The organism is Streptomyces sp. NPDC099050, from assembly GCF_044759865.1.
GTDB lineage: Bacteria > Actinomycetota > Actinomycetes > Streptomycetales > Streptomycetaceae > Streptomyces.
Genome location: NZ_JBIWAE010000004.1, coordinates 56,102 through 112,818, shown reverse-complemented (window position 1 = coordinate 112,818; position 56,717 = coordinate 56,102). Strand labels below are relative to the sequence as shown.

The window sequence follows — 56,717 nt, the reverse complement described above, 5'->3', positions numbered from 1 at the left end:
GGTTGAACAGGCGGGCGCCGGCGTCGAAGTTCGCCTCGTGGGCCAGGGCCAGCAGGCTGGCGCGGTGCTCCGGGGAGAGGGCGTGGTCGAAGCGGTTGGGGGAGGAGGTGAGCCGGTGGGACGAAGAGGTGCTCATGGCGGTTCTCCGTTCGGGTGCGCCTCCCACCCTCCGCCGGTGGCGGCGTGCCCGGAAAGGGCCGTTCGGTACCCTCCCCGGCCCGGACGGCCCACCCGTACCGTTCCGGGCGGGACGATCAGTAGGGCCAGGACCAGCCGGCTACCTCCGGCAGGTCGGTTCCGTGGGCGCGGATCCAGTCGTGGTGGCGGATCCGCTCGTCGCACATGTTCTGGCGCAGGGCGGCCGCGCGACCGGCGAGTCCGGGGCTCGGTGTCGGTCATGCCGTGCGGGTGTTCCTCGTGGGGCATCAGCCGGGCGATGTCGACGACGCTGACGACCCGGCCGGCCGGCGAGGGGAGGTGCTCGCGGAGCAGGGCCGAGACGGCCAGGGCCTCCATGGCGGGCACGTCGCCGGCGCAGGCGAGCACGGCGTCCGGCTCGCGGGAGCCGTGACCGGTCCCCGCCCACTCCCAGACTCCGGCGCCGCGCGCCACCGTGTCACGGGTGCCCGTCCCGATACGGGAGATCGAGCCAGTCTCCTTCACGCTCTGCCGCCGGGGGCACCGAGGTGTCCGAGTCCGACTGCTCCACGGCAGGTTCGGCATCACCGTGCCGGAATCCCGCCACGGTCCTCTGGCCCTGATGCCGCCCGGCGAACGGTGGCCCCCTCAGGCTGCGCGGAGTGTTTCGCGGTCACGGTCACCAGGTGATGGGTTGCGCTCCGCGCTCCGGCGGGATCAGACGGGAGTCGTCCGTGCGGGCGGTGAGCTCGTCCACCACGGCGACGACGCCGTCCAGTCGTGCGGTGAGCCGCAGAGCGAGGGGGATCTGGCTCTGCCGTTCCAGCCGGCCCGCGAGGGTCACGACACCGTCCAGGACGTGGATGTCCACCGCCCCGGTGGGCGCCCCGACGCTGTCGGACAGCACGTCGTCGCTCACCTGCCGCCGTATCTCGGCATCGGGGCGAAGGAAGACGCGCAGGAGGTCACGCCGGGTGACGATGCCGACGAGACGCTCTTGCGCGTCGGTGACCGGAAGACGCTGCAGGCCCAGGCGCGTCATGAGCTGCCCGGCCTCCGAGACGGTCTCCTGAGCATGGACCGTGACAGCGGGAGCCGACATGATGTCCGCGGCCGTCAGGGCCTTGCGGGCGAGCAGATCGCTCTCGGAGACGACGCCGACCACCCGGTCGTCCTCGTCCACGACGGGCAGTCCGGTGATGTCGTAGTCGGCGAGGAGCTTGGCGATCTCCCTGAACGTCGCCGAACGGTCCACCGAGACGACATCTGCCGTCATCACCTCACCGACCTGGGTGTGCTTCACGAGCGGACCTCCTGTACGTCGTCATGCAGGGGCGCAGAGGGCTGGTGTGCACCACCCCCGTACAGGGCCACCATCCGCCCCGCCGACGCCCGTATCGAGGGCCGAACGGTCCCGTACGAGGGCCGACCGGGTCCGTCCGCGGAGGCTCGTGCAGGTTCCCGGAGCCGGGGAGGGACCAGTCGGCCCTTGCCCTGGCCCCTATGGCCCTGGCCCCCATGGCCCTCGCCGACCACCGGCGCGCGATGCCGGCGTGAGAGGGCAGGCACCGCAGCGCACCCGTACCCAGCCTCCACCGGGCCGCCGGCGTCCACGACACGATCGTCGTCGGCAACCGCGGCCTCACGCTGGGCGGTGGCGTCCGGGCCGCGGCGAGAGGCCGGCGGGGCGGCTCATCGGGGAGGATGGGCCGTCCCCACCGGCTGTCAGGGGCCGTTCGGAGCAGGGGCGCTCACATGCGCAGCAGCCTCAAGGTGATCTCCCGGTACTGGCGCAGGGCGAGGCGCAGCTCTTCCGTGCCGGCTTCGGGGCCGAGGTCCCGGTGGGCGGAGTCGATGACGCGCCGGCGCTCCACGAGTGCGGCCGTCACGCGGCTGGTGGCGTCGGCGAAGGCGGTGTCGGCTTCGTCGACCGCTTCGCGCGGGCTCCGGACGAACGTGCCGAGGGCGTGCTGGAGGCGCAGGGTCAGCCGGTCCCGGTCGCTCTGCGCGAGCAGTGACACGTAGACCGGGATGTCCGCGCGGGTCTCGGACGGTCCCTCGGGAGGCAGGGGGCGGGAAGCCGGGCCCCCGCGGCGATCGTACCGCCCGGGGAGCGGGACGGGCGGCGGGAGTTGCCGTGCGCGTTCCTGGTCGTACATCATCGCGTGCCGCCTTCCCCGGCGTGGTGACGCTGCGGACGGTGTCGGCCCGAGTCGGCCGGATGCGGTGCGACCAGCGCGTCGAAGAGCTCTCCCGCCCCGGTCATGGCCCTGCGGTTCTCCTCCGTGCTGACACGGCCGTGGGCGGCTCCGTGCAGGCCGCGGTAGCCGTCGACGTGCTGCGCGTGGTGGACGGAGAGCGCGGCGAGCCGCTCTTCGAACGGGCCGTCGGCCGGGAAGCCCCGGTCCGAGGTCAGTCGGGCCAGCAGTGCGTCGGCCTCGGCGACCGACTCCTGTGGGGAGTCGACGAACCGCCTCTGGATCCCGGCCCATTGGGCCGCGTACTGCTCCCGGGAGGCCGGCGAGAGCGGCCGTTCCCTGACGGAGCCGTGCTGCTTCAGGCGTTTGCCGAGCTCTCGGTCCGCGGCCTTGGTGTCACCTTCGTGGCGGGTCACGAGGCGTTCGTACTCGGGGCCGAAGCGCCGTTTCAGACCGCGCCCGAAGCGGTGGTGGCCGAGCGCGGCCAGGAGGACGGCCGTCACGGCGACGAGGGCCGCGGCGACGAGGGCCGCGGCGACGAGGGCCGCGATGATGATCACGGACCTGGACATGGCGGCACCCAGCCGTTCCCGGTTCGTAAGTCGTTGTGCTGCATACTCGTCGACTCTCCTCACTCGATGGCGCGTTGGTGCCGGCGCAGGAGGAGAACGATCCGGAAGAGCTCGGCCGGGACCTGCACAGCGGACACAGGGGTGGTGCCTGCGTTCCGCGGGGTCCGGGCGAAGCGGAGGGTGGAAGGCCTGGCTCCGGAGCTGTCCGGGGCGCCACGGCCCAACGCCTTCCACGTCAGTCAACGCCGGACGGTGGCGGCTGTCAATGGGGCCCTACGACTGTCGCCGAGGCCACGGCGACCACCGAGGCTACGACGACTACCGGGACCAGCAGCGCCGCTGGGACCGCTGGGACCGCCGCTACGCCCGTCAGCACCGCGGCCGCCGGAGCCGTACCGGGGGTCGTGAGGAACCGTGCTGACGGTCAGGTGACCAGCCCGGCGAGGGGTTCGGTTCCGTCGACGAAGGCGCCGGCCAGGTCGGACAGCCGCCGGTTGTGCGCGCGGGCGTAGCCGCGCAGCGCGCTGAAGGCCTCCTCCATGCCGATGCCCTGGCGTTCGGCGAGCTTGCCCTTGGCCTGCTCGATCAGCACGCGACTGTTCAACGCCGTCTGCAACTGCTCGTTGAGCACCGTGCTCTCCTGGGAGGAGCGCTGCTGCAGGAGGCTGATGGTGGCGACGTCGGCCAGGGCCTGGGCGATGGGCGTGGCGGCCGGATCGAAGGGCCCGGGGAGGGCACGGAACAGGTTCAGCGCTCCGACCACATCGTCCCGCAGGCGCATCGGCAGGGCCTGGACCGCCGAGTACCCGCTGTGGCGGGCCTGCGCGGTGAAGCGCGGCCAGCGGGCGGATTCGGTGCTCAGGTCCGTGATGGTGACGGGTACGCCGGTGTGGAAGCACTCCAGGCACGGGCCTTCGTCGTTCTGGAGCTGGAACAGTTCGAGCGTGCGCACGCGCTCGTCGGAGGCGGCCATCACGCGGAGTTCACCGTTGCGGTCCGCGAGGAGTACGCCGGCCGCGTTCACATCGAGCATGCCGACGCATCTGTCGGTCAGCATGCGCAGGAAGTCGATCAGGTCGAAGTCCGCGACCAGGTTGTCCGCCAGTTCCACGAATGCCTTGGCAAGGAGCTGCTCATTCATCGTGTACACCTTCTGTTGTCAGGCATCGTCGGGGGCGCTCCGGTCCTGGTCCTCGTCCTTGGCCGCGTCCGCGTCCTCGTCCGGACCGAACCGGAGTCGGCGGGCCACCAGGTCGGCCGCCACCTCGGCGAGCCGCCGCTCGTGGGAGTAGGCGTAGGCGCGCAGGCGGACGAACGCTTCCTCGATGCGCACGCCGAGCATGCCGGTGGCCTGGTCGATCTCGGCCCGGTAGCCGCCGAGGTCCTCGAGCGATCCGTCGGCCCGGTCGATCCGGGCTCCGAGGAGCACGAGCGTGGCGGTGTCGGCGAACACCATGGCATCGGCCAGTTCCGCGGGGTCCAGCTCCACCGGCACGTCGGAGTACAGGTCCAGGACTCCGGGACTGATCGCACCGATCCGCAAGGGGAACGCGAACACCGCCACCGCACCGGCGGTGACGGCTTCCACGGCGAACACGGGCCATCGCAGCCGTTCCCCGGCGGCCCGCAGGTCGGGCGCCAGGACGGCCGACCCGAGGGCGAAGGCATCCACACAGGGGCCCTCGCCCAGCGTGATCTGGAGTTCCTCGACCCGCTCGCTCAACGGGCCGGTGGAGTACAGCGGATGGCCGGTCGCGGCCTTGGACATGGCCGATACTCCCGCCCCGTCTACCGGGAGCGCGGCCACCGCGGCGGTGCACACGTCCGCCACCGCGCTCCGTGCGCCGCGCCGGGCCGCCTGCTCGGCCACCAGTACCCGGATCCTGGCCGCCCGGCCACCCGTCACAACTCCGGCCGCCGGTTGCCGGCGGGGAGACCCGGGCCGGACGCGGCGGCCGGCGCCCTCCCGAGGGGCAGCACCAGCGCCCGGAGCAGCGCCGTGCCGGGCGGCCGGTGGACTTCGCCGACCTCCTGCCAGCCCCAGGACCGGAAGGCCGCCAGGGTCCTGACGTCCGACCGGGGCACCAGGGTGGCGCCGAGCGAGGCGCGATGGTCGTCCAGCAGCCGCTCCTGCAGCCGCCGGCCGAGCACGAGGCTCTGTTCGTGCGGGGCGACCACGACTTCGGTGATGGCGAAGACGTGCCCGGAGGCGGTGAGTTGTTCGATGTCACGGGGAAGGGGTCCGAGCAGCCCTCGCCACCAGGAGCCGTCGCGCCGCAGTGGGAAGCCGAAGACGCAGCCGAACAGGGTGGCCCGCTCCGCGACCAGCATGGCGAATCCGGGCCGCCGGACATCGCCCGTGAGGCGGTGCAGGAAGGCTTCCCGGCCGCTGTGGGCCGTACCCGCCGCCGGGTGGGAGGACTCCACGTACAGGTCCGCCACGTCTTCCTTCAGCCCCTCGGCCTGCCACCGGTTCAGCCGGCGCAGCCGGATCGCGGTCATGTCCTCCGGGCCGAACGACCCCCCGCGGCGGCCGCTCTGCGCGCGCCCCGGCGGCGAGGTGTCCGTCACAGCACACCGCCCAGGGCGGCGGGGAGGGTGGGAGCGGGACGGTCACCGAGCAGGAAACCGGAACGGGTGATGTCGATCATCCGGAGCAGTACGGGCGGCGGGTGGTGCAGGCGCAGGGTTCCTCCGGCCGCCGTGATGCGCCACCACGAGGCCAGGAGGACGCCCAGGCACCGGCCGTCGCAGAAGGTGACGGCGGACAGGTCGACGTCGATGGTGCGGACGCCGTCGTGCAGGCATTGCGCCAGGGCGGTGCGCAGCGAGTGGACGGTGGCCACGTCTATCTCTCCGGTCGGAGAGATCAGCACCCGGCCGCTCTCGTGGTGCGGGTGGGCCTTCGGATTGGGGACACGCATGATGGGGTGCCTCGGTTCGGACCAGCCGGGCAGACCCTTCGGCGCCGAATTCCCGGCCCCTCCGGGCACGTCCCGGTGCGGACGTACGCGCGGTGGGCGGGGCCGGTCCGGCAGCCTGCGTTCCAGGATGGGGGACGGGCCACGCCCTCGGACGCGCCGGGGCGGACGGACCGCGGTCCGTGCCGCGACGCGGAAATCTGTGGCAGGCAACGCGCCGTCGGGGTCTGGAACGGGGACGCTCTGTCCGCAGCATAGCCCGGCGCCCGCCTGGAACGCCTGTTCCGGCGTGGCCCGCGACGCCGCCTTCGCGCACTGCGAAGCCGAGGGCTACCGGAGCATGCTGGACGGCGCGGCCCGGGGCGAGACTCCCGAAGTGTGCCGGGCACTGGAGTTGCTGACCCTCCACCACGGCCTCGGCCTGCTGGCCCGGCACGGCGACTGGTACCTGGCCGAACAGCTCATCACCCCAGCCCAGTGGCGCCTCGTACACGCCGGGATCGAGGAGGCGGACCAGGAACTGGCCCGGTACGGAACCGCTCTCGTGGACGCGTTCGGTCTCGACGGCGACTTCCTGCAGGTGCCGATCGCCCATGACGGCGGCGAGGATCCGAGCCCGGAGCGGGACGCCCGGCCGGGCGCCGCGCAGGAGCGTGTGCCGTGCTGAAGCCCTACGTGTGGCCGATGCACATCGGCGGCGCCGACGCGGCCGGTGACCACTGGACGTACCCCGTGCACGCCGACCTGGCCATCGGAGATCCCCGTGCCGCCGGACAGGCCGCCGGCGAAGCCCGCGAGGGGAGGACCGGGGAAGGCGTCATCGCGCAGATCGCGTTGGCCGAACCCCGCCATCTCGCTGAGGCCTCCGCGGCCGCGGCCGCGGCCTTCCCGGCCTGGCGGGCCGTCCCGCTGCGCGACCGGCTGGCCATCGGCGCCGACATCCACCGGCGGATCGTGCGCCAACGCGACGAGCTCATCGCGATGATGATCGCCGACGGCTATCCCGACCGGGTGGCCCAGTGGTCCGCCGCCGGCATCGAACACATCCTCAGCCCCGCGTACCTGGCGCGCGGCGCCGCCGAACTGCACCGTCAGGAGACCGTCGGCGACCGCCAGGTGATCCTGCGCCGCCTCCCCGACGGTGTGGTCGCCTTCCACCCGCCCCGGAACGCGGCCGCCACCCTCTCCTGTCTCGCGATCCCCATGATGCTGGCCGGCAACACCCTCGTGATGCGAGCTCCCCACGCGGTTCCGAGTGGAGTGATGTACCTCTTCCGGGAGATCGTGCTGCCCGCCCTGGAGGACGGCGGAGCCCCACCCGGTGTCTGCAACCTGGTGTGCGGCGGCGCCCAACAGACCCTCCAGGCCTGGCTGGACGACCCGCTGATCGACGACATCGCCTTCGTCGGCTCCTCCGGCCTCGGCATCGAGATCGGCAACGAGTGCTTCCGGCGGGGCAAGAAGCCACTGCTGGAGCTGGCCGGCAACGACGGCTTCGTGGTCTGGGAGGACGCGGACCTCGACCAGGCCGCACACGCCGCCGCCGAGAGCTTCCTTGCCTCCACGCAGATCTGCATGGTCCCCAAGTACGTCATCGTCCACCCTGCCGTCGCGGACGGGTTCCTACGGCGCCTGGCCGATCTGGCCGACCGGCTGCGCCCCGGGCTGCCCTCCGACCCCGGCGCCGTACTCGCACCGGTGGCCAAGGCCAAGGACTTCCTGGCCATGATCGCGGCGTGCCGGGCCGCTGACGCCACCGTGATCACCGGTGGCGGGCTCCTGGACCTTGCCGGGCGGCCCAGCAGCCACGGCCCGTTCGCCCAGCCCACCGTCGTACGGGTCGACGGCCTGGCCCGGGCCGACCGGCTTCCCGCCGTGACGGAGGAGACCTTCTTCCCGCTGCTGCCCGTGGTCGTCCCCACGGCTGCCGAGACCGGCCCCGACCTGCTCGACCGGATCGTCGGCCTGCTCAACCGCAACCGCTACGGGCTGCGCAATTCCCTGTGGACCGCATCCCCCACCACCATCGACCGGTTCCTCGGCGCGGTGACCAACGGCGGCATCATCAAGATCAACGACACCCACGCGGGCACCACCCCGTACGCCCCCACCCACGGCGGCACCGGCCTGTCCGGAGGCCCCCACGGAGAGGCGTACTTCCCCCTGCTGCGAGCCACCCACCTCCAGGCCGTCTCCATCGGCACCGGGATCGACGTCGCCGCCGCCCTCATCACCGTCAAGTGACGGTCCGTCTGGGCTGCGGGTCGGCCGCGGCCCGGAGGAGAGGCCCGGAGGTGAGGACCCGTGCCGGCCACCGTGGGGAGTAGCTGACCAGCAGGTTCGTAGCCATGGCCGCCGGGCGTACGACTGCCCGTACTGGCCTGGCCGTCCAGCAGCCAGGGCGGGGCGTCCACGCGGGCGACTCGGCAGGCAGTGGCAGGCGCCCGGCGTTCCGTGATCCGCCTGACCGAGGTCGTGACCGCCGCCGCCTCCCGCGTCCTCGCCGCCTGCGGCGGAAACGGCGACGACAGCGGCGGCTGGGCCCGCCACGGGCACAACCGGCGACCCGGGGGGAGCGGGCCGATGCCGAGGTGGACGAGCCGGACGTCCTGTGCCACCGTCACTTAACCGGGTCAGTTAATCTCTAGACAACGTTGTCAACGTCAAGGCACAGTGTTGCCTCGCTTATCGGTTTGGTTCGGAGAGGTTGGGCGTGATGGTGTACGGAGCGCTGGATATCGGAGGTACGAAGATCGCCGGGGCCCTGGTCGATGCCGAGGGGCGGGTTCTGGTGCGGTCGCAACGCCCGACGCCCGCCCGTGAGTCCGCGGATGCGCTGATGGCCGCGGTGGCATCGGTCGTGGATGACTTGGCGGCCTATCCGGAGTGGGCCTCGCTGTCGTGCATCGGGATCGGGAGCGCCGGGCCCGTGGACACGGTCGCGGGAACCGTGAGCCCGGTGAACATCCCTGCCTGGCGCGCCTTTCCCCTGGTGGAGCGTGTGCGTCGGAATCCGGCGGTCCCGCGTGGAGTCAAGATGGCGCTCATCGGTGACGCGGTCGCGATGACGGCGGCGGAACATTGGATCGGTGCGGCGAAGGACGCGGCGAACGCCCTCTGCATGGTCGTCTCGACCGGTGTCGGCGGCGGGCTGATCCTCGGAGGTTCGGTTCACGCGGGGGCGACGGGGAACGCCGGTCACATCGGGCATATCACCGTGGACCAGAACGGCCCCGTGTGCCCGTGCGGCGCGCGGGGGTGCGTCGAGCGGTACGCCAGCGGAACGGCCATCGCGGCCCACGCGCTGGAATCCGGGTGGACGCCCCCGGCCGGCCACCTGGCCACCGCCAGAGAGGTCGAGGTCTCGGCTCGCGAGGGTGACCCGAGGGCCCTCGCCGCGTTCGATCGGGCCGGCCGCGCGCTGGCGGCTGCCATCGCGGCTACCTCAGCCCTCGTGGAGCTGGACCTCGTCGTCATCGGAGGTGGCGTCTCCCAGTCGGGCGAGATGTTGTTCGCCCCACTGCGCCACCACTTGAAGTCCTATGCCGTGCTCGACTTCACGCGCGACGTCCCGGTCGTGCCCGCCAAGCTGGCCCTCGACGCCGGGCTGATCGGTGCGGCCGCCGCCGGTGCCGCCGCGACCGGACTGTCCCGTGTCGGAGTGGGCACGACGGGCCGGACAGCCACCTGACGCTCGCCTGCCGCTGACACGCCCCGCCGCTGACACCCCCCGCCGCATCACGGCCTCGGGGGGTCGTCACGCCCCGCGCCACCGTGCGGGCGCGCTCGCAGGTCCCGTTGCGTCTGAGCGGCATCGCGTTTCTCCCGTTTCATCCATACACACCTCAGGAAACGAACGTGGCTCTCCTCCAGAACACCGTCCAGCCGTACGGCTGGGGCTCCACCACGCTGCTGGCGAACCTCATGGGAGTGCCGCCCACCGGCACGCCCCAGGCCGAACTCTGGATGGGAGCCCATCCGGCAGCACCGTCACGGCTCCGCAGGGGCGAGGCAGTGCTCCCCCTGGACCAGGTCATCTCCGAGAGCCCGGAGCGTGAACTCGGGGCGGCCACGGTGCGCCGGTTCGGTCCCCGCCTCCCGTTCCTGCTCAAGTTGCTGGCCGCCGATGCACCCCTCTCCGTACAAGTGCACCCCGACCTTGCCCAGGCCCAGGCCGGGTACGCCCGGGAGAACGCCCTCGGGGTGCCACTTGACGCGCCGCACCGCAACTACCGTGACGACCAGCACAAGCCCGAGATGATCGTTGCTCTCACGCCGTTCCGCGGGCTGTGCGGATTCCGGAGCCCTGCGGACTGTGCCGACCTGCTCGACTCCCTGAAGGTTCCGGCACTGCGTCCATACGCCCGGACGCTGCGAACCGTCCCCGAGGAGGGTGCGCTCGCCGAGGTCTTCCGAGCGCTTCTTCGTCCCCTCCCGGGCCTGCTCGACGCCACTACGCAGGCCCTGACGGCGACTGCCGGCCCGGGGGGCGCCGGCGTCGACGCCACCCCCGACGTTGATGCGTACGCCGCCATCGCGCGCGCCCACCCGGGCGACCCCGGCCTGCTGTCCGCGCTCATGCTCCGGTACGTCGAGCTGGCCCCTGGCCAAGCCCTGTTCCTCTGGGCCGGCGTTCCCCACGCGTATCTCTCCGGGCTCGGTGTGGAGATCATGGCGAGCTCCGACAACGTCCTGCGGTGCGGGCTCACTTCCAAGCACGTCGACGTGGACGAGCTCATCGCAGTCGTCCGCTTCAGCGCGCTGCCGACGCGCGTCCTCACGCCCCGCGACGGAGGGGGTACGGGCGAGGGGGTGTATCCAGCCCCGGTCGATGACTTCCGTCTGTCGCGGTACACCGTCCGGGCCGGAGAGCCGCCGAGGCCCTTGGCGCTCGACGCCCCGCAGATCGTTCTCTGCACCGAGGGCACCGTCGTCGTCTCCTCGGCCGGCGAGGTGTTCAGCATCGGCGCGGGCCAGTCCGTGTACCTGGCCGCGGGCGTGGAAGCCGCCCTGCGAGGGGCCGGCACGGCCTTCCGTGCCACGACGGGAACAGCCGGCGTCGTGGGGTGAAAGGTGCGACGGTAAACAAAACCAGAACTAAACTTAACCGGTTATGTTCTGGCTATTGTTCTCGGTCATTTCAGCTCCTAGCCTCGACTCGTCCGCCAAGAGCCGGCAGGAATACGCGCTGATCGACCAGAGGCGATGACCTGACCTGTACCGGCTGTGACTCCCCACTGCTCGGAATGAGCCGCAGTAATTCTCCGAGCAGTGGGGCCGGCGGCGGTCCACCCATGATCCACGGGCCCGCCAGGGGCGAACCGATCCCCGAAAGCCGCGATCTCACTCCATGTCACACACGGCCGTGCCGCCGCCCCCTACGGGGCCTCGGCGCGGCACCGAGTTGGGAGCACCACATGAACAGGACACGGGTCTTCTCGGCAGCGACGATGCTCGCTCTCGCCGCCACGATCACCTCAGTCCCCGTCGCCGCCCATGCCGCAGACCGCTCCGGCGGATTCCGTGTCGTGGACGGGCGGCTCGTCGACGCCACCGGCAAGGACTTCGTCCTCCGGGGCGTCAACCACGCCCACACCTGGTACACCGGCCGGACGGACCGGTCCCTGGCCGACATCAAGGCGCTCGGAGCCAACTCGGTCCGGGTAGTGCTCAGCACCGGCACCCGCTGGACGAAGAACGACACGGCGGACGTGGCGAAGGTCGTCGCCCAGTGCAAGGCCAACCGCCTGGTCTGCGTCCTGGAAGCCCACGACACCACCGGCTACGGCGAGCAGGGCGATGCCGCCTCGCTCTCCGAGGCAGTGGACTACTGGCTGGAGGTGGCGGGCGCCCTGGAAGGCCAGGAGAAGTACGTCATCGTCAACCTCGGCAACGAGCCGCACGGCAACGCCGGCCACACCGCCTGGACGCAGGACACCAAGGACGCCATCGGGCGCCTGCGCGCGGCCGGATTCGACCACACGCTGATGGCCGACGCCCCCAACTGGGGACAGGACTGGTCGGGAACCATGCGCGAGAACGCGCCCGCCGTCTTCGCCTCGGACCCCGACCGCAACACCGTGTTCTCGATCCACATGTACGGCGTCTACGACACCGCTGCCGAGGTCGAGGACTACCTCGGCAGCTTCGTCGACCGCGGACTCCCCATCGTCGTAGGAGAGTTCGGATACGACCACTCGGACGGCAACCCCGACGAGGACGCCATCATGTCCACCGCACGCAGCCTGGACCTCGGCTACATGGGGTGGTCCTGGAGCGGAAACGGCGGGGGCGTCGAGTACCTCGACCTCGCCACCGGCTTCGACGCGACGCGGCTCACGGCCTGGGGCGAGCGGCTGTTCAAGGGGCCGGACGGTATCCGTGAGACCTCTCACGAGGCCGGCGTGTACCGGCGCGGCTGCTCCGTCGCCTACCGCCTCGACGACTGGGGCACGGGTTTCAACGCCGACGTCACCATCCGCAACACCGGCGCGCAGCCGGTCAAGGGCTGGAAGCTCGACTTCGGCCTTCCGGGCGGCCGCACGGTGAACTCCGCCTGGAACGCCGCCGTCACCCAGGACGGCGGCCAGATCCGTGCCACCAGCCGGTCCTGGACCGAGGACATCCCGGTCGGAGGGGCCGTGAGCTTCGGCGTCAACGTCACGGGTGCCGGCGCCGTGCCCGCCTCGTTCGACCTCGACGGCGTTTCCTGCGCCAAGAGCTGACCCCTTAGCGCACCCGCCCCGCACCGGGTGCGCGAGAAGCGGGTTCCGCAGGCACATCCGGCCCGGAACCCGCTCTTCGCTCCTCCCACCGGTATCGGACAGGACCGACGACGATGAGGGGCTGCCCCCGGGGCAGCCCCTCATCGTCGTCCCGGACCGCTACGTACGCCGTGGTGGTCCGGTGGACCCCCGCGGAGTGAGGGACGGCGTCGGTACCTGGAAGGCTCCCGTGTGGGTGCCCTCGATCACCCCGAACAGCGTCCGGGTGACCTCCTCGCCGAATCGGTGCACGTCATGGCTCATCGCCGACAGCGGAGGATGCGTCAGCCGGCACAGCTGTGAGTCGTCCCAGGCCAGCAGGGAGACGTCGTCGGGGACCGACAGCCCCATTTCCGCGGCCACCGCCGCCCCGGCGACGGCCATGATGTCGTTGTCGTACAGGATCGCCGTCGGCCGGTCCGGAGACATCAGGAGCCTGCGTGTCGCCCGTGCCCCGTCCTCGCCCGCGAACCCCGTCGACACCTGGCGGCGGCCGTCCAGACCCAGCTCGGCCATGGTGGCCTCGAAGGCCGTGGCCCGGATCCCGCTGTGGCCGAGCCCGGAAAGGCCGCCCACCCGGGCGATCCGCCGGTGGCCCAGCGCCGCCAGGTACCGCACCGCCTCGGTCGCCGCCGAGGCGTCGTCCGTCCAGACGGAGGGGAACCCGCCGGTAAGCGAGGGATGCCCGACGGCGACGGCGGGTATCCCGAGCGCCTGCAGCGGCGCGATCCGGGAGTCGTCCTGGTGGAAGTCCACCAGGATCGCCCCGACGACGGTTCGGCTGCGCCACCACTCCTGGTACAGGGCGGTTTCCTCGTCCAAGTCGCGGACGAGGCGGAGCAACAGGGAGCAGGAGTGGTCTGCGAGAACGGCCTCGATGCCGGAGATGAACTCCATGTAGAAGGGTTCGAGGCCGAGGAGCCGGGCCGGCCTGCAGAGGGCGAGACCCACGATGCCGGCCCGTCGTCCGGACAGGTTGCGCGCCGTCTGGTTGGGGCTCCAGCCGAGCTCCCTGGCCGCCTCGAAGATGCGCTCCCGGGTCGAAGGGGACACCCCCGGACGGTTGTTGACGGCGATGGAGACAGCACCCTTGGAGACCCCGGCCAGCGCGGCGACGTCATTGATCGTCACGCGCGGGCCGGGGACGCGAGGAGCTGGGGCGCTCACGCCGCTCCCACGCTGAAGAGGGCCGCCCGGACGAGCTCCGGGTCGTCGCCCGTCCAACCGGTGACGGTGATGCGGGCCTCCTCGCCGGGCAGCAGGGTGACCAGGCCGCGGTCGGCGGCGGCTGCGGGGGAGAGCCGGTCCGCCTGGAGGAGCAGGTCCCGCACCAGGGTCCGCGCGGTGACGACCACGTCCACGGCGCCGCCTTCGGCGTGGGGCTCGATCAGCACGTCGTACACGGGCTCCGGGTATGCGAACTCCTTGTCGTACACCGGGAGGTACACGGCCCGCAGCCCGTCCGCGTCCGCCACCAGGAGCTCCTTCGACGAGCCGGCTTCGGGCAGCAGCGAGGAGGGGACGACCAGTCGTACGACCGTCCGTGCCTGCGCCTCCAGGGCCAGGACGGTCTCCTTGAGCACCGTGCCGTCCGCATCGAGTCGGCGCAGGGTGACGGCGGTGTTCCAGGTGGTGCCGGACTGGTTGTCGAGCGCGAGCACCGGGTCCTCCTCGACGGGTACGAGGCTGAGGACTCGGTCGGCGTACACCCGGCGCAGCTCGTGGTAGAGCGGCTTGAGACGGCCGTCGCCGTCGATGGCGGCCCAGGAGCTGACGGGCCAGCAGTCGTTGAGCTGCCAGACGACCGTGCCCGCGCAGACGGGCCAGTGGGAGCGCCAGTGCTCGATGCCGGCGGCCACGGCCCGGGCCTGTACGACTTGGGCGAGGTAGTGCCAGCGGTCGAAGTCGTTTTCCGGCAGGCCGAAATGACGCTCGATGCCGCGGTCGAGCTTGCCGTTGCCGTCCTCGGCCTTCTGGTGGTGGAGCATGCCGGGGGAGTCGGGGGCGAGGTCCTCACCAGGCAGGGCGCGCCGCAGGGTCGCGAGTGCGGGCGGAGCCTGCCAGCCGAACTCGGCGCAGAACCTGGGGACATCGGCCCGGTACTCGGCGTAGTCCTGGCGGTTCCACACCTCCCACGAGTGGTGGGTGCCGTGGCGGGGATCGTTGGGATGGTGGTCCCAGGACCCGGACCAGGGGCTGCCCGCCGTGTACGGGCGGGTCGGGTCGAGTTCGGCGACGATCCGGGGAAGGATCCCCAGGTAGTACCCCTCGCCCCAGGAATCACTGGCGAGCGCCTCCTCCCACTCCCAGTCGCGGAAGCCCCACAGGTTCTCGTTGTTTCCGTTCCAGAGGACCAGACTGGGGTGCGGCATGAGACGGACGACGTTGTCGCGCGCCTCTGCCTCGATCTCCCCGCGCAAGGGCTGTTCCTCCGGGTACGCGGCGCAGGCGAACAGGAAGTCCTGCCAGACCATGAGTCCGAGCTCGTCGCAGATGTCGTAGAAGGCGTCGTCCTCGTAGATGCCGCCGCCCCAGATCCGGACCAGGTCGATGTTGGCCTCGGCGGCCTGGGTGAGGCGGGTGCGATAGCGCTCGGGGGAGACCCGCGAAGGCAGTACGTCGTCCGGGATCCAGTTGACCCCGCGCGCGAAGATCCGCACACCGTTGACCACGAAGGTGAAGCCGGTGCCGTGCTCGTCGGCGGAGCGGTCGATCTCGACGGTACGGAAGCCGATCCGCCGCGACCAGCCGTGATGCTGGGTCTGTCGGCGTGTGGTGGCGGAGGGGGCGGGGCGACGGGCGAGGCGGCCACCTCGCCGCCCGATCCGAAGGAGGTCTCGGGTGAGATCAAGGTCCTGACGCAGCGGACCGACCTCGTGCAGAAGGGGGTCATGAAGGCCTACGCCGAGGAGTTCAACAAGGTCTACCCCAAGGTCAAGGTGTCCTTCGACGGCATCACCGACTACGAGGGCGAGGTGAAGATCCGCATGAACGCCAAGTCCTACGGTGACGTGCTCTTCATCCCCGGCGCGGTCGCCAAGAACGACTACCGCAAGTTCTTCGCTCCCCTGGGGTCGACCGAGACCCTGTCGTCGAGGTACCGGTTCAGCGACAAGACCGAGGTGGACGGCAAGGTCTACGGGATCGCCCAGTTCGGGTCCGCCAACGGCTTCGTCTACAACAAGGCCCTGTGGAAGGAAGCCGGGGTCACCTCCTGGCCGAAGACCCCGGATGAGTTCCTCGCCGGGCTGAAGGCGATCAAGGAGAAGACGGGCGCCACCCCGTACTACACGAACTTCAAGGACGGCTGGCCCCTGGTCCAGTGGACCTCCAACAACGGCTCGGTCGGCTGTGACCCCGACGCCGGCAACAAACTGGCCGGCCCGGTCTCGCCGTGGAAGGAAGGCGGCGAGCTCCGCACCATCGACACCCTGCTCTACGACATCGCCAAGCAGGGCCTCTCGGAGAAGGACCCCACGACCACGAACTGGGAAGCCTCCAAGGCCCTGCTCGCCGAAGGCAAGGTCGGCACGATGATGCTGGGCTCCTGGGCGATCACGCAGATGCAGGGCGCGGCGGTCGAGAAGGGCGGCAAGGCCGACGACATCGGCTTCATGCCCTTCCCGGTCCAGAAGGACGGCGCGTTCTGCTCGGCCCTGGTCTCCGACTACCAGCAGGCCGTGAGCATCTACTCCAAGAACAAGCCGGCAGCCCGCGCCTGGATCGACTGGTTCACCGAGAAGTCCGGCTTCTCGGCGAAGGAGGGCGTGGTGTCCGCGGTGAAGTCCGCCCGCATGCCGGCAACCCTCCAGGACCTCGTTGACAACGATGTCAAGTTCTTCGACCGCTCCGAATCGAACACGGCGGCGGTCAACGACATCGACGACGCGGCCGAGATCGGGCTCAACAAGCCCGACTACCGGCAGAAGCTGATCGACACCGCACGAGGTGCCGCGAAGGGCAGCGCCGACGACTTCTTCGCCGACCTGAACAAGAGGTGGGACGAGGCGGCGAAGACCGCCGGTTCCTGACCGACCGCGGATCGGGCCCCGGCCGGACGACACCGGCCGGGGCCCCTCACCTCCCGCAGTCGCGGACACGAAAGGCCGACATGACCGAGACAACCGACACCGCTCCCGGCGCACCTGCCGGCACACGGCGATCCGCCAAGGACGAGAAGAACACGGGAAGAAGCGCGCGCGGAGCAGACCGCCCGACGGGCCGGCGCCGTGCTCCCGCCGGCGGACAACCCCGCTCCTGGCGGCAATCGCCGCTGCGCCGCATCACACCGTGGCTCTTCCTGGCAGGCCCGCTGGCGCTGTTGATCACGTTCACCTACGTACCCGTAGCGAGCATGATCTCGTACAGCTTCACGGACTGGGACGGGGTGAGCCCGGACCGGGAGAACGTGGGTTTCGACAACTACGTCCAGATATTCACCCGCCCCGAGCTCTTCCGGGTGTTCTTCGTCAGCGGCTACTACCTGGCCGCGTCCGTGGTCCAGATCTCGGTCGCGCTCTACTTCGCCGTGGTCCTGAGCTTCAACCTGAGGTTCCGGAACTTCTTCAAGGGGATCCTCTTCTTCCCCTACCTCATCAACGGCGTCGCGATCGGCTTCGTCTTCCTCTACTTCTTTCAGGACGGAGGCACCCTCGACTCGGTGCTGGCCTGGTTCGGCGCGAGCACCGATCATCCGTGGCTGGGCGATCCGACCTCCGCCAACGTCTCGCTGGCGGGTGTGTCGGTCTGGCGCTTCACGGGACTGAACTTCGTCCTGTTCCTCGGAGCCATCCAGTCGATTCCCGGAGAGCTCTACGAGGCGGCCGAGCTGGACGGCGCGGGGAAGTGGAAGCAGTTCCGGCACATCATCGCCCCGAGCATCAAGCCCGTCATCAGCCTCAGCGTCATCCTGGCGATCTCCGGCTCCCTGTCCGTGTTCGAGATCCCGTACATCATGACCGGCGGTGCGACCGGCACCCAGACCTTCGTCATCCAGACGGTGAAGCTCGCGTTCCAGTTCAACAAGACCGGCCTGGCTTCGGCCGCGGCCGTGGTGCTGCTCCTGATCATCCTGCTGATCACCTGGATCCAGCGCCGGCTCGTGCCCGACGACAAGGTGGACCTCGTATGACCCTCGATAGCCCCGCAGCCCCGGAAGCCCCCGCAGGTCCGGCAGCCCCCCGCGCCCCCAGGCGTCGGCGCCTCCCCGTCGGAACCGCGCTGACCTACCTGTCGCTGCTCGTCGCCACCGCGGTCGTCCTGCTGCCGCTGACCGTCGTCTTCCTCACTTCCCTCAAGACCTCGGAGGAGGTCAGCGACGGTGGCGCGCTCTCACTGCCGGGCAACTGGCTGAACTTCGACAACTACGTCACGGCGTTCAGCGACGGCAACATGCTGATGGCGTTCGGGAACACCGCCTTCATCCTGTTCTTCTCCATCGGCGGCACCGTCATCATCGGCTCGATGACCGCCTACGCGGTCGACCGCTTCGAGTTCCGGGCCAAGAAGCTCGTCATGGCGCTCTTCCTCGTCGCCACGCTCGTCCCCGCCGTCACCACGCAGGTGGCCACCTTCCAGGTCATCAGCAGCTTCGGCCTGGTGGACACCCGATGGGCCCCGATCCTGCTCTACATGGGCACGGACATCGTCTCCGTGTACATCTTCCTGCAGTTCATCCGCGGGATCCCCGCCTCGCTGGACGAGGCGGCGCGACTCGACGGGGCCAACGCCTTCACGATCTACCGGAAGATCATCTTCCCGCTGCTCAAACCGGCGATCGCCACCGTCGTCATCATCAAGGGGATCACCACCTACAACGACTTCTACATCCCCTTCCTCTACATGCACTCCGAGGACCTCGGCACGATCTCCACCGCACTGTTCCGCTTCAAGGGACCGTTCGGAGCGCACTGGGAGGCGATCTCGGCGGGAGCGATCCTCGTCATCCTGCCCACGCTGGTCATCTTCCTGCTGCTCCAGCGCTGGATCTACAACGGCTTCTCGCAGGGGGCGACCAAGTAGCAGCGTGTGCCAGGGTGCGGGAGCGGGCCGTTCGAGGGGCGGCCCGGACCCGATCGCGTCCGGCCTTGTCAGTGGGCGGCTCGCTTCGACGGAGGCGGGCACGTGCTGGCCCGGGGCGAGAACCGGGCGTGTCCCTCACGGATGTCGCCCACCTCCTCCCCGTTGATGAGGGCGAGCAGCGCGGTCGCGGAATGGGCGCCGTACGCCGGGATGTCACGGGTGACGGCCGACAGCGTCGGGCGAACCACCTGTGTCAGCGGCGACTCGTCCCAGGCGACGATCGACAGGTCGGCGGGGATGGACAGGCCCAGCTCCTGCGCCACCGAGAGCGCGGCCACCGCCATGATGTCGTTGTCGAAAACGATCGCCGTAGGCCTCTCGCGCGCGATCAACAGGGCCCGGGCGGCCCGCGCGCCCTCGTCCCCCGTGTAGTCGGTATGGATCACCGTGGCCTGCGTGAGACCGGCTTCCCGGCAGGCGTCGCGGAGGGCGGCGTCACGGATGGCCGTGTGCGCGAGGTCGGCCGGCCCGGCGACCCGCGCGATCCGCTGGTGCCCCAGCGCCGCCAGGTACCGCACGATCTCGTGCACGCTTTCGGCATCGTCCGACCAGATGGCAGGCAGGGTCCCGGCGACGTCCGGTGGTCCGATGACCACTGCGGGAAGGTCCATGTCCTGGACGGCTTGGATCCGGCCGTCGTCGGCCCGCAGGTCCATGAGGAAGACGCCGTCGACCCGCCGCTCGCCCCACCACCGTCGGCAGACCTCGATCTCCTGCGCCTGGTCCGCCACCATCTGCAGCATGAGCGCGTACGAACGCTCGGCGAGCACGGACTCCACACCGCTGATGAACTCCATGAAGAAAGGCTCCACCCCGAGGGTGCGGGCCGGCCGGCGGACGACCAGCCCGACCGCCTGGGCGCGCCCGCCGGTCAGTGCCCGAGCAGCGCTGTTCGGGCGCCAGCCCAGTTCCTCCGCGATGCCCTTGATCGTGATGCGCGTGGCTTCCGAGACTCCGGGATGGTCGTTGAGCGCGTAGGAGACCGCGACCTTCGACACACCCGCCCGACGTGCGATGTCCGCCATCGTCGGCCGCTTTACTGCCACCCCAGCTCCATCCTGAATCCTCGATACCCCGACCCTACCGTCACGACCCAGCGTGCATGGCGGGGTGCGGGTCCCTCCAGTCCTGGACTGCGGCCTCCCGGGCGCTTTGGCCGGTAGCCCTTCGGTGATCCGCCCGGCGCATCAACTCGCCTTTCCTCTCTGCGCAGTCGAATCCATTGACATCCCTCGGCGGGCTCTCTACGGTTCCCCTCGAAGTTAACCGGTTAAGCAGTCGTCGGGTGAGCCGCCCCGACGCGACCGGTTCCTCGACCACTCCCTCAGGACGAAAGGGAATCCCCATGAGCAAGTCCCCCCATGCTGGTGCGCGTGCGCGTGCGAGACGGCACGGGCCGCTGGCCCTGTTCCTGATTGCCGTTCTCGCACTCGTCGGATCGTTCGCCGCCCGCCCCACACCGGCCGCCGCCAACACCGCCGACTCGTTCGCCACCCGTTGTGGCATCAGGTTCTGCCTCGACGGCAAGGAGTACTTCTTCGCCGGGGCCAACGCCTACGACATGTTCACCTTCGGCGCCGGATCCGGTGACACCGAGACGCAGTACATGGACAAGGCCCGCATCGACGCCCACTTCGCCCGCATGGCGGCCGACGGCGTCGACGTCGCCCGCGTCTGGATGTTCAGCCACGAGAGCTGGCACGGCTTCGAGGAGCGGGAAGGCGAATTCAACGAGCAGCAGTACGCCGCCTTCGACTACATCATCGAATCGGCCAAGGCCCACGACCTGCGCCTCATCCCCGTCTTCGAGAACTACTGGGAGGCGTACGGCGGCATCGACACCCGCCTGCGCTGGGAGGGCCTCTCGGGCGGCCAACCGGGGCGCGCCGCCTTCTTCGACAAGAACCGCTGCCCCGGCTGCTTCACCTCGTACAAGAACTCGGTCAGCTACGCGCTCAACCGCACGAACCACTACAGCGGCGTGCAGTACAAGGACGAGCCGGCGATCTTCGCCTGGGAGCTCATGAACGAGCCCCGGTACGAAGGGCAGAGTGCGGCCGAGAACGTCGAGGGAACCACCCTGAGGGCCTGGGTCGACGAGATGGGCGCCTTCGTCAAGGCCATCGACCCGAACCACCTGCTGGGCGCCGGCATCGAGGGGCACGGCACGCAGTACGGGTTCGGCGGCGACGAGGGCAACCCCTTCGTGCACATCCAGCAGTCTCCCTACGTCGACTTCACCTCCGCGCACCCGTACCCGACGGAGCACTGGGCGGACTTGAGCATCGAGGAGACCAAGGACCTCGTCCGTGCATGGGTCCGTGACTCTCACGAGGTCGTGGGCAAGCCCTTCTTCATGGGCGAGTTCAACGTCCACAACGTCGACCGCGCCGTGTGGTGGCGGGAGATCTACACAGCCTTCGAGGAAGCCGGCGGTGACGGCAGCGCGTTCTGGTGGTACCAGGACCGCACCATCGACGGGAAGTTCGGAGTCTCCGCGGGCGCTCCTGAGCTGGCTGTCCTCCGGGCACACTCCGACCGCATGGCCGTGAAGAGCGGCCTCCCGGGCTCTACGCCCTCCCCGACCCCGACCGGCCCCACGGAGTCACCTTCCCCGACTCCGACCGGTCCCACGACATCCCCGTCCCCCTCTCCGACTCAGACCGGTCCCACGACACCCCCCACCTCACCGCCCGCGCCCGCCGGCTGTGCCGTCACCTACACCCTGTCCGACTGGGGTACGACCTTCAACGGCAGCGTGACCATCCGCAACACCGGCCCCACCCCGGTCGACGGCTGGCAGCTCGCCTTCACCTTCCCCGGTGACCAGCGGATCACCCAGATGTGGAACGCCGTACCGGTCCAGGACGGACGGTCGGTCACCGCGGGCAACCCGACCGGCTACAACGTCACCATCGCCCCCGGAACCAGTGTGAACTTCGGCTTCAGCGGAACGTCCGCACCGAACACCAACGGGGTACCCGCCCACTTCACCCTGAACGGAAGGTCCTGCACCACCGCCTGATCAGACGAGGGGTGCCCGCCACGGCGGGCACCCCTTTCGGCGTTCCCGAATCGGAGGAGCGTTGAAACCGGTCCGCCGTCGCTCTCGTGCGTCCGGCGTGGGGCCACCGCCTTGCTGAGGTCCTACGCGGCGGACCCATCGTTCTGCCCCAAGTAACTCCACCACACGGTCTCGTGGCGAAAGTCGCGGCCGGCCCACGAAGGAAGCCCGCAGGAGCCATGAACGACAGTCCCCTTGACCACCGCTACAGCGGTGAGCACCCGTTCCGCACCGTCCACTATCTCTTCCGGCCCGACCGGGCGCGGCTCATGGGAGCGCTCGCGGTGTTCTTCGCCAAGCACGCCCCCGTCTGGCTGCTGCCGCCCGTGACGGCGAACGTCATTGACGTCGTCGTCGAGCACCGAGCGATCTCGGAGCTCTGGTGGAACTGCGCCCTGATGCTCACCGTCCTCTTTCTCAACCCCCCGCTGCACCTGCTCTACGTACGCTGGATGCACGGGGCGGTCCGGCGGCTCGGCCGCGATCTGCGCTCCGCTCTCGTCACGCGCATGCAGCAGCTCTCCATCGGCTTCCACAGCCGCACCAGCTCGTCCGTCCTGCACGCCAAGGTCGTCCGTGACGTCGAGACGCTGGAGACGGGACTGCAGCAGACCGCGGACAACGGGCTCACCGCCGTCGCGACCCTGGCCGGCGGTCTTGCAGTCATCGCCGTGGTCACGCCCGTCTTCCTCCCGGTGTTCCTCACCGTCATACCGGTCGCCGTGCTGCTGATCGGCGCACTGCGCGCACGCCTGGGCGAAGGGAACACGTCCTACCGGCGTTCGGTGGAACGGATGTCCGCGTCCGTCAGCGACATGACCACCCTCATCCCCATCACCCGGGCCCACGCCCTGGAGCGCACGGCGCTCGGCCGGGTCGGACGCGAGCTCGACAAGGTGCAGCGGGAGGGGACGCGACTCGACCTGCTCAACGCCCGCTTCGGGTCCCTCTCCTGGGTCGTCTTCAACGGGCTCGGCACGGCCTGCCTGGCCGGAGTCGCTCTCGTCGCCTACTACGGCTGGACCTCGGTCACCCCCGGCGAGGTCGTCATGCTCAGCGCCTACTTCTCCACCCTGACCGGCGCCGTCACGAGCCTCCTCACGCTGGCCCCCGTCGTGGGCAAGGCCGTGGAATCCCTCAAGTCCGTCGGCGAGGTGCTACAGGCCCCCGACCTGGAGATCAACGACGGCAAACGGGGTGTGGAAGCGGTCGCCGGAGAGTTCCGCTTCGAGGGTGTGGGTCTCAGGCACAGCGACAGCGACAGCGACGAGCCGGCCCTGAGCCACGTGGACCTCCACGTGCCGGTCGGCACGACCCTGGCGATCGTCGGCGGCTCCGGGGCAGGGAAATCCACTCTGCTCAATCTGGTGCTCGGATTCCACCGTCCGACGGAAGGCCGCGTGCTGCTCGACGGAAAGGACATGGGCGATCTCGACCTGAGGAGCTTCCGTAAATTCGTCTCCGTCGTTCCCCAGGAATCCGTTCTTTTCGAAGGGAGCATCCGGGATAACGTCACCTACGGAATGGAGCGGATTGATGAGGAGACGGTGCGTCGCGCTTTGCGCGACGCGAACGCCACGGAATTCGTCGCTGCTCTTCCGGACGGGCTCGACACCGTCGTGGGCGAGCGGGGCGCCCGGCTCTCGGGCGGCCAGCGCCAGCGCCTCGCCATCGCCCGGGCTCTCATCCGTGACCCCCGGGTCCTGGTGCTCGACGAGGCCACCTCGGCGCTGGACGCCCACTCCGAGGCCCAGGTCCAGGAGGCTCTGGCGCGGCTGGTAGCCGGCCGGACGGTCTTCGTCGTAGCCCACCGACTCTCCACGATCAGGCAGGCGGACCGGATCGTGGTACTGGAGCGAGGCCGGCTGGTGGAGGCCGGAACCCATGAGGAGCTGCTCGAACGAGGCTCTGCCTACGCCCTCCTGCAGGCCTCCCAACTCTCCTGAAACCGCCGGACCGCCGGACCGCCCGCCCGACCGCCCGAGTGCCCTCCCGTCCGCCCGGACGGGAGGGCACCCCGCGTGCTCAGTGGTCGGCGGCGCCGCCGCGGACGACGCAGGAGCGGTTGTTCTCCCAGCCCCAGCCGTCCCCGTCGGGGTCGGAGGAGCCGCCGCTCACGCAGTAGGGATGACCGTTCGGGGCCGTGCCGCCGCTGCCGCCGCCGCCGTCGTCGTCACCGCCGCCACCGTAGATCGACGCGATCGTGGAGGTGGTGGAGATGCCGTCGGCACCGTAGAAGAATCGATTGCCCCAGCTGGTCAGTGAGTTCGCGCCGAAGCCGTTGACCATGTCGAGGTACTCGACGCCGCTTCCATTGCCGCTCCACGACCAGCCGATGTAGCCGACACGGAGCGATCGTGCCGTGGCCATGATGGCGTTCTCGTCGGGGTTGCCGTCGCTGTGGTGGTCGCCGAACTCGCCGACCACGATGGGCAGGCCGTTGCTGACGAAATGGTTCAGGTAGCTCTGTACCTCGGCTGCCGTGTCGTACACGCCGTACATGTGGATGGAGAAGATGGTGTTGCGGCGCGGGTCGGCGGCGAAGACCGAGGCGGCGTTGTTCCGCATGGTGTTCGACCAGTCCTGACCCCAGTTGGGGCCGTCCACCATCAGAGCGTTGGAGATGCCGGCAGTGCGCAGCTTACCGATGGCGCTCTTGGTGGCGGCAGTCCACGCGGCGTAACCGCTGTTGCCGAAAGGCTCGTTGCCGATGTTGACGACGACGTAGTCCTCCTGCCCCTGGAGCGCGCTCTTGATGCCGACCCAGTAGTCGGCGGCCTTGTCGAGGGAAGCGGCGGCGCCGTCCTCGCCGTAGCCGGTGGTGTCGTGGACCTCCAGGACACAAATGACCTTGCTGGTCTTGCAGTCGCTGATGATCGACGACACTTTGGAGGCGCCGGTCTTGGCCCACCGGTCGCCGCTGGCGAGAACGACGCGCACGGTGTTGGCGCCCTTGGCCGCGATGTCCGCGATGGCGCGGTTCTCGTTCGGGTACCAGGCGTGTGCGTGGTTGACCCCGCGCATCACGAACTCGCTGCCGTCGGCCTCGTAGACGCGGCCGTTGCTGACGTGGATACCGCTTTCGGCGGCCTGAGCGGCTCCGGTGGGGCCGAGCACGGGCAGCAGCAAACCGGCGATGCCCGCGAGGGCGCTCCCTGCTGCCGTGAGCCACGTGCTGCGTGGTGACTTTGTCATGCCTCTCCTTCAAAGGGGATGGGAAGGTTTTCCCACCTGCTCCGAGCGCCCTGACAAGAATGTAGACAACGTTGTCAGAGATCGAGGACCGAGCCGCGGGCCTGCAAGTCGGGATTTCCCACAATGAGGCACCGATGGCTGGTTCCATGTCAAGGCCGAGAATGGCTCAAAAGTCGAAGATGCATGAGGGGGGAGTGGGTTCAGTAAAACAGAGCTGAACGAACTGCGCCGACGGCATTCCCATTGCCGTGCCCGTGCGGGTCCTCTACTGAATTCGCGCCCCCGTCTACTGAACGAACGGGGGCATTCTCGTCCGGCCGTCCGGCCGGCGCGAGCACGGGGGCTCCTCGCCAAGCGCGGCGTGGCCGGTCCGGGGTGATTCCACCCAGCGCTTACCGACGCGCAAAAGTGGCTGGTCACAGGCTTGCCGGGGCAGGGGGACGTGACGTGCTCGCGCAGTCGCGGCAGTGATCGGGCCACCATGCGTACGTGCTCGTGTTTGGCGGATCCGCGGCCGTGACGGATCCGGCTCCAGCCGGGCGCGTGGGGGGCACTGCTCCGCAGGCCGCACGGCGGCCTTCAGCGGGTGTCCGGACGGGCCTGCGTGCGCAAGGTCCATGCCTGGCCGGAACAGTCGTACGGCAACGGTGGGAACCGGTGCCCGCGCACGTCGGTGCTCCTGCTCCAGAGGTGCTCCTTGCCGCAGTCACGGGCGTGGATACCGCTCTGAGGAGCGATTCCACCTGGTCTCCACTGATTGATCGCTTTCGTGTCGGGGGCCCACCCCATCCGCGTGCCGCCACCCACCCCCGGGGCGGGCGATCGACGGGGAGGGCATCAGGCGTTTTGGCGGGAGCAAACGGGTCAGACGCCTGGCGTGCGGACCAGTGATTCCCGTTCGGCGGAAGGAGTGGTTTGTGGATACCGACGCGGTTCTGCCCCTGGACCTCGGAGCCCCGCGGGAGGTGCTCGACGGGGTCACCCCGGACGGGAGCCTGCCGCAGGACCACACCCAGGCGATCCTGCAGACCACCAAACGGGTGGCCGCGCTCCTCAAGGCGTCGGGTCTGCCGTTCGCCCTGGCCGGCAGTGTGGCCGCCTTCGCCCACGGGCTGCCGGCCAACTTCCAGCACGACACCGATTTCTGCGTGCGTCCCGAGGATGCCGACGTGGCGATCGAGGCGCTGGCGGCCGGCGGGATCGCGATGCGGCGCGCCCCTGAGGACTGGCTGGTGAAGGGCCGTTCCGGGGGCGAGGAGATCGACCTGATCTTCGAACTGGCCCGTCGACCCGTCAGCGGTGACCTCTTGGAGCGGGCCGGGGCCAAGGTGGTCGACTCGGTGTGGATGCCGGTGCTGGCCCCCACGGACCTCATGGACAGCCGGCTCGCCGCGCTCTGCGAGCACTACTGCGACTTCGGTGACCTCCTCCCCATGGCCCGCATGCTGCGCGAGCAGATCGACTGGCGCCGCCTCGACCGTGACCACCGCGAGGATCCCCTGGCGGACGCCTTCCTGTACGCCCTCGAACGCCTCAAGATCATCAACCGGACGGACCGCGGAGGGGACACGCCATGAGCTCGGAAGACTTCATCGAGTACCGCATCGAGCACCTCCGCGACCGCCTCGCCCGGGACGACATCGCCGAACTCGGCCTGCGGATCGACATGCACGGTGCGCACGCCGTCCTGCGGGGGAGCGTCTGCAGCGACGCCTGCCGGGCCGCCGTCCTGCGCGCGGCGGCCGAGGAGTTCGAGGGCGTCCCCTGGCGGGCGGACCTGACGGTGAACCGTCCGCATCTGTCCCCCCGTCCGGAGGAGCTCTCGTGATCCGCGTCGCAGCCGTCGGGGACATCCACCTCGGACCGGACAGCCGGGGAACGCTCCGTCCGGCCTTCGAGACCCTCGGAGACTGCGCGGACCTGCTGCTCCTGGCCGGTGACCTCACCCGGCACGGGACGGCGGACGAGGCCCGGGTGGTGGCCGGCGAGGTCAGGGACCTGCCCGTGCCCGTGGTGGCGGTCCTCGGCAACCACGACTACCAGAGCGACCAGCAGGACGCCGTGGCCCGGGAGCTCACCTCGGGCGGCGTACACGTCCTGGAGGGCAGCGGAGTGGTCCTCGACATCCGGGGCCGGCGGGTCGGCATCGCGGGCACCAAGGGCTTCTGCGGAGGATTCGCGGGGCGCAGCGGCAGCGAGTTCGGCGAGCCCGAGATGAAGGCCTTCATCCGCCTCACCCAGCGCTGCGCGCAGGGCCTCGAACGGTCGCTGCGCGACCTCTCTGACCGGGGCTGCGAGCTGCGGATCGCCCTGACGCATTACTCACCGGTGCCGGACACGCTGGCGGGCGAGCCCGTCGAGATCTACCCCTTCCTCGGCAGTTACCTCCTGGCCGAGGCGATGGACGGGGCCGGAGCCGACCTCGCGGTCCACGGACACGCCCACCTCGGCACGGAACACGGCATGACCGCCGGGGGAGTGCGGGTGCGCAACGTCGCCATGCCCGTCATCGACCGGGCCTTCGCCGTCTACCACCTGACACCGGGTTCGCCGTCGGAGCGGGAGCGGGAGCGGGAGCGCGACGCACAGCTCCTGAGGTGACGTGACGCCGGGTGCCACGCCTCGGCCAGGCCCTCGGCCGCTCGTCCCCGCAGCCGCCGCCGTCCATCAGGGCTGCGCTCTTCGGGTGGCTCGGGCTGGACCGAGGCCGGCGCGATCACCTGTGAGGTTGTGGGACGTCACTCCGATGGCCTTGCCGAGTGGCCCTCTGCACCGGCGCAGGGGTGGAGTGGGGTGGAAGGGGGTGGAGTTACGGACCTTGGAGGCGTAGTGGCGGTCGTGTGGATGCGTGGTCTTGCAGGTGTGATGCTGTCGGTCGTGGTGATGGGTGCGGCAGGGTGCTCGGATGGTGACGGTGATCCGTCCGGTGCCGCGTCGAAGGCGGCGTCGGCGGTCGAGTCGGCCGGCGACGCCGTGGCCTCGGCGGCCGCGGAGGCCACCGAGGCCGCCGCGTCGGCTGCCGCTGTCGCGAAGGAGAAGTTGGGCCAGGTCAAGGACGGCGTCGATGCCAAGGACGAGGTGACCTTGGGGGCATCGTCGATCGACGGCGAAGGCCATACGACGGTTCCCGTCACGGTAAGGAACACCGACGCTTCGACGAAGTCGTTCGCGGTCCAGGTGAACTTCGAGGACGAGAGCGGCAACCCGCTCGACACCGTCGTAGTGACCGTCTCGGACGTCCCCGCCAATGGCACCGGCCAGGGTACTGCTCGCAGTACGCACAAGCTGTCTGGCACGGTGACGGCACAGACGGGCACCGCGCTGCGCTACTGAGAGCCTGAGGCTCGGCGAGAGCGCGGGGCTCACCGTCAGGGTCCTCCCCAACACCCACTCATCCACATGCTGGGTGGCACCGACAACGCCGCGGTCGGGGCTGGCCTCTCCAGTGATCGTCGCGCGCGCCCGGTGGGGTTACGGGGTCACAGCGAGGCAACCGGCCGGCACCCCCATCGGGGTGCCGGTTGGTCTCGTTGGCCACGGGGGCCTACAGGACTGGTGGGCTGCTGGGCTACAGACGTTCTCGAACCCCTCCTCCGTAGCCACCGGGAGCTGCGGAGCATGTGAAGCAAGGATGCGCCTACGAGCGGGACGGCCTTCGGGGCTGATACCTGCTGCGTTCCCGATATCCCGTACGGTCACACGGCCGCAAGGGTGGCGACACGGCAAACGGTGTTGCTCGGCAAGGGGGCGCATGGGATCGGCCCGGCGGGCCGCGAGCTGCCGTTCCCACGGACTCGCGATGCCAGCCGGGCGCCGTTCGGCCCCGGCGCGCCCATAGTGGCGGACGCCCTGCGGGTTGCGCCGTACGCCGACTGCGGCGAGGAGGGCGCCGATGACGCACAGGGCACCGGTGACGAGCGCCGCGGTGTGAACTCCGTTGATGAATGCCTGGCCGCTGCCCTCGATCACCGTGGCCTTCAACTGGGCCCGGCGTGTCACCGGAGACCGGTGACACGACTCTGGCCACCGCGTCCTTGGCCTCCTGCAAGCGCTCGGCCATGGGCGCCGGTACCCCGGCGGAGGCGAGATCGGCGGTCGGGGTCGAGTGGACCCGACCGCTCAGCAGGGCCACGAGTACGGAGGTGCCCAACGCGCCGCAGATCTGAAGCGCGGCGGCGCGCCCGCGCCGTGGACGTCGGTGACGAATCCCAGCGGGTACGGCGCTACGAGGAGGCCACGGCCGAGAGCGCGCTCCAGATCATGGCGTCCGTGGGGATCGACGACCCGCGGGCCTGCGTCCCCACATGCTCCCGCACCGGGTGGAACCGCACACCGTCTGCTCCTGCGCCGAACTTCACGAATGACTCACTCCCGGACAACTGCTCGCATCACTGCCCGACGACTGGGCATCCGACTGGACGGCGGCCGACCCGGACCGCTTCACCCGCTGACCCACCCCCTGACCCACCCACTCGACCTGGTGGCTCCCGTACGGAAGAACCGCGCGGGACCGCCCCGGGCCGCACCCGACCGGAGGGCACTCCCGTGGCACGCACTGTCGCCCAAGGCATCGTCGACACGCTCAAGGAACTCGGCGTCCAGCACGTCTTCGGCGTGGTCGGAGACGCCCTGAACCCACTGACCGACGCGATCCGCACCACGAAGGGGGTGGACTGGGTCGGCTGCCGGCACGAGGAGGCCGCGGCCTTCGCCGCCGGAGCCCAGTCCCAGCTCTCGGGAACCCTCGGGGTGTGCGCGGGCACGGTCGGACCGGGCTCCGTACACCTGCTCAACGGGCTCTATGACGCGGCCAAGAGCCGGACCCCGGTTCTCGCCATCTGCGGCCAGGTGCCGCTCTCGGAGATCGGCAGCGACTACTTCCAGGAGGTCGACAACGACCTGCTCTTCCGGGACGTCGCCGTCTACCGGGCCACGGTCACCTCTCCGGACCAGATGCCGCGCATGCTGGAGTCCGCCGTGCGCGCCGCCGTCACCCAGGGCGGGGTCGCCGTCCTGACCGTCCCCGCGGACCTCGGCGACCAGGAGCTCGGCGACGACCGTCCCGGCCGCCTCGCCCTCGACCGGCCCGTCACCCGCCCCGACGACACGGCCCTCGCGGAGGCCGCCGAACTGCTGAACTCCGCCTCCCGCGTGACCCTGCTGGTCGGCCGGGGGGCGCGCGGGGCCCGTACCGAAGTGCTCCGTACCGCCGAGGTCCTCGCTGCTCCGATGGTGCTCACCCTCAAGGCGAAGGAGGGATTCGAGGGGGAGGACAATCCCTTCCAGGTGGGCCAGACCGGCTTGATCGGCAACCCGGCCGCCGCCCACGCGCTCGACCGCGGCGACGTCCTGCTGATGCTGGGCACCGACTTCCCCTACCGGGACTGGTATCCGAAGGGCTGCAAGGTGATCCAGGTGGACCGGCGCGAGGAGCACCTGGGGCGCCGGATCCCCTTGGAAGCCGGCCTGACCGGGGACGTGGGCGCGACGCTGCGGGCCCTGTTGCCGCTGCTGGAGCAGGCTGCGGACCGGAGCCACCTGGAGGACGCGCGGGAGCGGTTCGCACACTGGCAGGAGGGCCAGCAGCGGCTGGCCGACCCTGCCCACGACCGCCGCCGGTTCGGCAGGATCCGGGCCGCCCTGGACAACCGGGAACACGGGATCCGCCCCGAGGCGCTGGCCGCGGCGGTGGACTCCTGCGCCGCCGAGGACGCGGTCTTCACCTCCGACACCGGCATGGCCACCGTCTGGGCCTCCCGCTTCCTGACCATGCGTGGCGACAGGCGGCTGATCGGCTCGTACAACCTCGGCTCCATGGCCAATGCCATGCCTCAGGCCCTCGGAGCCCAGCTCTGGGCGCCCGAGCGCCAGATCGTAGCCCTCTGCGGGGACGGCGGTCTGAGCATGCTGCTGGGCGATCTCATGACGATCAGGACCTACCGGCTGCCGGTGAAGCTCGTCGTCTTCGACAACCGCCGCCTGGGCATGGTCAAACTCGAGCAGGAGCAGGTGGGCCTGCCCGAGTTCGGCACGGAGCTCGACAATCCCGACTTCGCCGCGGTCGCCACCGCGCTCGGCATCACGGGCATCCGCGTCACCGACCCGGCCGATCTGCACGACAGCGTACGCAGGGCGTTCGCGACTCCGGGACCGGTCCTGCTGGACGTCCTGACCAACCCGGAGGAGGTGGCCGTACCGGCGAAGCCGACGGCCGGCCAGGGCTGGGGCTTCGCCGTCGCCAAGGTCAAGGAGATCCTTCCGGGCGGAGAGGGCTGAGCCGTCCGTTCGCGGGTAACCGCGCACCACGCGAGCGAGTACGAGCAGAGCTCGAGGAAACGCGAAGGAAGGCACCCCGATGACGATGGCAGGCATACGCGGTGACATGTCCGTCCCCACCGCACAAGAGCTCCGCCGGCAGGTCACCCGCACCTGCAAGGAGCTCGGACAGACGGTCACGGCTCTCGCCTCCAAGGCGGAGCAGACCGCCGCCTCCAACAAACAGGTCGCACAGGTCACCGACCGGCTACGGGACACGGCCGCGCAGGTCGGCCACCAGGTCGGCCACCTCGTGGACGAGACGGACCTCGCCTCCGTACGGGGCAAGGCCGGCCGGGCGGTGAACGCGGCGGCCCGCAGCAACCGCACCGCGCTGCTCGCGGCCGCGGGCGTGCTGGCCGTCCTGCTCGTTCGCCGGACCCGGCGGGCACGACGCGCGACGCTGACCTCCGGGGCCGGCGGAGCCTGAACCGACCGTCCGCGGAAAGGGGTGCGGCCCCCAGGGTGTGGGGGCCGCACCCCTTCCCGCTCTCTCAGCAGGGGCGGACCGGCTGCAGCTTGTGCACGTAGCGGGCCGAGACCCGGCCCTCTGACATATGTGTCCGCGTCGGTTACAGGCGGTGTGCCGCCGACGGTCGTGGACGGGGTGACGCCGGACGGCTGGCTGCCGTCCGGGTTGGAGGTGTGCCGCTGTCCCACTGACCGTCGGCCGTACGCGGGTCCGGGCCGGACCTGGCCGATCGGCCAGAGTTCTGAAACGGGGGAGATGGAGCCGTCCCGTCGATGTCCTGCTACCGCGCCCGGCGGTGGGGCCGTCGTCGCGTTCGAGAGAGTGCGAGCGGCGGGCAGCGGAGTGGCTTTCTCTTGCTTGGGTTTTGCGTTCGGTGAGATCCGGTCAGGTTGTCCGTAGTCATGGACAACCGAAAGGCGTCGCTGTGAGCGCGTTCGACATCTGGGGCTACCACCCCAACGCGGGATACCTGAAGGGCACCGACATCGTCGGCTACAAGGTGGAGGCCACCGACGGGAGCATCGGCAAGATCGATAAGCATTCCGAGGACGTCGGAGCCTCCTACCTGGTCGTGGACACGGGGGTGTGGATCTTCGGCAAGTACGTGCTGCTGCCGGCCGGGACCATCGAGCGCATCGACATGATCGGGGAGAAGGTCTACGTCAACCGGACGAAGGACCAGGTCAAGGACGCCCCGGAGTACGACGAGGCCAAACAGGCCGGCGAGTCCGACTACCTGGAGCGGTTCGGCCGGTACTACGGCCCGTCCCACATGTAGGCGCTGGAGGTCACGCGGGCGGCCGCAAAGGCTCCCGCCCCCGCGGGTCGGTGCCCCCAAGACGACCACGGCGGGGTCCTCGCACCACCGGCGCCCGCTGCCGAACGCCGGAGCCGCCGGAAAGCGGCGGGATGCAGCCGCGATTCTGCGGGGCTGTCCGTTGCTGATCTCCACTGGCGGCAGTTGATCCCGGGGACAGCAGTCAGCCGAGGGAAGGAACCCGCTCCGTGTCCGCCGAACTCTCCGAGGACCTGAAGAAGTTCATCGACGACAGCCCGGTTTTTGCGACCGTTGCCACGATCCAGCCGGACGGCAGCCCGCAGCTGTCGATCACCTGGCTCGCCCGGGACGGCGAGGACCTGCTGGTCTCCACGACCGTCGGCCGGCGCAAGGAGAAGAACCTGCGCGCCGATCCCCGGATCACCGTCATGATCAACCCGCACAACGCGCCCTACACCTACGCCGAGGTCCGCGGCACGGCCACGCTGACCACGGAGGGCGGGCAGGAACTGATCGACGAACTGTCGCGCAAGTACACGGGCAAGGACTACGCGGACTTCAACCCGGCGTCGAAGGACGACACCGACCGGGTCGTCGTCCGCATTACCCCTCGCAAGGTCGTCGGCTCGATCTGACGAAGGCCTTCGCCGCGTCAGGCAGGCTGACCAGCCCCTTCTGGGGCGCCGGGGCGGTTCGGTTCACGTACGTGCGGACACGGTGATCAGCGCGTCCGATCCGACTCCGAGTCCCCTGCACGGCGTGCCGGCGTGCCGGCGTTCCGGGCCACAGGCACGCCGACGCTCCGGCTCCCTCCAAGGGGAGCCGGAGCGAATCGGCCGGCTCAGGCGCTTTCGGCGGCGAACATCCTCGGCGCGGGGTCGGCCGGCATCGGCCCGATCATCGACATCGACCAGCTGTCAACGGAGTCCGGGGCACCCAACATCTCGGGGAGCGCGGGCGCGATGGCTGCGGCCCGTGGCATCGTCCGGCTGACAGGCCTGTTCACGGAGTCCGGTGTCACGGTCGACAATCCGTGCGGCATCAAACTGATCAACGGGCAGCAGCCGTTCCCTGTCCGGGCTGTCACGGCCAACGCGACGGTCCGCGTCATCGACGCCACGTCCGGCAACATCACCATCACCCTGATCTCGGCAGTCGCCACCCGGAACCGGTACGTCGTGAAGAAGGTCGACGCCACGGCCAACACGGTCACCGTGGCGGCCGCGGGCGTCCAGACCATCGACGGCGCCGCAGCCAAGGTCCTCACCACGCAGTGGGAGACCGTCACCGTCATCCCCTCTGGCGGCAACTGGCTCACCGTCTGACCCCGCACAGCGCAACGCCCCTCTCCGGCCTGCGGGCCGCGGGAGGGGGCCTTTCGCGCGTCCGGGCACCGTCCGTAGGCTGGCCGCATGATTCGCACCGTCGTACTCGACATCGGAGAGACCCTCACCCGGGACGACCGCTACTGGGCGGCGTGGGCCGACTGGCTCGGCGCTCCCCGGCACACCCTGTCGGCGCTCGTCGGTGCCGTCGTAGTCGACGGCCGGGACAACGCGGATGCGCTGCGCATGCTCCGTCCGGGGCTCGACGTCGGGGCGGAGTACGCAGCCAGGGAGGCCGCAGGCCGCGGGGAGCAGCTCGACGAGAGCGACCTGTACGACGACGTCCGCCCGGCGCTGGCGGCCGTGCAGGCCGCTGGTGCGCGGGTGGTCATCGCGGGGAACCAGAGCCCGAAGGCCGGCGAGATGCTTCGCGCGCTCGACCTGCCCGCGGATGTGGTGACGGTGTCCGGGGAGTGGGGCGTTGCCAAGCCCTCGCCGGAGTTCTTCGAACGGGTTCTGGAGCTGTCCGGTGCCCCGGCCGCCGAGACCCTTTACGTCGGCGACCACCCGGCCAACGACATCGGCCCGGCGCGTGCGGCGGGGCTGGCGACTGCGCACCTGCGCCGCGGCCCGTGGGGGTTCTGGTGGGCGGACGAGGTCCGCGCGACGGGCGCCGCCGACTACTCGATCGACTCGTTGCACGACCTGGTCAGCATCGTCAAGACGTAGTGACGGACGGCTCGTTCGCCGCGCGGTACGGTGCCTGCATGGCCGACCACCCCGGGCAGCGCATCGCCGCGCGCCGCCAGTCCCGCCGCATGACTCAACGCGATCTCGCCACCGCCGCGCACCTCTCGCTCAGCATGATCCGTCACATCGAGCAGGGTCACCGGCAGCCGAGCACGTCCGCGCTGGGCTCGATCGCCGCCTCGCTCGGTGTCGACCCGGCCCGGCTGGACCCGGCGTACGTAGGCACGGCGCACCGCGTTCATGCTGCGCTTCCGGCCATCTCGGCCTCGATCGCGGGCTACGACATCCGTCTCGATCCGCCGGCCCGGCACCGGGAGGAGCTGCGGCGCGCGGTCGCCGCGGCTGTGGTGCAGCGTCTCGCGGCCCAGTACGGGCTCATCGCGGGCACCGCACCGGCCCTGCTCCGCGACACACTGGCGCTGCTGCACTACTCGGCCGGGGAGCAGCGCGAGGACGCGGCCCGGCTCGTGGCGGCCGCAGGTCGCTGCGCGGACGCGGTGGCCTACAAATGCGGCGCCCACGACCTGTCGGCCCGCCTGATCGATGTCATGCGGTGGGCCGCAGTGCAGTCCGCTGACCCCGTGCTGCTGGCGTCCGTGGCGTACACGAGCGCGGAGACGTACCTGGCGGCGCACGCCTACCGGGTCGGTCAGGCTGCCCTGGAGCAGGCGCTGGACGCCTCTCCGGCGCCGGTGACGGACGCGGCGGCGGCGGCCCGCGGTGCGCTCTTCATGCGGACCGCGGTGGTGGCGGCCCGGGCTGGGGCAGCGGGCGCCGCGTACGAGCATCTGGCGCGGGCCAGTGTGCTGGCCGGCGGGCTCGCCGAGGGCGTCTACCTCGGGACCGCCTTCGGTCCGTCCAGCGTCCGCATCCATGAAGTGGCGGTGGCGGTAAGCCTGGGCCAGGACCACATCGGCCGTGCCCTGGACGTGGCCCGCACGTGGAAGCCGGGCTCCGAAGTCCCGGCCGAGCGTCAGTCTGGCTTCTGCGTCGAGGTGGGCCGCGCGCAGCTGTGGGCCGGCCGGCCCGACGCGGCGTTCGAGTCTCTGAAGGTCGCGAGACGGCTGGCACCGCAGCACGTTCGCGAGCACCCGTGGGCCCGCGAGGACGTGGAGAAGATCCGCAGGATCAAGCGCGCCGACGCCGAGTCGCTCAGCTCGTTCGCCGAGTGGATCGGCGCCGTCTGAGTCAACCACCACGGGTACTACAGCCTGTGGTACTTGCACCCCTTCCCGAAGGTCATCCTCTCTCTGCCCGCACCAAACGAGCAGATAGGGAGGCCACGGTGGATGACCAACCAGTGGTATCGGTCGGCGACGTGAGCATTGCCCGCCTGCACGGCCACGCCTGCTGGGACTGCGGCGCCGTTCATGCCGCCCTCCGCCCAGCGGGCTCCGTCAAGGTCCTCGGCCACGCGGAACCCTGGCCGATCGTGAAGTGCGTTGGCGGCTGCGCCCTGAGCTCCGGCGGCGCGCGGTGACCGGCCGGGTGCCGGTCCCGCGTACCACCCGCGGATGCCCGTCTTGTGGCGCAATTCCTGTTCCGGGCGGCGGCCCGGAGGGCGGCGCGACCGTCCACAAGCAGGGCTGCCCGCGCGGCGGCCCGTCCGGGATCCGCTGACCATGAGCGAGTCGCTCCGCCAGCTGCTGTACGTCGTGATCGTGGCCGGCATCCTCGCCGTCGTCGTGATCGGCGTCTTTTGATTCCCGTCCCGGCCGCGTATCGACCGGAACGGACCCCACCTCCCCACGTGAACGAGGAGGCACCACCATGAGTACCGCCATCGACACCCCTCCAGCCACGCTGCGGTTCGCGTGGCTGGAGGTGACCGGCTTCTGCAACGAGCGCTGCGACCACTGCTACGCCGACTCCGGCCCCGACCAGGGTCACGGCAGCATGGCGGTCGCCGACTGGGTGTCCGTCATCGACCAGCTCGCCAAGATGGGCACGCTCGACGTCCAGTTCATCGGCGGCGAGCCCACCCTGTACTCCCACCTGCCCGAGCTGATCGGCCACGCGGCCGGCCGCGGCCTCGGCGTCGAGGTCTTCTCGAACATGACGCACATCCGGCCCGAGGTCTGGGAAGCCATCACCGAGCACGGCGCCCAGCTTGCCACCTCGTACTACAGCGACGACGCCGCCGAGCACGACTCGATCACCCAGCTCCGGGGCGCCCACCGCAAGACCCGCGCCAACATCGAGCGCGCGGTCGGCCTCGGCATCCCCATCCGCGGCGGCGTCGTCAGCCTCCGCGAAAGTCAGCGCGCGATGCAGGCGGCTACCGATCTCCAGCAGATTGGCGTACAGCAGGTCGGCGGGGACCGGATCCGCGCCTTCGGCCGGGGCAGCGAGGGCGCCCGCCCCCAGATCAAGGATCTGTGCGGGCACTGCGCCCACGAGAAGTGCGCGGTCGGCCCCGACGGCTCCGTGTGGCCCTGCGTTCTGGGCAGGTTCATCGACGTCGGCAACGTACGCGTCGAGCCGCTCGCCGACATCTGGACCGGCGATCGCCTCGCCCAGGCCCGCGCCGACATAGCCGCGGTTCACGGGCCCGGCGCGGCCGCCTGCACGCCGCCGCAGTTCCTGCCCATGTGCGGGCCCTGCGGACCGTGTGTCCCCTCGGTCGGACACTGCGACCCGCAGGAGGCCCCGCTCGCCGGGGCTACGATCACCGCCAGCTAACCCCACCTGGAGGCCCACATGGACCCGCACGGCGAAGTCATCCTCAGCTGGCCGGCACCGCCCGGAAGCGAGCGGACCGAGGAGCAGTGGGCGGCCATCGCCGGACAGGTCCGGCACGCCGCGAACAAGCTGGGCGCCGCGCTGCCCGCCTGCCTGCCAGGCGAGCCCCGCCAGTGCGGCCGATCGGCGCAGCAGCACGCACTCGCGTGGGCCGCCGAGCTGAAGGCCCGGTCGCACCACCTGATCGAGGTGTACGCGCCGTCGGTGGAGGCGGCGAGCTACGCGGCGGGCCCGCTGTACAAGGAGCGGCTGGCCGCACTGCGCGTGCCTGCCGCGTGAAGACCGCCCCGGCCGGCACGTCCCCCTTGCCGGCCGGGGCTACCCCTCTCGGCTCAGCGGGCATGCTGGCGAGAGGCGTTCGCGTCGCTCTGCCACCCCACGACGCGCCACGGTCCCTCGGGTTGGCACCTCTAGGACCGCGTGCGCTCGACCCCGGCCGGCTGCCACCGGCCGGGGTCACTGCTGTACGAGGGTCTCCACGGGAACGGCCAGGGCGTCGGCGATGAGGAGGAGATCCGAGTAGCGGGGGTCCCGCTCTCCGCGCTCGTATCGCTGGATGCTGCGTCTTTCGAGGCCAATGCGGTCGGCGAGCTGGTCTTGCGACAGTTGCTGCTTCCTGCGGCTGGCGGCGATCCGTTCGCCGAGTAGATGGCGGCGGGCTACGACCCACGGGGGTAGGGGAGTACGACAAGCTGGCACGCGACAACGCTCGAACCGGAACGATCTTGTGTCAGTACCCAAACGGTCGCATTTGCCCTGGCCGCCTGAATGGCAGTCAGGGCAACGCTGCGCGGTCGGCCGCTCTGCGACCTCGTGAGGTGTTGTTCCAGGCTGGGGGGGGCGTTCCGGAATCCTTCCGGCTGGCCCCCGGATTCCGGTGAAATTCCGTACGTTCACGGAGCGTGCTGTCACGCCACGGAACGCCAGGAAATGCACTACTTCGCAGGTCAACACATCAGCGAGGCCCTGACCTGCTCAGGCGCTTTCGGCGGCGAACATCCAGTGATGCTTCTCGAGCTCACCGGTCAGAGCGATCAGGATGTCCTGGGTGACCGGGTCGGGCTCGTCGGTGACTGCGATGCGCTCCCGCATCCGGGTGATCACCGTGCCGAGGGCGTCGACGAGGATGCGCACGGCGTCCACGTCCCTGACCCAGCCCTCCGGTACGTCGGTGATGGCACTCGCCGAGGCCACGGTGGCGGCCCGGCCGTCCGGAGTGATTCCGAGGGCGGCGGCACGCTCGGCCACCACGTCGGAGTGGGTGCGGGCCGCGGTGACGACCTCGTCCAGCTGGAGGTGTACTGATCGGAAGCGGGGGCCGACCACGTTCCAGTGGACCTGCTTGGAGACGAGCGACAGGTCGACCAGGTCCACCAGGGCTCCCTGCAGCGCATCACCGACGACCTTGAGGTCGGCTTCCGGGAGGGCGTTCTTGACGACGGACACGGGGTGTCTCCATTCCTCGGGGTAGATGGATTCGAACTCAGTACCGCCTACCCGGCGATATGGAGGCAAACCCTTCCATTGGTCCCACTCGGGAGGGCCCTACGGCCGCTGGACATGACGCTGCGGAGGTGATCCGGATGGCCGGCCAGGCTTGTCACCGCGGCCTGGGACGACCGCTACGGCCGCCCGGTCCGCTACGACCGGCTTCCTCGGAGGTGATGCCCTGATCGCCCACGTCCTGCGGGTCGGCGAGGACGGCATGCACACCTGCGGGCCGTCAACGACGCCGATGCCCGATCCGGCCTGCGGGAAGTGCCCGCCGTCGAGGTCCTGCGGCAGGTCTGGGGCCAGCGGTATTGGCTCGATGAGCCTCGATGAGGATGGCCGACTGCGCTGGCGGGGACCGAAATCCAGCCGGGGCCGGACCGGCCGCAGGACGACCGAGCGCCGCAACACGGGCAGGGCATCGGTGGACGACCGACCCGATCCCGCTTCGGCGCGAGTGCCGTGGTCGGGCATGGAGATCGTCACCCCGCATGATCCCGAGGCCCGGTACAGACAGAAGGTCACTGCTGCCGGACAGCGGGACTGGATCGGCTACCGCGACCACCAGACCGAGACGTGCGACGAGATCGGCCCGAACGTGATCGTCCAGGTCCCCACTCGGCCGGCGCCCGAGCGGGACATCGACGCCCTCGACCGCATCCAGGAGGGACTGGCCACGCAGGGATTCCAGCCCACCGAACACGTTGTCGGCGTACACATGACGATGCTCCGCCCGGTACACGCGCACGTGCACCGCTCGTTGTGCCGGAGCGCAGCTGGTGCGTGGCCCGAAGTCCTGGTTCCAAGGTCGCTGTCGAGATGGGCCCATCGGCCGAGGCCCGCCCCGACCACCAAGGCGATCATGGGGGTTGTCCGCTCGAGCCGAGGAGGAGCCATGCGGGTGGAGCAAGTGAACTGGGTAGAGATTCCGACCGGGTTGCTGCGTCGAGGTACGCCGGTCGACGAGGTGGCGGCAGTGGCCCGCCGCTACGCGGACACGGGGGTGCCGGTGGAGTGGTACGCGAAAGAAGCCCCGCGCGCGGAGATCCACATCCCGGCGTTCCGGATCGCCCGCACCCCGGTCACGGTCGGCCAGTGGGCCCTCTTCGCGGCGGCCACCGGCCGCCCGGCCCCACAGGGGCCTGCGGACCACCCGGTCATCGGGGTCGCCTGGGAGGCGGCAACGGCCTACTGCCGGTGGCTCGGGGAACGGCTCGGCCTCGATGTGCGGCTGCCCACGGAGGACGAGTGGGAGCGTGCAGCGCGGGGTGACGACGGCCGGGAGTTCCCGTGGGGTGAGGAGTACCGCACCGGCCTGGCCAATCTGGTGGACCTCGGTATCGGCACCACGACGCCGGTCGGCTCGTTTCCCGACGGAGCCGGCCCCTTCGGCGTGCTGGACATGGCGGGTAACGCCGACGAGCGGACCGCTACCCCCTACGCCCCCTACCCCGGTGCACCCGCAGAGGTGCCGAGCACCGAGGCATGGGCCTTCGACCGGCACATCACCCGTGGCGGCGCCTTCCGCCACGACCGGGACCTGGCCCGGTGCGCCCGCCGCCACGGTGCCTACGAGCCGGACCTTGAAGCGATCGGCGTGGGCTTTCGCCTGGCGGCACCGGCCGCGTAGAACGGTGCACCATGCCGACATCGCATGACGGGCGGCATCCCCTCAAGACTGTGCATTCACAGCTGGCCGGCAAGAGGCCCGGCTTCGCCGAACAGGCCTTCCGCATCGACAGGCAGGCCCGCACCCTGACGTGAAGTTGAGCCGGAACCGGTTGAAGTGAACGGAGCCAACCGGTCACGCAGCGCAAGCAGCACCGCAAGCCCGGTGAGCACGCCAGCCGCCGGCTGCACCGCACCGACGACCAGATCGCTGGCAGCACCAGACGACCACCGCCATCGCCCGTACCTACGGCACGGTCGTGGTCGAAGCACTCACGATCACGAACATGGTCAAGTCAGCCAGGGGAACCGTCGAGGGCGGCACCCTGCACAAGGGTTGGTCGGGCAACGCCGACCACAACGCGGCCCGCAACGTCTTGCACCGGTACCGGAGGGGCCTCGCGCTCGTCCCGGCTGCCGGGAGGGCAGTCGTCAGGCGCGCCAAGGGCGTCAAGCCCGCTGCCGCAAGGTGAGCGGGAATCTCCCGGCTTCGGCCGGGAGAGCACTTCAACGTGCCTTCGCTGACATGAGTGGCGCTGCGCTGGATAGGCGCGAGGTATGACACGCACACCGAAACCCGACCCGGGCAGGGAGCAGGAGCGCGAGGAAACCGGCCGCGCGAGTACGCCTGGACCGGACCCGCAGGTGGTGGATCGGGCGCCCGACCGGCCCACCGAGCTGCCGAAGCGGTCCTGGAAGGCGGTGCTGCGCGGCACCGTGGAGGAGTTCAAGGACGACGAACTCACCGACCGGGCCGCGGCGCTCACCTACTACGGGGTCCTGGCGCTCTTCCCGGCCCTGCTGGTGCTGGTGTCCCTGCTGGGCATCGCCGGGGAGTCCGCGACGGAACGGGTCCTGGACAACCTCCAGAAGCTCGCTCCCGGCTCGGCGCGCGACGTGGTCAGCGACGCCGTGCAGCAGCTCCAGGGCCACTCCGGGGTCGGCTCGGTCCTGGCGGTCGTCGGCCTGGTCGTCGCCGTGTGGTCGGCGTCCGGCTACGTCGCCGCGTTCATCCGTACCTCGAACGCCGTCTACGACGTGCCCGAAGGCCGCCCCGTGTGGAAGGTCCTCCCGCTGCGCCTGGCCCTCACCGTCACGCTGATGGTCCTGGCCTGCGCCAGCGCGCTCATCGTCGTCTTCTCCGGCTCCCTGGCACGGCAGGCCGGCGCCGCACTGGGGGTGGGGGACACCGCACTGACCGTGTGGTCGATCGCTAAGTGGCCGGTGCTGGTTCTCCTGGTCACGATGATGATCGCGATCCTCTACTGGGCCGCCCCGAACGCGAAGGGCCGTGGATTCAGGTGGGTGACGCCGGGCAGTTTCCTGGCGCTGGTCATCTGGATGACCGCTTCGGCGGGCTTCGCGTTCTACGTCGCGAACTTCGCCTCCTACAACAAGACCTACGGCACCCTCGCCGGCGTGATCGTGTTCCTGGTCTGGCTGTGGATCACCAACCTTGCGATCCTCCTCGGCCTGGAATTCGATGCCGAAATGGTTCGCCAGCGCGCGATCGCCGGCGGGCTGCCCGAGGACGAGGAACCGTACGTCGAACCCCGCGACACCCGTGCCTGGAGTGACGGCGATCGACGGCGCATGAAGCACTGACCCCCCTCAACGCTCGCCCGTGAGACCAGCACGCGGTGGCCGCTCGGGGATCGGCTTGGGCCGCCCGATGGGGGATATCGGCTGCACCTTTGACAGATGCCGACCCCGTCTTTCTGCGATGCCGACTGCCGTGCGGGTGGCGGGGCCATTGCGGGGTAGTCGCGCCATGACGAAGACATTGCCATCTCGACAAGGAGGTCCCGCCTTGGCGGCGCGCTTTGAGGTCCGGCACCAGCCTGCCCAGGGTTATCACTTCGTGCTGATCGCCACTCGGTCAAACGCAACTCGGGTGCCCCAATCCAAGACACCACGGGTGGCACTGACAAGAGCACCTGATCGTCGTGTCGCTCGTTGCACCGGATTGCAGGAAGGCAAGGTGTCCCCATCATGAGTACGGCAGAACGAGAGCCCCGCGCCTCCGATGACTCGGTGGCCGTGCTGGTCTCACGCGCATCGCAGCAGATTTCCGAGCTGGTGCGCGAAGAGATGCAGCTGGCCCGGGCGGAGATGTCCCAGAAGGGCAAGCGTTACGGCAAGGGCGGCGGCCTCTTCGGCGCCGCAGGACTCCTCGGCATCCTGGCGCTCCAGGCCCTGGCCGCGACCTGTATCGCCGCGCTCGCGCTGGTCCTCCCGGTGTGGGCCTCGGCCCTCATCATCACCGGGGTCCTGGGGCTCGTGGCGGCAGTGGCCGCGCTGGCCGGGAAGAAGCAGATCGCGCAGGCCGGCCCCCCGGCTCCCGAACAGACCATCGACAGCGTCAAGGCCGACCTGGCCGAGATCAAGGAGAAAGCCCACCGATGAATGACGACGCCCGAACCAACATCGGCACCACTGCCCCCGGCACCCCTGCCCCCGGCTCCGGCGCCAACGGCTCCGCAGAACTGCGCGCGCAGGTCGAGCGCACCCGTGACGAGCTGGGCCAGACCGTCGAGGCCCTCGCCGCGAAGGCTGACATCAAGGCCCGGGCGAAGGAGAAGACGGCCGCCGTCAAGGACCAGGCCGCCGAGCAGGCAGCCCTGGTCTCCGGCCAGGTCCGGGAGAGGGCAGAGCAAGCCGCCCGGCTCCTGCAGGACAAGACGCCCGGCCCCGTCCTGGAGAAGGCCGCGCAGGCCGCGGCACAGGTACGGGAGAGCGCGGCCAAGGCGGGCCAGTACGCGGTGGACAAGACGCCCGACCCGCTCCGGGAGAAGGCCGAACAAGCCGCGACCGTCGCACGCGTCAACCGCACCCCGCTCCTCGCGGTGGGAGCCGCCGTGATCATCCTCCTGCTGGTGCGCCGCAGCCGAGGACGCCGCCGGTGAACACGGCCAAGTTCGCCTACAAGCCGGTCGGGCTGGCCCTCGGCGCCGTGAGCGGCTTGATCGCGGGTGCCGCGTTCAAGCAGGCCTGGAAGGTCCTCGAAGGCGAGGGCGACGCTCCCGACGCCACCGATGAGGACCGGCCCTGGAAGCAGATTCTGCTCGCCGCGGCCATCCAAGGCGCGATCTTCGCCGTGGTCAAAGCCTCGGTCGACCGGTCGGGAGCGGTGGCCATACGGCGCCTGACGGGTACTTGGCCGGGCTGACCGGAGCGGTGCCGGCCACCTTCCACGAGCGGGCCGGCACTATGGGCGTCCTCATGGCCAGTGCGGTGCGTCCCATGGCATCGGACAGCACCCACCCTCGGCGGGGCGGGTGTGGTCACGACCGCGTGGTGTCGGACGCTGGTTTCCTCGTTCGGCGCCGCCCCTGCGCGCGATGTACCCAGAATCGGGATTGGCCAGGGCGTGTCCTGTCGACCTGACCGGCCGAGTAAAACCAGGTGCGGCCGGTCGCCGCGAGGGTGTCAGATGCGGGACATGACGATCGCTCTGAACGAGCCCGGCGTCGATGGGCTGACCGGGGTCGTGGATGCCCTCCGCGTATGGCAGGACGACCGCACGCCGCTGCAACTCCATCCGGGAGACCTCGGCTGGGCCTGGGCGCTGGGCGCGGAGAGGCTGGCCGCGGCCGTCCGCACCTGGAGCGTGGACGGCCGGATCATTGCCGTCGGATACCTGGACGATCCTGATGTGCTGCGCCTGACGACCGCGCCGGATCTGCGACAGGACGGTGATCTGGCGCGCCGGCTGCTGGCGGACCTCGATGATCCGGAGCGCGGGGTCCTGCCGCCCGGGAAGGTCGGCCTCGAAATCCCCAACGGCGCCCTGCTCCGCGAGGTCCTCTTGGAGGCGGGCTGGATTCTGGACGAGGCGTGGACGCCGCTGCACCACGACCTCGCCGAGCCGGTGAAGGACTCCGGCCTGCGGATCGAGGTGGCCGGTCCGGAGACGGCGGGGGTGCGGACCGCGGTGCATCGCTCGGCGTTCGGCAGCCCGGCGTTCACCGAGGAGATGTGGCACGTCCTCGCAGGCGGGCCGGTCTACGCCGACGCCCGCTGCCTGATCGGCTACGACGACCAGGACAACGCGGTGGCCGCGGCGACGGTCTGGTCGGCCGGGCCCGGCAAGCCCGGCCTGCTGGAGCCCGTGGGCGTGCACGCCGCCCATCGCGGTCGCGGCTACGGGACGGCGATCAGCGTCGCCGCTGCGGCGGTGCTGCGTGAAATGGGTGCATCAAGCGCACTCGTCAGCACTCCGACCTCGAACGCTGCCGCCGTCGCCGCCTACAGGGCAGCTGGATACGAGCCGTCGTCCGAAAGGCTGGACCTCAGCCGAGCCGCTGCCGATGAGGTCGCCCTCGTCCAGATCGGCGGCGACCGGCAGGAGCCGTTCCGGGAATGGGCCGAGGCCGAACTCCTGCCCGCGCTAATGAACCGGTGAGGCGGTCCCGGCCACAGACGGTATCCGCGTCAACCCACGCGTCCGGGTGGTCAGTCCAGCCGGATGGCCAGCAGGCAGGTGTCGTCCTCGTGGGTTTCCGGCGTGTACGCGGCCATGATGCGGTCGAGGGCATCCTGGGCGGTGAGGCCGTCGCACGCCACCAGCTCCGCGAGGAGGGCGTCGATGCCCGTGGTGATGTCCTCCCCGCGCCGTTCGACCATGCCGTCGGTGTAGAGCAGCAGGAGGTCGCCCGGGCGGAGCGCCAGGGTGGCGGTGGCGTACTCGTGGCCGGGCAGCATGCCGAACAGCGGCCCGCGGTGGTCGGTGTCGAGGGCCGTCGCTCGACCGTCGCGCAGCAGGAGCGGTGCCGGATGGCCCGCGCAAGCCCAGCGGAAGTTGCGCTGGGCGTCGACGTGTCCGATGATCCCGGTCGCGGTTTGGGCTGCCGGGTCGCCGCACAGGAGTTCGTTGAGCCAAGTGGTGAGCTGGCCGGCGTGGGTTCCCGGCGCGTGGGCGAGTCCGGCCAGGGCGTGTCGCTGCTGCGCCATCCGGGCGACGGCGCCCAGGCCGTGTCCGCAGGCGTCGCCGATGGCGAGCAGGCCGCGGCCGTCGGGCAGCAGGCGGCACTTGTACCAGTCGCCGCCGACGGCCGCCTCCGATTCCGCAGGAACGTAGGCGGCCGCCACGGAGAGCCCGAGCCCGGCGAGGACCGCCGAGTGGGTCGGCATCAGGGCCTCCCTCAGCACCGAGGCCACCCGCCGCTCGGCGGCTGCTTCCTCGCGCAGTCGCTCCGACTGGCGCCGCGTCGCCGCGAGCCGTTGCCTGCTGCGGACCTGCGTCGTGAGGTCGCGGGCGATGAGGTGCACCGACCACACGAGCCCGTCCGTGGAGAGGACGGGACGGCCCACCAGGTGCAGGGTGCGGATCTCGCCCAGCACGCTGAAGCGGATCTCGGCCCCGGGCGGCTCCTCGCCGTCGAGCAGGCCTGTCAGCAGCTTCCCGAAACGGGGTACGTCCTCCAGCAGAACGGCGTCGCAGAGGTCCTCCAGCGACAGCGGCCGCGCCGCGTCGGTACGGAAGAGCGAGCACAGCCCTTCCGACCAGACGGTGTCCCCCGAGAGCAGGTCCCAGGTGCCCCAGCCCATGGACGCGATGTACTGCGCGTCGCGCGACAGCAGTTCCGCACGGTCGTGGGCGGGCCGCCAGGTCGCCAGTACGTTGTCCCCGCAGGAGGCGGCCTCGTACAGCAACTGCGTGCGGTGCAAGCCGTCCCCGCGCCGCTCGGTGTAATCCACCGCCAGCGTCTTCAGGGCGCGCCCCGTCCGGAGCACGTCGTCCAGCGCGTCGACGAGTCCGCCGGCGGCGGCCCCCGGCTGGACGTCTCGCAGTTTGCTGCCCACGTGCCGGTCCGGTGACTCCAGCCACCGGGCAGGACGGACGTGGTTCCCGGCCCGGACCGTGAAATCCACGGTCCGGCCGGCGTCGTCCCGGACGGGTACGAGCAACGCGGCTGACACGGGGATGGCGGGCAGCGTGGCGCATACGCACGCCCACGGATCGTGGCCTTCCGGCCCGTCGCCGCAGGAGTGCCCCGGGCCGTCGCCCCCGCCGCAGGCGCACGTCCGCGGCGGTCCGTCCGGCGGAGCGGACGCGGGCGCCCCGTCGTCCGGCCGCACGCCCGCGGCGTTGACGACGGCCGTGCGCAGGGCCGCGACCTCACGCGCGAGGAGTTCCTTCAGCGAGCCCGGGTCCTGCGGGATCAAAGGCGACATCGTTCCTCACAAGGAAGCGGACGGAATGCGGACGCTCTAGGACCTTGTCACTGTTTGCTTCCGTCGGCCGCCCGTCTCCAGAGCCTGCAGTCTCGCGGTTCCCCCGATCGGTCCAGTGCGGTGTGGGCGGAGCGGGGCACACGCACGTAGCTGTGCGGCAGCCCATCCGACCCGGTCTCCTGATTCCCTGACTGACCGGCCGGGTGATTCAGAAAAGGTTCAAGTGGAGGCGAACGACCGTGTCCGGGCCGCCGGTGTGGACTTCGACCAGATCGCACAACTGGCGCACGGTCCACAGGCCGTGCCCGCGGGGCTGCCTGGGATCCGGTGGCAGGTAGCCGAGGGTCCACCCGGCATCGGCAGGGAAGCGGACGGGGCCGGGGTCGCTGATCTCGCAGATGACCTTGTGCCCCGTACGCCACACCGAGACTTCGCCACGCCCTGCGCCGTGCTGGGCAGCGTTGGTGGCCACTTCGTTGACGGCGAAAGCCAAACGCTCCGCCCCCTGAGCGGACATCCCCAGCTGCGCGGAATGCCGGGCGACGAACGAGCGCACGTGGTGCAGGTCGGTGCCGAAGGGCATCGTGGCGTTGCTTGCCGGAGCAGGAACCGGTGACGGGTTCCGGTGCCAGGCGGCGCCCTGGGGAGGGGCGTAGTGACCGCTTGTTTCGGCGGCCGGGCCGGTCACCAGCTGCGGGTGCGTGCGGCGGGCGTCGGCGACGATCTGGTCGGGGACCGTCCGTGTGTCGTAGGGGCAGACGATCCAGGCCGGGCAGTGGGCGAAGGCGAGGTTGATGACGGCCTCGTAACGGGTCCACTCGTCGGTTTCCAACGCGTCGAGGCCGTGCCAGACGGGCTCACCGATCACGCGGACCTGGGGATGGCGCCCAGTGGCGGTGCGTTCGTCGACGTAGCGGTAGTAGGCGCCGAGGGTGCTGCCGGGCGTCTGGTACCAGTCGTCGGCCGCGATGAACTGCACTGCGCCGGCGGCACTGCCGAGTTGCTGACGCAGCAGGTCGATGTTGGCGGGCGTGGTGACGGCGAGGACCGCCTCGTCCTGATTGAGGCCGTCCAGGCAGAACGGGACGGTCGCGGCCAAGAACGCCTCGTCGGACCCGTAGACCAGGCCTTGGTGCACCAACCGGGGGGTCCGCTCTGGCCGCGGGGCGGTCACGTCGACCACGCTGCTCATGCCGAGGCTCCCGGGGAGGTGACGACCAGGGCGTCCTGCTGGTCCAAGCCGGCCACGGCTATCACCTGGCACAGCAGCGGGGCGAGTTCCACCACCCGCATGTGGCGGCCCGGCTCGTATCGCTCCGCGGTGTGCGCCAGAGCGCGCAGGCCGGCCAGGTCGATGAACTCGAGCGCGCTCATGTCCACCCGCACGTCACCGGCCCAGTCGTGGGTGGCGTCCAGGACCGCGGTCAGAGCGTCGGTGGTGCGGTAGTCCACGGTGCCGATCACGCGCATCGTGCGTTCCCCTTCCTCGAAGGCGGGCACGATCCGCAGCAGTTCGTCCTCGTAGAGCGGGGAGAGTTCCACGGTGCCCGGGTGGCAGTGGTCGTAGGTCCGCAGTTGAGCGGGGTGGAAGAGGCGGGCATCGTACTGGCAGACGGCTGAAGCGGGCTGGCCCTGGAAGACCGAATTGACCACGGTCTCGTATGCGGCGAGCTGGTCCGCGCCGGCGATCTCGCGTAGAGCCCAGCTCATTTCACCGCTGACCCGGAATCCCTTGAAACCAGATGCCGCGGCGCTTGCCATCTCCTGCCGCAGCGTCGCCGCCATTGCCGTGGCGTCGAAACGTCCCGCGACCAGGTAGCCGTCGCCGGCGGTGACCACCTGCAGCTGTCCGCTGGACAAGGCGGCGTCCGGATCCATCTGTGCCGACCGGAGCCAGTCGAGCACCACGGCAGGCTTCTGCCGGTCTGCGAGATACATCACTCGCTCACCGCGCTTCAGCCCATCGGACACGTAGGCGGTGACCACCCGGCGCTGCTCGGAATCGTCGGCGAACGTCAGACACACGTGATCGCCATGGCCCAGGCTGTGGACCGGCCGCTCCCTGCCGCCCTGCGCGATCATCGTTTCCTCACCGTCCGCCCCTGGCTCGCGAGCCGCGTGGAAATGGCTCGTCCCACCGTCTGCGGACGGTGTTCCAAGCCGCCGACAATGATACCCGGTCCAGGTATGCCGTCTGACGCCGGAGTCCCTGTTGCGGAGGCTCTCTCGCCTGTTCGCGGAGGTCTCTCCCGCCTGCCGACGGCGCGGCGGGGCTGGTGGCCATGGGCGCCCGGCCCTTCCCAGATCTTCACCCTCCCGGCCCTTGCGTCGAATGGAATGTGGTGAACTTGGCTCGCAGAGGCTTCGTGGCCTGGCCAGATGGAATGGGGTAAAGATGGTCGAGTCGACGGTGTCTGGTGCGGGCGTCAAGCCGCCGGGTGAGGTAGGCGAACCGGAACTGCGGCAGCTGCTGGCCGGTCTGACAGCTGTGCGCGACGGTGACTTCGGCACGCGCCTGCCGGAGGAGTCCCAGGGGCTGCTCGGTGAGATCGCGACCGTCTTCAACGGCATGGTCGATCAGCTTTCGCTCTTCACCTCAGAGGTGACTCGGGTCGCCCGGGAAGTGGGCACCGAGGGCACTCTGGGAGGGCAGGCCGAGGTGCCGGGCGTCTCGGGGACCTGGGCTGATCTCACGGACTCCGTGAACGCGATGGCCGGCAACCTGACCACGCAGGTGCGTGACATCGCCCAGGTTGCCACCGCGGTGGCCCGGGGAGACCTGTCGCAGAAGATCGATGTCGCGGCCCGAGGCGAGATCCTCGAGCTGAAGGACACCGTCAATACCATGGTGGACCAGCTCTCTTCCTTCGCGGACGAGGTGACCCGGGTCGCGCGCGAGGTGGGCAGCGAGGGCCGGCTCGGCGGCCAGGCCGAGGTCCCCGGCGTGGCCGGTGTCTGGCGCGACCTCACCGACTCGGTGAACTTCATGGCAGGTAACCTCACCGATCAGGTCCGCAACATCGCCCAGGTGACCACGGCCGTGGCGAGGGGCGACCTGTCCCAGAAGATCGCCGTCGACGCCCGCGGTGAGATCCTCGAACTCAAGAACACCATCAACACGATGGTCGACCAGCTGTCCGCGTTCGCCGACGAGGTCACCAGGATGGCCCGCGAGGTCGGTACCGATGGCCGCCTCGGCGGGCAGGCGGATGTCAAGGGTGTCTCCGGGACCTGGCGGGACCTCACCGACTCGGTGAACTTCATGGCCGGGAACCTGACTGCGCAGGTGCGCTCGATCGCCGAAGTCGCCACGGCGGTGGCGCAGGGTGATCTTTCGCAGAAGATCCGGGTCGATGCCCGCGGTGAGATCCTCGAACTCAAGACGACGATCAACACGATGGTCGACCAGCTGTCCGCGTTCGCCGACGAGGTCACCCGCGTCGCGCGCGAGGTGGGCACCGATGGCCGCCTCGGCGGGCAGGCGGATGTCAAGGGTGTCTCCGGGACCTGGCGGGACCTCACCGACTCGGTGAACTTCATGGCCGACAACCTGACCGCTCAGGTGCGTTCCATCGCCGAGGTCACCACGGCGGTGGCGCAGGGTGATCTTTCGCAGAAGATCCGGGTCGATGCCCGCGGGGAGATCCTGGAGCTGAAGGAGACCATCAACACGATGGTCGACCAGCTCTCCGCGTTCGCCGACGAGGTGACCCGGGTGGCCCGCGAGGTCGGCACCGAGGGCAATCTTGGCGGTCAGGCCACGGTCCGGGGCGTCTCCGGGACCTGGAAGGACCTCACCGACAACGTCAACGTCATGGCGTCCAACCTGACCGGTCAGGTGCGTTCCATCGCCCAGGTGGCCACCGCCGTCGCCCGCGGCGACCTCTCGCAGAAGATCACGGTAGAAGCGAAGGGCGAGGTCGCCGCGCTCGCCGAAGTGATCAACACGATGGTGGACACCCTGTCGGCGTTCGCCGACGAGGTCACCCGCGTGGCACGAGAGGTCGGTACCGAAGGCCGGCTCGGCGGCCAGGCCCGCGTCCCCAACGTGGCGGGTACCTGGAAGGACCTCACGGACAACGTCAACTCCATGGCCAACAACCTCACCGGCCAGGTCCGCAACATCGCCCTCGTCACCACGGCCGTCGCCAACGGCGACCTGTCGAAGAAGATCGACGTGGACGCCCGCGGGGAGATCCTGGAGCTGAAGACCACCATCAACACGATGGTCGACCAGCTCTCCGCCTTCGCCGCCGAGGTCACCCGCGTCGCCCGTGAAGTGGGCAGCGAGGGCCGCCTCGGCGGTCAGGCCGAGGTCGAGGGCGTCTCCGGTACGTGGAAGCGCCTGACGGAGAACGTCAACGAGCTGGCCGGCAACCTGACCCGTCAGGTCCGGGCCATCGCCGAGGTGGCCAGCGCGGTCGCCGAGGGCGACCTGACCCGCTCGATCACCGTCGACGCCTCGGGCGAGGTCGCCGAACTCAAGGACAACATCAACTCCATGGTCGGCTCGCTCCGCGAGACCACCCGCGCCAACCAGGTACAGGACTGGCTCAAGTCGAACCTGGCGCAGATCTCCGGGCTGATGCAGGGCCACCGGGACCTCGCCGTCGTCGCGGAACTCGTGATGGACGAGCTGACCCCGCTGGTCGACGCGAGCTACGGAGCCTTCTACCTCGCCGAGGACCACGGCGGCGAAACCTGGCTGACGCTCATCGGATCCTTCGGCCGACCCGCGGACAGCCCCGCCGCCCCCCGGGTACGCCATGGCGAGACACTCGTGGGACAAGCCGCCCGCTCCCGCCGCATCCTCGCCACCGAGCACGTCCCGCCGGGCTATCTGATCTCCTCAGGACTCGGCAGCGCCACCCCGGCCAGCCTGATCGTGCTTCCCATCCTCGTGGAGGACCAGGTCCTGGGCGTCATCGAACTCGCGTCCTTCACCACGTTCACCCCCGTCCACCGTGACTTCCTCGGCCGCCTGATGGAAACGGTCGGCGTCAACGTGAGCACCATCGTGGCCAACGCCCGCACTGACGAACTCCTCGGCGAATCCCAGCGCCTCACCGTCGAGCTGCAGGCCCGCTCCGGACAGCTGCAGGTCCAGCAGGACGAACTCCAGCGCTCCAACGCCGAACTGGAGGAGAAGGCGGCCCTCCTCGCCACCCAGAACCGCGACATCGAGACGAAGAACCTGGAGATCGAGCAGGCCCGGCAAGAACTCGAGGACCGCGCCCAGCAACTCTCCCTGGCCTCGAAGTACAAGTCGGAGTTCCTGGCCAACATGAGCCACGAACTGCGCACTCCGCTCAACAGCCTCCTCATCCTGGCCCAGTTGCTCTCGCAGAACCCCAGCCGCAACCTGACCCCCAAGCAGGTCGAGTACGCGGGCATCATCCACTCGGCCGGATCCGACCTGCTCCAGCTCATCAACGACATCCTCGACCTCTCGAAGGTCGAGGCGGGAAAGATGGACATCAACCTGGAACGGGTCTCGCTCAAGCAGCTCCTCGACTACGTCGAAGCCACCTTCCGGCCGCTGACCACCCAGAAGGGCCTCACCTTCGAGGTGACGACAGCGGCCGGGGCGCCGGCGGATCTGCTCACCGACGACGCCCGGCTGCAGCAGATCCTGCGGAACCTGCTCTCCAACGCCGTGAAGTTCACCGAACAGGGCCGGGTGCGGGTCCAGATCGAACCGGCCGACACCGCCGAACTCCCCCTGGAACTGGCTCAGTCGGGCTCAGTCGTGGCCTTCAGGGTCATCGACACCGGAATCGGTATCCCCGAAGAGCAGCTGGAGGTCATCTTCGCCGCGTTCCAGCAGGCCGACGGCACGACCAGCCGCAGGTACGGCGGTACCGGACTCGGCCTCTCCATCACCAGGGAAATCGCCCGGCTCCTCGGAGGCGTCGTCACCGCCCGCAGTGCGCCCGGCCAGGGATCGACCTTCACGCTGTACCTGCCCGTCGCACGCGCCGAGTCCATCGAACCGATCACCGGGGAAGCCCCCGCCCTCGAGCAGCAAGCAGTCCCGCACCAGGCCGGCCGGCCCGGCGGCAGCGATGAGACCGGAGCGAAGGACGGTCACCCCCGAAAGCTCCTGGTGATCGAGGAGCGCAGCCACGGCCTCCTGAGCCTCGTCGCCGAAAGCGCCGCCGCCGACCTCGCCGGCAGCCCCTCCAGCCCGCCGGCCGACGGGGTCGAGGTCCTGACTGCCGTGACCGCCGTGGACGCCGCCACCCTGCTCGCACAGTCGCCGTTCCACTGTGTCGTTCTCGAACTGGATGCCAACGGTCAGGCGCAGGCCTTCCTCCAAGCCCTCGCAGGAGACACGGCGCTGTCGTCCCTGCCGGTCCTGGCCCACGACAACCGGCGCATGTCCCGGGCACAGAAGCAGGAAATCACCGCACAGACCGTGGGCCGGCCGCTCGAAGTGTTCACCAGCCTGGACGAACTGCGCGAGCGGATCACCTTGCACCTCTCGGTCGACCACCTGGGCGACGTCCTGCCGGCCGCGCGGTTCCAGAGCGCGCTCCCGGAACCGGACAACGCCTTCGCCGACGCCAGCCTCGCGGACCGCTCCGTCCTGGTGGTCGACGACGACCCCCGCAACCTGTACGCCATCAGCGGCATCCTCGAACTTCACGGCATCCGGGTGCTCCACGCCGAGAACGGCCGCAAGGGCATCGAAACCCTCACCAGTACCCCCGGCATTGACCTGATCCTGATGGACGTCATGATGCCCGAGCTCGACGGATACGCTGCCACCGCGGAGATCCGCCGCATGCCCGAGTATGCCGACCTGCCCATCATCTCGGTCACCGCGAAGGCCATGCCCGGCGACCGGGAGAAGAGCCTCGCTTCGGGGTCGAGTGACTACGTCACCAAGCCCGTCGACGCCAACGACCTCATCGCCCGACTCCGGCGATGGCTCCCGCAGGACACCTCGAAGACTCCCCGTGTCTGATCCTGCCGCCCCCAAGCCCACCGCAGAAGAAGGCGGCGACCAGTGAACCCCGTCGACCCCCCGCAGGACCGACCCGCCCGGGCCACCAGCGCCCCGGCGGTCCCGGCTGCCCGCCGAACGGCAGGCCACGGGACACCGCCGGACACCAGCGCGCCGACCGCCCCGCAGTCCAGCCAGGTGAGCCGCCTGGCCGCAACCGTGGAGCGGCTGCGCCAAGAGGCACTGGAAGCCCAGGAAGCCTCCGACGGGCGAGCACTGATCGAAATGGCCAAAGGCATCCTCGTGGAGCGCCTCGGCTGCGGTCCCGGTGAGGCCTCCCGGCAAATCACCAAGCTCGCCGAGCAGTCGAACACGACCGTCCTCGCGTTGGCAGTCGACATCATCAACCAGGCCGCCCGAGACCACGTCAGCGAGACCGCACAGGAATTCCTCGACTCCGCCGACGCCGAACCCGCCACCCCCAGCGACCTCACGCCGGCCATGCGGCTCAGGACGGCGGAGAGCGGCATGCTGGCAGCCACCGACTCCCAAGCCGTGGCCACCGCCCTGCTGGAAAACGCCCTTTCGGCACTGGGCGCCAACGGAGTCGCGATCTGGGCCGTCGGAGCGGACTCCTCAATCACCCTGGTGGGGCAGGACGGCTTCACCCGAGAGGACGCGGGCCGCTGGCGCTACGTCCCGCCCGAGGTGGCGACCTGTGCGCGACTGGCGATGAACAGCCGGGAACTCACCATCGTGAACTGCCTCTCCGACTCGGGCATCCCCACCATCGGACGACGCCAGCACCCGGACGGCGGACGGATCATGATCCCGGCCGGTACCGGAGGACGCATCCTCGGCGTGCTGGAGGTGAGCTGGCCGAACCCTCTGCCCGCTCAGCCGCCCCATCTCCTGCGGCAGCTGGAGACCCTGGCCGAATTGTGCTCCCACACTCTGGAGGAAGAGGTCCCCGACCCGGCCTCCCGCACGCCCCGCCTGACGGGAGTACCGGAGCTGACGGACCTGGCAGACCACCTGCACGATCCCGTGCTCATCCTGATCCCGAGCCTCGATTCGACCGGCAGGTTGAACGACTTCCGCATCCACCACACCAACCAACGCTTCGTCGACCCCGCGGGACGCCCGCGCTCGATGGTCACCGGCACACACTTCCTCGAGGCCTATCCGGCAGCCGCAGAGGGCCACGGGCTCTTCTCCAAGCTGGAACGCGTATACGCCACGGGTGAGCCCCTTCAGGCACCGCGCACCACACTGACGGCCATCGTCGACGAAGTCCCCCTGACCTCCGTCGCCGACGTCAGCATCAGCCGGCACGGCACGGCCCTCCTCCTCATCTGGAGGATCGAAGACGAAACCGCGCGTCTCGCCAGCCTCCTGCAGCACGCCCAGCGCCTGGGCCGGGTCGGAGGCTTCGAGCAGAACGTCACCACCGGGGAGACCAGCTGGAACGATCAGCTCTTCACGCTCTTCGGCCTGCCCATGTCGGCTTCCCCGATCCCACTCGAGGAAATCGCCGCACACGCCCATCCCCACGACGTCAATTCGGTCGGCCGATTCCTGCGCACCCTCCTGCACCGGCTCCGCGAATCGTCAGTGGACTTCAGGTTCAAGCGTCCGGACGGCGTCACCCGGCACATCCGCATGGTGGCAGAACCCGTCCTGGACGACTACGGTCATCTCCACTCCGTGCGAGGCGCCTGTCAGGACATCTCCGCGCAGCACTGGACCGAAGTCGCCCTGGCCGCCACACGCGACCAACTCGCCGACAGCGAAGCGGAATCCGCGGACCGCTCCAAGCTCGCGCTGCAACTCCAGCACGCCATCATGCCCCCGGCCCCGGCCGCACTGGAAGTCCCCGGCATCCGCATCGCCGTACGCTACCGACCCGCCGAATCCCAGTCCCTCGTCGGCGGCGACTGGTACGACTCCGTCGTACTGCCCAACAACAAGATCCTCATCAGCGTCGGCGACATCGCCGGCCACGGCATTCAGGCGGCCACCGGCATGGTGATCCTGCGCAACGCCCTGCGCGGCCTCGCCGTCACCGGCGCCGGGCCTGCCCAACTGCTCTCCTGGCTCAACAGCGTCGCCTACCACCTCACCAGCAACCTCACCGCAACCGCCGTATGCGCGATCTACGACCCGGAGACCCGACGGCTCACGTGGGCCCGAGCCGGCCACCTGCCCCCCGTTCTGGTCAGAGGGGAAGACGCCCAGGTCTTCCCCCTCACCGCGGGCGGACTGCTCCTCGGAGCGCTGCCGGAGGTGACCTTCGCGGAGGAAGAGGTACAACTGCAACGCGAGGACATCCTCCTCATGTACACCGACGGGCTCGTCGAACGCCGCGACATCTCGGTGACGGACTCCCTCACACAGCTTCTGGACGTGGCCTCGCACCCCGCGGGCTCCCTTGAAAAGCGGCTCGACAACCTGCTGACCTACAGTGCCTCCGACACTGACGACGACACATGCCTCATCGGAGTCCAGGTGCGCTGACTCTCCAGGGGCGTCCTCGAGGGGCCTCCCCATGAGGTCCCTCCCGGACGGCATGCGCGCAGGGGACTTCGTCCGCTAGAAGTGCCACCTGCTCCCGTGCCCTCTGCGGGAGCGCCATCAGCACGGTTCGGCTGCCGGGAGCCGGTGCGTAGGGGGACCCGCAGCGGGTAGGCGCGCGGCACTGCCCGCGAGCGGAGGAGGACCCCATGCCGGCCCGGCCTGTCCCCGAGTACGGAGCACTGCCCGGACGCGACGCTCTGATGGGGGGCCGCTACCGGCTTGAAGGCCACCTAGGATCCGGCGGGACGGCGGACGTCTTCCGCGGCGTCGACCAGGTTCTGGGCCGTGAGGTGGCCGTCAAGGTGTTCCGCGCGGGTTCGGACACGGTCACCGCCGACCGTTTCTGCCATGAAGCACGCCTGCTGGCCCGCCTTTCCCACCGTGCCCTGGTCACCGTCTACGATGCCGGCCGCCACGGACAGGGCGCCTTCATGGTCACGGAGTTGATCCGTGGCGCCACCCTGCGCGCCCGAGTGGCCGCCGGCCCCCTCAGCACCGTCCAGGTCACACGGATCGGCGCCGACATCTCGTCAGCCCTCG

Annotated in this window: 52 protein-coding genes and 2 pseudogenes (2 of these 54 running past the window's edge); 35 read left to right on the top strand and 19 right to left on the bottom strand. The window is 70.1% G+C overall.

Annotated features, from left to right (window positions below; all coding sequences use genetic code 11):
* From ACIQV3_RS08550 to ACIQV3_RS08510, 9 genes and pseudogenes are all read right to left on the bottom strand, one after another.
* Positions 1–136 carry the beginning of a Crp/Fnr family transcriptional regulator gene (locus ACIQV3_RS08550; RefSeq protein WP_403711077.1) on the bottom strand. Its footprint begins 350 nt before the window's first position, so only the first 136 of its 486 coding nucleotides appear in the window; the start codon lies at positions 134–136; its stop codon lies beyond the left edge, outside the window.
* Between the two features lie 118 nt (positions 137–254).
* Positions 255–609: pseudogene (locus ACIQV3_RS08545) on the bottom strand (phosphoketolase); the annotation flags it as partial.
* Positions 610–817: 208 nt separating this feature from the next.
* The gene (locus ACIQV3_RS08540) at positions 818–1,441 is read right to left on the bottom strand and encodes a CBS domain-containing protein (protein WP_403711075.1); all 624 of its coding nucleotides are present in this window, start codon (positions 1,439–1,441) and stop codon (positions 818–820) included.
* Positions 1,442–1,889: 448 nt separating this feature from the next.
* Positions 1,890–2,300 (bottom strand): hypothetical protein, encoded by a 411-nt coding sequence (locus ACIQV3_RS08535; RefSeq protein WP_403711073.1) that lies wholly within the window; start codon positions 2,298–2,300, stop codon positions 1,890–1,892.
* On the bottom strand, positions 2,297–2,908 hold the full coding sequence (locus ACIQV3_RS08530; protein ID WP_403711071.1) for a hypothetical protein: 612 nt from the start codon (positions 2,906–2,908) through the stop codon (positions 2,297–2,299). The genes ACIQV3_RS08535 and ACIQV3_RS08530 overlap by 4 nt, the downstream gene beginning before the upstream one ends.
* Before the next feature lie 424 nt (positions 2,909–3,332).
* Entirely contained in the window at positions 3,333–4,049 is a 717-nt protein-coding gene (locus tag ACIQV3_RS08525; protein WP_403711069.1) for a GAF and ANTAR domain-containing protein, read from the bottom strand.
* Positions 4,050–4,067: 18 nt separating this feature from the next.
* Positions 4,068–4,778 (bottom strand): GAF and ANTAR domain-containing protein, encoded by a 711-nt coding sequence (locus ACIQV3_RS08520; protein ID WP_403711067.1) that lies wholly within the window; start codon positions 4,776–4,778, stop codon positions 4,068–4,070.
* Positions 4,779–4,810: 32 nt separating this feature from the next.
* Complete coding sequence (locus tag ACIQV3_RS08515) at positions 4,811–5,410, bottom strand: hypothetical protein (protein WP_403711065.1); 600 nt, start codon at positions 5,408–5,410, stop codon at positions 4,811–4,813.
* A gap of 65 nt (positions 5,411–5,475) precedes the next feature.
* Complete coding sequence (locus ACIQV3_RS08510; protein ID WP_403711063.1) at positions 5,476–5,832, bottom strand: STAS domain-containing protein; 357 nt, start codon at positions 5,830–5,832, stop codon at positions 5,476–5,478.
* Between ACIQV3_RS08510 and ACIQV3_RS08505 the strand changes: the two genes are divergently transcribed.
* The 5 genes from ACIQV3_RS08505 to ACIQV3_RS08485 all read left to right on the top strand — a co-directional run bounded on the left by ACIQV3_RS08505 (position 5,831) and on the right by ACIQV3_RS08485 (position 12,554).
* A complete protein-coding gene (locus ACIQV3_RS08505) occupies positions 5,831–6,496 on the top strand; it encodes an acyl-CoA dehydrogenase (protein ID WP_403711061.1) in 666 nt (221 codons plus the stop codon). The genes ACIQV3_RS08510 and ACIQV3_RS08505 overlap by 2 nt on opposite strands.
* Positions 6,490–8,073, top strand: a complete 1,584-nt coding sequence (locus tag ACIQV3_RS08500) for an aldehyde dehydrogenase family protein (RefSeq protein ID WP_403711059.1) — start codon at positions 6,490–6,492, stop codon at positions 8,071–8,073. The genes ACIQV3_RS08505 and ACIQV3_RS08500 overlap by 7 nt, the downstream gene beginning before the upstream one ends.
* Positions 8,074–8,545: 472 nt before the next feature.
* Positions 8,546–9,520, top strand: a complete 975-nt coding sequence (locus ACIQV3_RS08495) for an ROK family protein (RefSeq protein WP_403711057.1) — start codon at positions 8,546–8,548, stop codon at positions 9,518–9,520.
* A 167-nt stretch (positions 9,521–9,687) separates the two neighbouring features.
* Positions 9,688–10,899, top strand: a complete 1,212-nt coding sequence (gene manA, locus ACIQV3_RS08490) for a mannose-6-phosphate isomerase, class I (RefSeq protein ID WP_403711055.1) — start codon at positions 9,688–9,690, stop codon at positions 10,897–10,899.
* Positions 10,900–11,246: 347 nt separating this feature from the next.
* On the top strand, positions 11,247–12,554 hold the full coding sequence (locus ACIQV3_RS08485; protein WP_403711053.1) for a cellulase family glycosylhydrolase: 1,308 nt from the start codon (positions 11,247–11,249) through the stop codon (positions 12,552–12,554).
* A gap of 159 nt (positions 12,555–12,713) precedes the next feature.
* On the opposite strand, the gene ACIQV3_RS08480 is transcribed toward ACIQV3_RS08485, so the two are convergent.
* Positions 12,714–13,760: a LacI family DNA-binding transcriptional regulator gene (locus ACIQV3_RS08480; RefSeq protein ID WP_403711051.1), complete on the bottom strand. Its 1,047-nt coding sequence runs from the start codon at positions 13,758–13,760 to the stop codon at positions 12,714–12,716.
* Positions 13,757–15,265: a hypothetical protein gene (locus ACIQV3_RS08475; RefSeq protein WP_403711049.1), complete on the bottom strand. Its 1,509-nt coding sequence runs from the start codon at positions 15,263–15,265 to the stop codon at positions 13,757–13,759. Before ACIQV3_RS08475 ends, ACIQV3_RS08480 begins: the two co-directional genes overlap by 4 nt.
* An 81-nt stretch (positions 15,266–15,346) precedes the next feature.
* Between ACIQV3_RS08475 and ACIQV3_RS08470 the strand changes: the two genes are divergently transcribed.
* The 3 genes from ACIQV3_RS08470 (at position 15,347) to ACIQV3_RS08460 (ending at position 18,614) form a co-directional block, all read left to right on the top strand.
* Positions 15,347–16,624, top strand: a complete 1,278-nt coding sequence (locus ACIQV3_RS08470; RefSeq protein WP_403711614.1) for an ABC transporter substrate-binding protein — start codon at positions 15,347–15,349, stop codon at positions 16,622–16,624.
* Positions 16,625–16,704: 80 nt separating this feature from the next.
* Positions 16,705–17,724 carry a carbohydrate ABC transporter permease gene (locus ACIQV3_RS08465; RefSeq protein WP_403711047.1) on the top strand — a complete coding sequence of 340 codons (1,020 nt, stop codon included), beginning with the start codon at positions 16,705–16,707 and terminating at the stop codon, positions 17,722–17,724.
* A complete protein-coding gene (locus ACIQV3_RS08460; protein WP_403711045.1) occupies positions 17,721–18,614 on the top strand; it encodes a carbohydrate ABC transporter permease in 894 nt (297 codons plus the stop codon). Before ACIQV3_RS08465 ends, ACIQV3_RS08460 begins: the two co-directional genes overlap by 4 nt.
* 68 nt (positions 18,615–18,682) lie before the next feature.
* Here ACIQV3_RS08460 and ACIQV3_RS08455 read toward each other — a convergent pair whose 3' ends face one another.
* On the bottom strand, positions 18,683–19,720 hold the full coding sequence (locus tag ACIQV3_RS08455; RefSeq protein ID WP_403711043.1) for a LacI family DNA-binding transcriptional regulator: 1,038 nt from the start codon (positions 19,718–19,720) through the stop codon (positions 18,683–18,685).
* Between the two features lie 299 nt (positions 19,721–20,019).
* On the opposite strand from ACIQV3_RS08455, the gene ACIQV3_RS08450 reads away from it, so the two are divergent.
* Together ACIQV3_RS08450 and ACIQV3_RS08445 are read left to right on the top strand one after the other, a co-directional pair.
* The gene (locus ACIQV3_RS08450) at positions 20,020–21,699 is read left to right on the top strand and encodes a cellulose binding domain-containing protein (RefSeq protein ID WP_403711041.1); all 1,680 of its coding nucleotides are present in this window, start codon (positions 20,020–20,022) and stop codon (positions 21,697–21,699) included.
* 218 nt (positions 21,700–21,917) lie between these two features.
* On the top strand, positions 21,918–23,684 hold the full coding sequence (locus tag ACIQV3_RS08445; protein ID WP_403711039.1) for an ABC transporter ATP-binding protein: 1,767 nt from the start codon (positions 21,918–21,920) through the stop codon (positions 23,682–23,684).
* A 79-nt stretch (positions 23,685–23,763) separates the two neighbouring features.
* Here ACIQV3_RS08445 and ACIQV3_RS08440 read toward each other — a convergent pair whose 3' ends face one another.
* On the bottom strand, positions 23,764–24,933 hold the full coding sequence (locus ACIQV3_RS08440; protein ID WP_403711037.1) for a cellulase family glycosylhydrolase: 1,170 nt from the start codon (positions 24,931–24,933) through the stop codon (positions 23,764–23,766).
* Positions 24,934–25,850: 917 nt separating this feature from the next.
* Between ACIQV3_RS08440 and ACIQV3_RS08435 the strand changes: the two genes are divergently transcribed.
* The 4 genes from ACIQV3_RS08435 to ACIQV3_RS08420 all read left to right on the top strand — a co-directional run bounded on the left by ACIQV3_RS08435 (position 25,851) and on the right by ACIQV3_RS08420 (position 28,266).
* Entirely contained in the window at positions 25,851–26,510 is a 660-nt protein-coding gene (locus ACIQV3_RS08435) for a nucleotidyltransferase family protein (protein WP_403711035.1), read from the top strand.
* Positions 26,507–26,761 (top strand): hypothetical protein, encoded by a 255-nt coding sequence (locus ACIQV3_RS08430; RefSeq protein WP_403711033.1) that lies wholly within the window; start codon positions 26,507–26,509, stop codon positions 26,759–26,761. Before ACIQV3_RS08435 ends, ACIQV3_RS08430 begins: the two co-directional genes overlap by 4 nt.
* Positions 26,758–27,534 (top strand): metallophosphoesterase, encoded by a 777-nt coding sequence (locus ACIQV3_RS08425; RefSeq protein ID WP_403711031.1) that lies wholly within the window; start codon positions 26,758–26,760, stop codon positions 27,532–27,534. The genes ACIQV3_RS08430 and ACIQV3_RS08425 overlap by 4 nt, the downstream gene beginning before the upstream one ends.
* Positions 27,535–27,762: 228 nt before the next feature.
* Positions 27,763–28,266, top strand: a complete 504-nt coding sequence (locus ACIQV3_RS08420) for a hypothetical protein (RefSeq protein ID WP_403711029.1) — start codon at positions 27,763–27,765, stop codon at positions 28,264–28,266.
* Between the two features lie 525 nt (positions 28,267–28,791).
* On the opposite strand, the pseudogene ACIQV3_RS08415 reads toward ACIQV3_RS08420, so the two are convergent.
* Positions 28,792–29,113, bottom strand: a pseudogene (locus ACIQV3_RS08415) (MFS transporter); the annotation flags it as partial.
* Positions 29,114–29,478: 365 nt separating this feature from the next.
* Between ACIQV3_RS08415 and ACIQV3_RS08410 the strand changes: the two are divergent.
* The 10 genes from ACIQV3_RS08410 to ACIQV3_RS08365 all read left to right on the top strand — a co-directional run bounded on the left by ACIQV3_RS08410 (position 29,479) and on the right by ACIQV3_RS08365 (position 37,594).
* Positions 29,479–31,209, top strand: coding sequence for a thiamine pyrophosphate-dependent enzyme (locus ACIQV3_RS08410; protein ID WP_403711027.1), 1,731 nt, complete (start codon positions 29,479–29,481; stop codon positions 31,207–31,209).
* Between the two features lie 79 nt (positions 31,210–31,288).
* Positions 31,289–31,678, top strand: coding sequence for a hypothetical protein (locus ACIQV3_RS08405; protein ID WP_403711025.1), 390 nt, complete (start codon positions 31,289–31,291; stop codon positions 31,676–31,678).
* A gap of 466 nt (positions 31,679–32,144) precedes the next feature.
* Positions 32,145–32,498, top strand: a complete 354-nt coding sequence (locus ACIQV3_RS08400; RefSeq protein ID WP_403711023.1) for a PRC-barrel domain-containing protein — start codon at positions 32,145–32,147, stop codon at positions 32,496–32,498.
* 227 nt (positions 32,499–32,725) lie between these two features.
* Positions 32,726–33,133, top strand: a complete 408-nt coding sequence (locus ACIQV3_RS08395; RefSeq protein WP_403711021.1) for a PPOX class F420-dependent oxidoreductase — start codon at positions 32,726–32,728, stop codon at positions 33,131–33,133.
* Positions 33,134–33,460: 327 nt separating this feature from the next.
* Positions 33,461–33,823 carry a hypothetical protein gene (locus tag ACIQV3_RS08390; RefSeq protein WP_403711019.1) on the top strand — a complete coding sequence of 121 codons (363 nt, stop codon included), beginning with the start codon at positions 33,461–33,463 and terminating at the stop codon, positions 33,821–33,823.
* Between the two features lie 87 nt (positions 33,824–33,910).
* Positions 33,911–34,552 (top strand): HAD family hydrolase, encoded by a 642-nt coding sequence (locus ACIQV3_RS08385; protein ID WP_403711017.1) that lies wholly within the window; start codon positions 33,911–33,913, stop codon positions 34,550–34,552.
* A 38-nt stretch (positions 34,553–34,590) separates the two neighbouring features.
* The gene (locus ACIQV3_RS08380; protein ID WP_403711015.1) at positions 34,591–35,760 is read left to right on the top strand and encodes a helix-turn-helix domain-containing protein; all 1,170 of its coding nucleotides are present in this window, start codon (positions 34,591–34,593) and stop codon (positions 35,758–35,760) included.
* Between the two features lie 327 nt (positions 35,761–36,087).
* The gene (locus tag ACIQV3_RS08375; protein ID WP_403711013.1) at positions 36,088–36,276 is read left to right on the top strand and encodes a hypothetical protein; all 189 of its coding nucleotides are present in this window, start codon (positions 36,088–36,090) and stop codon (positions 36,274–36,276) included.
* 67 nt (positions 36,277–36,343) lie between these two features.
* Positions 36,344–37,255: a radical SAM protein gene (locus tag ACIQV3_RS08370; RefSeq protein ID WP_403711011.1), complete on the top strand. Its 912-nt coding sequence runs from the start codon at positions 36,344–36,346 to the stop codon at positions 37,253–37,255.
* Positions 37,256–37,273: 18 nt separating this feature from the next.
* A complete protein-coding gene (locus tag ACIQV3_RS08365) occupies positions 37,274–37,594 on the top strand; it encodes a hypothetical protein (RefSeq protein WP_403711009.1) in 321 nt (106 codons plus the stop codon).
* Positions 37,595–37,771: 177 nt separating this feature from the next.
* Here ACIQV3_RS08365 and ACIQV3_RS08360 read toward each other — a convergent pair whose 3' ends face one another.
* Together ACIQV3_RS08360 and ACIQV3_RS08355 are read right to left on the bottom strand one after the other, a co-directional pair.
* A complete protein-coding gene (locus ACIQV3_RS08360; RefSeq protein ID WP_403711007.1) occupies positions 37,772–38,014 on the bottom strand; it encodes a helix-turn-helix domain-containing protein in 243 nt (80 codons plus the stop codon).
* Positions 38,015–38,290: 276 nt separating this feature from the next.
* The gene (locus ACIQV3_RS08355) at positions 38,291–38,761 is read right to left on the bottom strand and encodes a Dps family protein (protein ID WP_403711005.1); all 471 of its coding nucleotides are present in this window, start codon (positions 38,759–38,761) and stop codon (positions 38,291–38,293) included.
* A 940-nt stretch (positions 38,762–39,701) separates the two neighbouring features.
* On the opposite strand from ACIQV3_RS08355, the gene ACIQV3_RS08350 reads away from it, so the two are divergent.
* From ACIQV3_RS08350 to ACIQV3_RS08315, 8 genes are all read left to right on the top strand, one after another.
* Positions 39,702–40,436, top strand: a complete 735-nt coding sequence (locus ACIQV3_RS08350; protein WP_403711612.1) for a formylglycine-generating enzyme family protein — start codon at positions 39,702–39,704, stop codon at positions 40,434–40,436.
* 11 nt (positions 40,437–40,447) lie between these two features.
* Positions 40,448–40,570 carry a hypothetical protein gene (locus ACIQV3_RS08345; protein ID WP_403711003.1) on the top strand — a complete coding sequence of 41 codons (123 nt, stop codon included), beginning with the start codon at positions 40,448–40,450 and terminating at the stop codon, positions 40,568–40,570.
* Between the two features lie 191 nt (positions 40,571–40,761).
* Entirely contained in the window at positions 40,762–40,947 is a 186-nt protein-coding gene (locus ACIQV3_RS08340; protein ID WP_403711001.1) for a hypothetical protein, read from the top strand.
* Between the two features lie 85 nt (positions 40,948–41,032).
* Positions 41,033–42,079: a YihY/virulence factor BrkB family protein gene (locus ACIQV3_RS08335; RefSeq protein ID WP_403710999.1), complete on the top strand. Its 1,047-nt coding sequence runs from the start codon at positions 41,033–41,035 to the stop codon at positions 42,077–42,079.
* Positions 42,080–42,466: 387 nt separating this feature from the next.
* Positions 42,467–42,880 carry a phage holin family protein gene (locus ACIQV3_RS08330; protein WP_403710997.1) on the top strand — a complete coding sequence of 138 codons (414 nt, stop codon included), beginning with the start codon at positions 42,467–42,469 and terminating at the stop codon, positions 42,878–42,880.
* Positions 42,877–43,380: a DUF3618 domain-containing protein gene (locus ACIQV3_RS08325; RefSeq protein WP_403710995.1), complete on the top strand. Its 504-nt coding sequence runs from the start codon at positions 42,877–42,879 to the stop codon at positions 43,378–43,380. The genes ACIQV3_RS08330 and ACIQV3_RS08325 overlap by 4 nt, the downstream gene beginning before the upstream one ends.
* Positions 43,377–43,643, top strand: a complete 267-nt coding sequence (locus tag ACIQV3_RS08320; protein WP_403710993.1) for a DUF4235 domain-containing protein — start codon at positions 43,377–43,379, stop codon at positions 43,641–43,643. The genes ACIQV3_RS08325 and ACIQV3_RS08320 overlap by 4 nt, the downstream gene beginning before the upstream one ends.
* A gap of 273 nt (positions 43,644–43,916) precedes the next feature.
* Positions 43,917–44,879, top strand: a complete 963-nt coding sequence (locus ACIQV3_RS08315; protein WP_403710991.1) for a GNAT family N-acetyltransferase — start codon at positions 43,917–43,919, stop codon at positions 44,877–44,879.
* A gap of 50 nt (positions 44,880–44,929) precedes the next feature.
* Here the strand turns inward: ACIQV3_RS08315 and ACIQV3_RS08310 are convergent, their stop codons facing one another.
* The 3 genes from ACIQV3_RS08310 to ACIQV3_RS08300 form a co-directional block, all read right to left on the bottom strand.
* Positions 44,930–46,651: a PP2C family protein-serine/threonine phosphatase gene (locus ACIQV3_RS08310; RefSeq protein ID WP_403710989.1), complete on the bottom strand. Its 1,722-nt coding sequence runs from the start codon at positions 46,649–46,651 to the stop codon at positions 44,930–44,932.
* 208 nt (positions 46,652–46,859) lie between these two features.
* Positions 46,860–47,843: an anti-sigma factor RsbA family regulatory protein gene (locus ACIQV3_RS08305; protein WP_403710987.1), complete on the bottom strand. Its 984-nt coding sequence runs from the start codon at positions 47,841–47,843 to the stop codon at positions 46,860–46,862.
* Entirely contained in the window at positions 47,840–48,733 is an 894-nt protein-coding gene (locus ACIQV3_RS08300; protein WP_403710985.1) for an MEDS domain-containing protein, read from the bottom strand. The genes ACIQV3_RS08305 and ACIQV3_RS08300 overlap by 4 nt, the downstream gene beginning before the upstream one ends.
* Positions 48,734–49,046: 313 nt before the next feature.
* On the opposite strand from ACIQV3_RS08300, the gene ACIQV3_RS08295 reads away from it, so the two are divergent.
* The 3 genes from ACIQV3_RS08295 to ACIQV3_RS08285 all read left to right on the top strand — a co-directional run.
* Positions 49,047–53,621: a HAMP domain-containing protein gene (locus tag ACIQV3_RS08295; protein WP_403710983.1), complete on the top strand. Its 4,575-nt coding sequence runs from the start codon at positions 49,047–49,049 to the stop codon at positions 53,619–53,621.
* A 42-nt stretch (positions 53,622–53,663) separates the two neighbouring features.
* A complete protein-coding gene (locus ACIQV3_RS08290) occupies positions 53,664–56,117 on the top strand; it encodes a SpoIIE family protein phosphatase (protein ID WP_403710981.1) in 2,454 nt (817 codons plus the stop codon).
* A 206-nt stretch (positions 56,118–56,323) separates the two neighbouring features.
* Positions 56,324–56,717, top strand: the 5' end (the start) of a protein-coding gene (locus tag ACIQV3_RS08285; RefSeq protein WP_403710979.1) for a protein kinase. It continues 911 nt past the right edge of the window; the window shows 394 of its 1,305 coding nt (coding positions 1–394); it begins with the start codon at positions 56,324–56,326; its stop codon lies off the right edge, out of view.

What these genes read in the sequence shown, in the direction of transcription:
- ACIQV3_RS08535 (WP_403711073.1), bottom strand. Translation starts at nt 2,300, where the DNA reads ATGATGTACGACCAGGAACGCGCACGGCAACTCCCGCCGCCCGTCCCG.
- ACIQV3_RS08530 (WP_403711071.1), bottom strand. Translation starts at nt 2,908, where the DNA reads ATGTCCAGGTCCGTGATCATCATCGCGGCCCTCGTCGCCGCGGCCCTC.
- ACIQV3_RS08525 (WP_403711069.1), bottom strand. Translation starts at nt 4,049, where the DNA reads ATGAATGAGCAGCTCCTTGCCAAGGCATTCGTGGAACTGGCGGACAAC.
- ACIQV3_RS08515 (WP_403711065.1), bottom strand. Translation starts at nt 5,410, where the DNA reads ATGACCGCGATCCGGCTGCGCCGGCTGAACCGGTGGCAGGCCGAGGGG.
- ACIQV3_RS08505 (WP_403711061.1), top strand. Translation starts at nt 5,831, where the DNA reads ATGATGGGGTGCCTCGGTTCGGACCAGCCGGGCAGACCCTTCGGCGCC.
- ACIQV3_RS08510 (WP_403711063.1), bottom strand. Translation starts at nt 5,832, where the DNA reads ATGCGTGTCCCCAATCCGAAGGCCCACCCGCACCACGAGAGCGGCCGG.
- ACIQV3_RS08495 (WP_403711057.1), top strand. Translation starts at nt 8,546, where the DNA reads ATGGTGTACGGAGCGCTGGATATCGGAGGTACGAAGATCGCCGGGGCC.
- ACIQV3_RS08485 (WP_403711053.1), top strand. Translation starts at nt 11,247, where the DNA reads ATGAACAGGACACGGGTCTTCTCGGCAGCGACGATGCTCGCTCTCGCC.
- ACIQV3_RS08470 (WP_403711614.1), top strand. Translation starts at nt 15,347, where the DNA reads ATGCTGGGTCTGTCGGCGTGTGGTGGCGGAGGGGGCGGGGCGACGGGC.
- ACIQV3_RS08465 (WP_403711047.1), top strand. Translation starts at nt 16,705, where the DNA reads ATGACCGAGACAACCGACACCGCTCCCGGCGCACCTGCCGGCACACGG.
- ACIQV3_RS08460 (WP_403711045.1), top strand. Translation starts at nt 17,721, where the DNA reads ATGACCCTCGATAGCCCCGCAGCCCCGGAAGCCCCCGCAGGTCCGGCA.
- ACIQV3_RS08450 (WP_403711041.1), top strand. Translation starts at nt 20,020, where the DNA reads ATGAGCAAGTCCCCCCATGCTGGTGCGCGTGCGCGTGCGAGACGGCAC.
- ACIQV3_RS08445 (WP_403711039.1), top strand. Translation starts at nt 21,918, where the DNA reads ATGAACGACAGTCCCCTTGACCACCGCTACAGCGGTGAGCACCCGTTC.
- ACIQV3_RS08440 (WP_403711037.1), bottom strand. Translation starts at nt 24,933, where the DNA reads ATGACAAAGTCACCACGCAGCACGTGGCTCACGGCAGCAGGGAGCGCC.
- ACIQV3_RS08430 (WP_403711033.1), top strand. Translation starts at nt 26,507, where the DNA reads ATGAGCTCGGAAGACTTCATCGAGTACCGCATCGAGCACCTCCGCGAC.
- ACIQV3_RS08405 (WP_403711025.1), top strand. Translation starts at nt 31,289, where the DNA reads ATGACGATGGCAGGCATACGCGGTGACATGTCCGTCCCCACCGCACAA.
- ACIQV3_RS08390 (WP_403711019.1), top strand. Translation starts at nt 33,461, where the DNA reads ATGGCTGCGGCCCGTGGCATCGTCCGGCTGACAGGCCTGTTCACGGAG.
- ACIQV3_RS08385 (WP_403711017.1), top strand. Translation starts at nt 33,911, where the DNA reads ATGATTCGCACCGTCGTACTCGACATCGGAGAGACCCTCACCCGGGAC.
- ACIQV3_RS08380 (WP_403711015.1), top strand. Translation starts at nt 34,591, where the DNA reads ATGGCCGACCACCCCGGGCAGCGCATCGCCGCGCGCCGCCAGTCCCGC.
- ACIQV3_RS08375 (WP_403711013.1), top strand. Translation starts at nt 36,088, where the DNA reads ATGCCCGTCTTGTGGCGCAATTCCTGTTCCGGGCGGCGGCCCGGAGGG.
- ACIQV3_RS08370 (WP_403711011.1), top strand. Translation starts at nt 36,344, where the DNA reads ATGAGTACCGCCATCGACACCCCTCCAGCCACGCTGCGGTTCGCGTGG.
- ACIQV3_RS08365 (WP_403711009.1), top strand. Translation starts at nt 37,274, where the DNA reads ATGGACCCGCACGGCGAAGTCATCCTCAGCTGGCCGGCACCGCCCGGA.
- ACIQV3_RS08350 (WP_403711612.1), top strand. Translation starts at nt 39,702, where the DNA reads ATGCGGGTGGAGCAAGTGAACTGGGTAGAGATTCCGACCGGGTTGCTG.
- ACIQV3_RS08345 (WP_403711003.1), top strand. Translation starts at nt 40,448, where the DNA reads ATGCCGACATCGCATGACGGGCGGCATCCCCTCAAGACTGTGCATTCA.
- ACIQV3_RS08340 (WP_403711001.1), top strand. Translation starts at nt 40,762, where the DNA reads ATGGTCAAGTCAGCCAGGGGAACCGTCGAGGGCGGCACCCTGCACAAG.
- ACIQV3_RS08335 (WP_403710999.1), top strand. Translation starts at nt 41,033, where the DNA reads ATGACACGCACACCGAAACCCGACCCGGGCAGGGAGCAGGAGCGCGAG.
- ACIQV3_RS08330 (WP_403710997.1), top strand. Translation starts at nt 42,467, where the DNA reads ATGAGTACGGCAGAACGAGAGCCCCGCGCCTCCGATGACTCGGTGGCC.
- ACIQV3_RS08325 (WP_403710995.1), top strand. Translation starts at nt 42,877, where the DNA reads ATGAATGACGACGCCCGAACCAACATCGGCACCACTGCCCCCGGCACC.
- ACIQV3_RS08315 (WP_403710991.1), top strand. Translation starts at nt 43,917, where the DNA reads ATGACGATCGCTCTGAACGAGCCCGGCGTCGATGGGCTGACCGGGGTC.
- ACIQV3_RS08310 (WP_403710989.1), bottom strand. Translation starts at nt 46,651, where the DNA reads ATGTCGCCTTTGATCCCGCAGGACCCGGGCTCGCTGAAGGAACTCCTC.
- ACIQV3_RS08305 (WP_403710987.1), bottom strand. Translation starts at nt 47,843, where the DNA reads ATGAGCAGCGTGGTCGACGTGACCGCCCCGCGGCCAGAGCGGACCCCC.
- ACIQV3_RS08300 (WP_403710985.1), bottom strand. Translation starts at nt 48,733, where the DNA reads ATGATCGCGCAGGGCGGCAGGGAGCGGCCGGTCCACAGCCTGGGCCAT.
- ACIQV3_RS08295 (WP_403710983.1), top strand. Translation starts at nt 49,047, where the DNA reads ATGGTCGAGTCGACGGTGTCTGGTGCGGGCGTCAAGCCGCCGGGTGAG.